Raw genomic sequence first — 57,671 nt, forward strand, 5'->3', positions numbered from 1 at the left:
ACCACGACTGCCGGTTAACGTTGCAGCGCGGTGCATCTCCCTGTGAACTGTCCCATGCCCGAGGAATATCTGTTTTATGCCGCAAATCGTGTTTGAACGTGAGGCACCGCAACAAGAGCTGATCGATGCCGCGCTGGCTGGCAGCGTCAACCGCCCGTTCTGGGGAGATGATGTGGCGCACCTGCGCCGCAGTTTCCCTCCGCTGCAAGGCAAGGCCAGTGCTGATCTGGCCATTGTCGGCGGTGGTTTTCTCGGCCTGTGGACCGCCATACTGGCCAAGGAACGCAACCCGTCGCGCTCGGTCACCCTGCTGGAAGGCCGGCAGGTGGGCTGGGCTGCGTCCGGCCGCAACGGCGGTTTTTGTGAAGCCAGCATCACCCATGGCGAGGAAAATGGTGAGCAGCGCTGGCCGGAAGAAATGCCGCAGCTGGAGGCCCTGGGCCTGCAGAATCTGGATGAAATCGAAGCCACCATCCGCCGCTACGGCATCGACTGTGACTTCGAGCGCACCGGCGTACTGGTGGTGGCGGTGGAGCCCTATCAGGACGAGCAACTGCGTGGCGAAGGTTATATGGATGCCGCGCAGATCCGCGCCGAGCTCAATTCGCCCACCTTCCTGTCCGGCATCTGGGAAAAAGACAGCACGGCGATGATCCACCCCGGCAAGCTGGTGCTGGAACTGGCGCGGGTGGCGGTTGAGCTGGGTGTGCAGATTCACGAACAATCCGCCGTCACCGCGCTGCACAGCCGCGGCAGCCGGGTGCGGCTGGCGACGGAGCAGGGCGAGCTGGATGCCGCCCGCGTGGTGCTGGCCACCAATGCCTTCCCCTCGCTGCTCAAGCGTTACCGCTGGCACACCATCCCGGTGTACGACTATGTGCTGATGACCGAGCCGCTCACTGAGCAACAGCTGGCGTCCATCGGCTGGCACAACCGCCAGGGCATTGCCGACATGGCCAACCAGTTTCATTACTATCGCATCACCCGCGACAACCGCATCCTGTTTGGCGGCTACGATGCCGTCTACAACTTTGGCGGCAAGGTGGATGATGCCTATGACGACCGCCCGGCTTCGTTCACCCGGCTGGCCAGTCACTTCTTTACTACCTTTCCGCAACTGGCCGGGCTGCGCTTCAGCCATCGCTGGGGCGGGGCCATCGATACGTCTACCCGTTTTTGTGCCTTTTTTGCGCTGGCGCGTGGCGGCAAGGTGGCCTATGCCGCCGGTTTTACCGGTCTGGGCGTAGGGGCCACCCGCTTTGCCGCCAATGTGCTGCTGGACAAGATAGAAGGGCTGGACACACCGCGAACCCGCTTGCGCATGGTGCGCGAAATACCGCCACCGTTTCCGCCGGAGCCGCTGACCTATGTCGCTGTGCAGGCCACGCGCTGGTCGCTGAACCGGGCCGACCACAACCATGGCAAGCGCAATCTGATGCTGCGCACCATGGATGCGCTGGGCCTGGGTTTCGATTCCTGAATCCGTTCGTCCTTTTCTGACCATCCAAGGAAGCAAGCATGTCCAATCCCTTTGCCCTGCTGGCCAATCTCAGCGTGGACGCCACGCGCATTGCGCTGGAATATCGCGAAGTCCCGGCCGATCAGGTCATGAGCGGCCCCGCCCGGGTGGGCACGGCCGAGCTGGGCCAGTTGCACGGTTGCAGCATCGGTGTGTGGGAAATGTCGCCCAGTGTCACCACCGATGTGGAAGTGGACGAATTCTTCATCGTGCTGTCAGGTAAGGCCAGCGTGCAGTTTGCCGATGGCCGCCCACCGCTGGAATTGCAGCCCGGCACCGTGGGCCATCTGGCTGCCGGCACCGCCACCACCTGGGTGGTGACACAAACACTGCGCAAGATCTACATCGCCTGAGCGGCACAGACCGCCCGGCACAACAATGGCAAGGCAGGAGGAAGAAACATGGAAGTGCGCAACAACTACATCAATGGCCGTTGGCAAGCCTCGGTCAGCGGCGCTACCCGCGAAGTCATCAACCCGTCCAATGGCGAAGTGATTGCCCTGGTCACCGACAGCGTGGCCGAGGACAGCAAGCAGGCAATTGCCGCCGCGCGCCATGCCTTTGACCATGACGGCAGCTGGAGGCGCATGGCCGGGCCCAAGCGCGCCGACATGCTGCTGCGTATTGCCGATGCCATTGCCGCCCGCGCCGACGAGCTGGCGGTGATGGACACGCTGGACAATGGCAAGCCACTGCGCGAAGCGCGCTGCGATGTGGACGATGCGGTGGCCTGTTTCCGCTATTACGCCGGGCTGATCACCAAGCCGCAGGGTGGGGTGTATGAAGTCAGCGACGGCTTTGGCCCGATGCATGCTTATTCCATGCACGAGCCAGTGGGCGTGTGCGCACTGATCACCCCGTGGAACTACCCCTTGCTGATGGCCACCTGGAAACTGGCGCCGGCGCTGGCGGCGGGCAATGCTGTGGTGTTCAAGCCCAGCGAAGTCACCCCGCTGTCAGCGGTGGCCCTGTTTGAAATTTTCGATGCCGTCGGCCTGCCTCCGGGCACCGCCAACCTGGTGCTGGGCAGCGGTCCGGCCGCCGGGCAGGAACTGGCCGCCAGCCATGATGTGGACATGATCACCTTCACCGGCAGCACTCGCACCGGGCAGACCATTGCCGCCGCGGCAGTGGGTAACCTGAAAAAAGTGGGGCTGGAACTGGGTGGCAAGTCGCCCAACATCATCTTTGCCGATGCCGATCTGGAAGGCGCGGTGGAATGGGCGATGATAGGCGTGTTCTTCAACCAGGGCGAAGTATGCTCGGCCGGTTCGCGCATCCTGATTGAAGAAAGCATCAAGGACCGCTTTGTCGCCCGACTGGCCGAACGCGCCAATGCCATGACTATTGCTCCGGGCATGAAGGATGCCGACATGGGCGCGATTGTGTCCGCCGCGCAGCTGGAAAAGGTGCTGGGCCATATCGAGCGCGCCAAGCAGCAAGGCGCAACACTGGTATGTGGCGGGGAGCGCTATGTCGAGGGCGAGTGCGCCAACGGTTACTTTGTGCGGCCTACCATCTTCGACAATTGCACCCGCGACATGGACATCGTGCGCGAGGAAGTATTCGGCCCGGTGGTGGCCATCCAGACTTTCACCTCGGAGGCCGAAGCCATCGCCATGGCCAATGACACGCCCTACGGCCTGGCTGGCGGGGTGTTCACCAGCGATGGCGCACGTGCACTGCGGGTGGTGAAGGAAGTCCGTGCGGGCGTCACCTGGATCAACTGCTACAACCCCACCTTCAACGAAGCACCGTGGGGCGGCTACAAGATGAGCGGCTATGGCCGCGATCTGGGCGTCAACGGCCTGCTGGAATACCAGCAGGTGAAGCAGGTGAGCATCAATCTGCAACCGGGCCTGGTGGGCTGGTATCCGCAGCGCGGCTAAACTCCGCCACGATTGACCGAACAGGGCGCTGCCAGTGTGGCCGCGCCCTTTTTGCTGGCTTCAGCCTGTTGCCTGTCGCTGGCGCAGCGCGCTTTGCAAGGCCGGGAAGGCTTGTTCCAGTTGTTGCAGCAAGGCGGGAATCAGCGGACTGCCCAAGTCGCTGGACAGGATTTCCAGCTGGCCGGCGGCATTCACCATGGGGCTGGCACCAAACAGCGCGGCATTGCCCTTCAGGGTATGGGCCACCCGTTTCAGGCGGGTGCTGTCTCCAGCGGCCAGCGCCTGATGCAGGCTGTGCATTTCACCTGGAAAGCTGTTGAGAAAACTGTCCGCCACGATGTCGACGATTTCCGCATCCTGCTGGCCCAGTGCTGCCTGATAGTCAAACGAGATGGGCGCTGCCCTGGTGTGGCGTTGCAGCAGTTGTTGCAGGTCGGCCGCGCGCACCGGCTTGCTCAGGTAGTCGTCCATCCCGGCGGCCAGGCATTGTTCCCGGTCGCCCTGCAAGGCATTGGCGGTCATGGCAATGATGGGCAGGTGCTGGCCTGGGGCTTCTTGCTGTCGGTAGCGCCGGGTGGCTTCCAGTCCGCCCATCACCGGCATCTGCATGTCCATCAACACCAGGTCGAACTGTTCTTGGGCCAGGATTTCCAGTGCTTGCCGGCCATCTTCGGCCAGGGTGGCCTGATGGCCCCAGCGTTGCAGCAGATTGATGGCCAGCTGCTGGTTGACCACATTGTCTTCCACCACCAGCACCCGCAAGGGCTGGCTGTCGTATTTCAGTTTGGCCGGGGGCGTGCTGGTGCTGGCGCAGCAGGGGGTGTCGCCCAGTGCCTGCAGAATGGTTTCCTGCAGTTCGGACTGCAACACCGGCTTGGCAATGTGGCAGCAGATGCCGGCTTGCTGATACAGCCTGCTGTCCTGTGTGCTGGCCGAGGACAGCATGATGAGCCGCGGTGCCGCTTGCAGACCCAGTGCCTGGATGTGGCGGGCGGTGGTCAGCCCGTCCATGTCCGGCATCATGCCGTCCAGCAGGACAAAGCGGTAGGACTTGCCCGGCTGTTGCAACAGGGCCAGCGCACGGGCACCGCTGTCGGCTGTATCGACACTCACTCCCCAGTGCGCCAGGGTTTCTTGCAGGATGTCGCGGTTGATGCGGTTGTCGTCCACCACCAGTGCATGACTGCCGCGCAGCGCGTCCGGGTTCAAGGGGACCGGCAGTTGCGCTGCGGCCACGCGGGTAAAACGGATGGTGAAGTGGAAGGTGCTGCCATGTCCGGGGCGGCTTTCCAGCCACATCTGGCCATGCATCATGTCCACCAGCCGTTTGCAGATGGACAGTCCCAGACCGGTGCCGCCGTATTTGCGTGTGGTGGAACTGTCGGCCTGGACAAAGGCTTCAAAAATGCTTTCCTGCTGTTCGCGGGCAATGCCGATGCCGCTGTCGCTGACCGAAAACTTGACCACCACTTGTTCGCCTTCCTGTTCCAGCAAGGAGGCGCGCAGCAAAACTTCGCCGTGCTGGGTGAACTTGATGGCATTGGACAACAGGTTGAGCAGGATTTGCCGCAGCCGGCCCGCATCGCCCAGCAATACCGGCGGAATGTCCGGGGCCATGCGGCAGGCCAATTCCAGGCCTTTTTGTTCGGCATGCATGGCCATGTTCCTGACCGTACTGGCCAGCACGCTTTCCAGCCCGAAGGCGGTCTGGTCAATCACCATCTTGCCCGCTTCCAGCTTGGAAAAATCCAGGATGTCGTTGATGACGGTGAGCAACGCTTCGGTGGAGGATTTCACCACATCCAGGTATTCACGCTGCTCCCGGTTCAGCTCGGTATCCAGCGCCAGTTCGGTCATGCCCAGAATGCCGTTCATCGGCGTGCGGATTTCATGGCTCATATTGGCCAGGAATTCGCTCTTGGCGCGGTTGGCGGCCTCGGCCACTTCGCGGGCCTGGCGCGATTCCCGTGCCAGCAGTTTGAGTTCGGTAATGTCGGCAATGGTGCCGATCAGCCCGGCAATGCTGCCATCGGGCCGGGTGAGGGTGGCCTTGTGGATGATGCCGTAACGTACCGTGCCATCCTGGTGCTGCAGGGTGGTTTCATAGCTTTGGCGCGACACTTCGTTCAGCAGCTCGCGGTCTCGGCGCTGGTGGTAGCTGGCCAGCTCCGCATCCAGCAGGTGTGCGGAGGTTTTGCCCAGGAAGTCTTCGCGCCGGATGCCAAACAGTTCGGCAAAGGCGCGGTTCATCAGCTGATAGCGCAGGTCCGGCCCTTTGACATACACCGGCATCGGCATGGCTTCCACCAGTTCCTCGACAAAGTGCAGCTGCTCTTGCAGGCGCTCGCTGGCCTGATGCCGGGCGGTGATGTCGGTGCGGATGGCGACAAACTGCTCGGGCTCCCCATGCTCGTCGGCAAAGGGCACGATGGTGGCGGCCACCCAGTACAGGCTGCCATCCTTGGCGCGGTTGCGGATTTCTCCGGTCCACACCTTGCCGGCGCGAATGGTGCGCCACATCTCGGCAAAGAAGGCCGGTGAGTGCAGGCCGGAATTCACCAGATTATGGTTGCGCCCGATCAGCTCTTCCCGGCTGAAGCCGCTGATCTCACAGAATTTGTCGTTGGCATAGCTGATATTGCCGTAGCGGTCGGTAATGCTGACGATGGCGTGCTGGTCCAGCGCAAACTTCTGGTTCTCCAGTGCCTGCCGGGCCTGGCGGATGGCCTGCTGGCCATGCTGGCGGTAGGCCACCAGTGCGGAGACGACATTGATCAGCCCTTCCAGATCGTCCTCTGGCTGTGCGCTGTCTGGCTGGCCGGTTTCCTTGCGCAGCAGGCGAATGGTGTCTTGCAGGCGGGCAATGGCCTGCTCGCGCTTGCCCAGTTCCGCCTGCAGGCGCTGGTTGGCCTCGCCCAGCTCGGCCGAGCTCAGTTCCAGGCTGCGGCTGCGCAGGCTGATGTCGCGGTCTTGCTGGCTGTAGCTGTCGCCCACTCTTTGCAGCAAGCCCGTAAAGCCGCGCAGGGCGGTGGCGATGGTCGGGTCGGTGTCTGCCAGCCCGGCCAGCCGCTCAAAGCCGTCCAGCACCTGTTGCAGGCTGGTTTCATCGGCAATGCCCATGGTGCGCCTGAGCTGGCGTAGCAGTGTGTTTTGCATGCCTGTCCTGCTGATTTCAATCTGTTTGCGCGATTTCACGCAGGGTGGTGATGGTCATGGTCTGGTTGTGCAGCCGGCTGGGCTGCCCCACGGCAAAGGGGCTGATTTCGCCATTGGAATAAAAACCGGCCAGTACCATCTGGCTGCCCAGTACGTCGGCCACGGCTTCCACTTCTTCATCCACCCGGTCGCCCATCACCAGCTTGCGTCCCACGCAGGATACCAGCAGCGCCAAGCTGTCTTGGTGGCCTGCTTTGTTCAGCCGGGCAGCCATGGCAGACTGCTCCGCCCCGTGCACCAGGCTGTCGGTGCCGGCATGCATCAGTTTCAGCTGGCTGTCGCTGGTCAGTTCACCGGCCAGGGTCAGACTGCCATCCTGTTCGTTCACGCCCAGAATAGTGCGAATCACGCCCTGGTCTTCGCCGCAGCGTCCCAGCATGGCAAACGGAAACAGCAAGCCGCTGCCGGGCAGGTCGCTGGCGTATTCGCCCAGATAGCGTTTGTACACTTCCAGCGCCGGTGCGCCATCCAGTTCGTACAGAATGTTCTGCTGGCAGCGGCTGACCTGCCGTGCCGGGCCAAACGTGGTCCAGCCACCGCAGGAGCCATGTCCCACTTGCAGCTGCCGTCCATACAGGCCGACGGCCACCAGCTGGTGGTCGTTCCAGCCGGACTGATGCAGGGTGAAAGTCTGGCAGAAACGGCCATTATCGGCAGCCATGCCGCCCACCACCGGAACGGTATCACCCAATACCTGTTGCAGGCCATCCAGCAGGGCGGTGCCGTTGATATCGGTGCCGGGTGCCAGCAGCAATAGCAGTTGCAAGTCATCCGCCTGCAAGGCCGTGGCCAGCCGTTGGCCTGCGGCCTGTGAATCCTGCATGCCGTCCAGCACGGTGGTGGCACTGGTCACACGGGTGTGGTCAAAGTGGATGGCCGTCAGCACCGCGCTGCCTTCATCCACGCCCTGGCTGGCAATCTCGCCTGCGGTCGAACAGCCCAGCACCACACAGCCAGGCAAGGCCGCTGCCAGGCTGGAGAGCAACGTCCCCCCGTCAAAATAGGCGGGTGCGGCAAACACCAGCAGCAGTTGTGGTGCCAGCGTTTGTAGCGCGGCAAGCTGGTCGGGTGCTGGCTGGTCATGATGGAGGCTAAGCTGCCGTATCTGCATGATGTGCTCTTGGCTGGGAGTTGGCCTGTCTTTGATTCTGGGCCATGGACGGGCAATGGCAAGGTGGATGTATCGTGATGGACTATCGCAGCATTTGCGCCAAGCCGACATGACAATTGTCATGTCGGCTTGGTAAAGCTCGGTGAGCCTTCGCAAAGAAGGCGAGGCTCCCTTTCAGGGAAAGGGCGGGGGGATTGGGATTCGATGGACAGGCTGCGGCATCAATCACTGGGTCGAAAGGCCCGGCTTGGCCGGGTCCGGTAGAATCGCACCAAATCACTTTGTCAGCAGCCTGAGATGACAATTGTCATGTCGGCTTGGTAAAGCTCGGCGAGCCTTCGTAAAGAAGGCGAGGCTCCCTTCGGGCCTGGTAAACCCCAAACCGCCTTGGTCTGCTATGCTGCGACACGGATTTTGTGGAGACAGGCATGCAAAGACTCACCATTTCGCTGAGCGACGAGCTGGCACAGGCATTTGACGAATGGATGACCCGGCGCGGTTACAGCAGCCGGTCCGAGGCGGTGCGCGACATGCTGCGCCGCGAACTGGGCGAGGACAATCTGGCCAGCGAGCAGGGCGGCCCCTGCGTGGCGGTGCTCAGCTATGTGTTTGATCATCACGAGCGGCAACTGTCCGCCCGGCTGACCGGCTTGCAGCACGACCACCACGACCTGGCGGTGGCCACCATGCACGCCCACATCAGTCATGAAGATTGTATCGAAACGGTAATCCTGCGCGGCGACAGTGGCGAGGTGGAAAGCTTTGCCCGTTCGGTGATTGCCGAAACCGGGGTGCGCCACGGCCAGGTGCAGCTGATTCCGGTCAAGCCTTCAGCCAGCACGGGCCTGGGTTATCGCAAGAAATCCGGCCGCTGATCCAGTTATTGCCTTAGTTATTGCCTTGCTAGGAGCGACCCATGCCGAAGCGGCGGTAACGGCCAGCGTTGGTGCCATGCTTGTGCCGGTGGCCATGCTGGTGCGGATGGCTGTGCACCTGCCCGTCGGCATGGCGATGCGGGTGGGCATGCAGCAAATGGGTGCGTGCCAGCAGGGCGTGGTCGGACAGGATGTCGGCCGGGCTGCCCTGTGCCGCCACCTGGCCGTCGGCCAGCACGATGACGTGGTCGGCAATGTCGGCCACGCTGTCCAGGTCGTGGGTGGCGGTGATGATGGTGCGCCCCTGTCCCTGGCTTTCCTGCAGAAAACGGATGACTTCGCTCTGGCTGGCCGGGTCCAGCGCGGCGGTGGGTTCGTCCAGCAGCAGTACTTCGGGTTGCATGATCAGCACCGAGGCCAGCGCCACCCGTTTGCGCTCGCCACCGGATAGCCGGTGTGGTGCGCGCTGTTGCAGATGGCTGATGCCAAACTGCTGCAAGCTGGCGTCAATCGCGCTGCGGATTTGCGCTTCCGGCCAGCCCAGTTGCAGCGGGCCGAAGGCCAGTTCGTCAAACACCGTGGGGTTGAACAGTTGCACGTCCGGGTTCTGGAACACCAGACCCACCCGGCGGCGAAACGCATAATGGCTGGCTTCATCCGCCAGCGCCGCCTCGCTCAGCACCTCACCAAAGGCACGCAGCTCGCCTGCCGTGGCGAAATACAGCCCGTCCAGCAGGCGCAGCAAGGTGGATTTGCCCGAGCCATTGGCCCCCAGCAGTGCCACCCGGCTACCGGCGGCAATCTCCAGTGACACCGCGTGCAAGGCAGCATGCTGCTGATAGTGATAACTCACCCTGTCCAGGGCAAAAACCGGTGTGCTCATGCGTGATTCCAGACAATGACCAAGGGCAGCGCCAAGGCCAGCAGCAGCGCGCACCAGTCGCGCTTGCGGGTGTGAAAATTGTGCAGCAGGTAAACCTCGCCCCGATAGCCGCGTGACACCATGGCCATGTGCACCTCGCTACTGAGCTGCAAGGCCTTGCCCAGCAGCACGCCGCTGGTGCTGGCCACCAGCTGGCGGGCCATGCGGCCCGATGGCGGAGCCAGCAGGCGGCTGCGGCGCGCTTCGAACATCTGGCTGGCGGTTTGCAACAGCACAAACACATAGCGATGCGTCATGCCCAGCAAGGCCACCAGCAGCACCGGCACGCCCAGGCTGCGCATGGCCTTGAGCACATGCATCCACGGCGTGGTCAGCATCAGCAGCAGGGCAAAGCTGGCCGAAACTTCGGCCCGGCCCAGCAAAAAGGCGGCGCTGGACAGCCCTTGCCGGGTGATGTGCCAGTGCAGCAGCGGCAGGGTGAGCAACCGTTCACCCGGCACCATGAAGATGGCAGGCAGGGCCAGCATGCCGCTGAACAGCAGCACGCTCAGCCATGCCTGGCGGTACAAGCGGGATAGCGAGATTTGCGATGCCAGCGCCAGCACTACCGCCAGCACAAACAGCAGTAGCAGCGTGGTGAGCTGGCTTGCCAGCAGGGTGGCGGCCAGCACCGCCAGCAAGGACAGCAGCTTGATGCGCGGGTCCAGTTGTTGCAGCAGGCCGGGTGTGGCGCTGATGGCTTCGGCATCCAGCGCATGCTCCATCACCTGCTGCAAGCCATGCACCATGCGCTCGGCAATATTGCCGTGATGGCGGTGCTTGCCGGCCAGAAACGATTGTTCACTCACTGCGGCAGGCCACGCTTGCCGCCCAGCCGGGCCAGCAGCAAAAGGCACAGCAGGATCAACCCGGCACCAAACACGGCGGACAGCACATAGCCAAAAGCCGGGCTGTGAATGAAGGCCGGGGCATAGTCGGGGAAGGGGGCGGACCACAAACCGGCCAGTCTGGACAGGCCCTCCGGAGCGCTATCCGGCAAGGCATGCAGGCCGGATGCCCGGATGATTTCCTGACGGGCCGCCGGGTTGGCAAAGTCTTCCGCACCCCATTCCCCCCAGGCGGTTCCGGCTGCCAGCAGGCCCAGCGGCGACAAAATCATCAGCCCTGCCAGGCCATACCACAGCTGACGCACGCTGCTGCCCTGACGGCTGCCTGCCGTGGTGATGTTGGCAGAACCGGCCAGCAAGGCCGGATGAGCGCGTTGCAGATAAGCCACCAGACCGGCACTGAGCAGCATTTCCGCCAGCCCGGCAAAACTCAGGTGGCCAATCATCATGGCCGGAATGGCCACCGACAGCGGATAAGGCGCGTACAGTGGGGTGCCGCTGGCGTCGTGAAACAGCATGGGTTGCACGCCGAATTCGATGGCGGCCAGCAGGGCAGAAGCATTGATGGCGAGATAACCGGCCAACCCGGCTGCCACCACGCGGCGGCGCGAGGCCAGCGGCGCACCGGCAGCCAGCAGGCGATAACTGCCCCAGGCCACTAGCGAACCGACGATGGCCATGTTCAGGCTGTTGGCACCAAAGCTGCTGATGCCGCCATCACCAAAAAACAGCGCCTGAATCAGCAAGGCCAGCGAGATGGCAATGATGGACGCCCACGGCCCCAGCACGATGCTGACAATGCCCATGCCCACCGCATGGCCGCTGGTGCCGCCGGGCAGGGGCAGGTTGAACATCATGATGACAAAGCTGAAAGCCGAGAACACGGCAAACAATGGCACCAGCCGGGTGTGCAGCAGGCGTTTGGCACGCTGGTAGGCCAGCAGCCAGAACGGCAGGGCAATGGCCAGGGTCACGACGCAGGTGGACGGGCTGAGATAACCATCTGGAATGTGCATGCGCTTGCCTTTCTCGGGCCTGTCACCGGAAAACATGGTGCAGGCTGTGTATGAATATTTTTTAAAATGTATGAAATCTTAGCAAGACTCATGCCATCTGTCATGACGTTGTCAGTGCTGCCGGGCGGGGCGTGCAGCGTGCAGCTGCGGGCTGTAAAGCGGCTGGCGGTGAGGGCTGGCGATGCAGGTGGGGGTGGAAAGCGGCTATGCAGTGCTGCACCAAAGCGAGCAGTACCTGACCGTTCTGGTGCATGCCGGGGTGGGTTTCAGCCTGCGCCCTGGGCTTCTATTTCCACCAGCAGGTCGGCACGGCAGATGTCCGCCTGCACATACACCACGTGGCTGTCTTCGCCCAGCTGTGCCAGTACCGCCGCACGCACGGCGGGATAGTCGGCGGCATGGCGTACATACACCCGGTAGTCCAGCCCGGCAAGGGTGAAAGGCTGACGCGGCTGCTGACGGTTGGCCTGTTCCAGCAGGATGGCGATATTGGCAAAGGTTTCCGCGGTTTGTGCGGCCACATCACCTACATGCACGGTAAGGTGGCCAATAATGCTGGCGGTGCCGGAAATGAACAGCCATTGCGCGCCAGGCTGACCGGCCAGCGCGGCGCGGCTGAAGGTGGGGCTCACCGGGCCGTATTGCTGCGGGTAGGCAAAGGCGCTGACCTGGCGCGGGTTCTCGATGGGCAGGGCAGGGCTGTCTGCTGCCAGAAAGGCAATGCTGACCGGGCCATCTGCCGTCCCCAGCGCACAGGCGGCCGGACTGCCATGCACCGGACGCCGGCTGCCGGCAAAAGCCTGATGGCGGCCGATATTGAACTGGCGGTAGCGCTCCATGCCGTGCTCCTCGACATTGATGCGCGGAATGTAATTCCACACCCGCCACAGGTGCGGGCAGTGCTGTGCGTCCAGCAGGGCAAACAGCTGGCGGTAGGCGGTCTCGGCCAGGGCCTGCAAGGCGGTGGCTCCGTCCTGCATGGCAAACTGCCCTTCATCCAGTGTGATGACGCCAAACAGCAGGCCGCCTGCGCGACGGTAATGAATGTCATGGAAGCGGCCATCCTGCGCTGGCAGGCTGGTATGCCAGACTTCCTGCATGCCCGCCGTAGCCGGGCCCAGCACCGGCATCCGCACGGATTGCAAGGGCCAGTCCGGCTGCTGATCGTCCCGGCCCAGCCGGCACATGCCCAGAATCTGTGCAGGAGCGATAGCCACCGGGCCAAGCGGATGAGGGAAGGTGTAGTGCAAACGGGTATCGGGGTACATGCTGCCAGCTGCGGTAAGGGAAGTTGTCGACAAAAGGGTTTAACGGCCAGACGGCACGCCGCGATCCAGCTGCATGGCATGCGCACGCAAGCGTACCAGCCATGCACTGCCAAGGCCCAGCAGGGTACCTGCCAGCACATCCAGCGCCACATGCTGTTTTACCGCCAGGGTGGAGTAGGCAATGGCCACACACCACAGCAGGTTCAGTCCTTGCAGCGCACGGCCCCAGTTCAGCACTTTAAGGCGCCAGTGCAGCCAGACTCCGGAAAATACCGCAGTTGCCACATGCAGCGACGGGAAGGCATTGCCGGCGGTATCCACGTTTTTCAGAAAGGCCACACCGGGATATTGCTGCCAGTCTATGTCTGGCGGGGCAATGGCATTGGGCCAGAAATAAAACACCAGCAGTCCGCTGAGGCAGGGCAGCGCCACTTTGTAGCCGTAACGGATGATTTCACGGTGTGACAGCATCAACACCGGTGGCAGCGACACATAAACCCATAGCGACAGGTAAACCGGCAAGGCCCAGGGCTGAAACGGCAGCCAGCGATCCAGAGCACTGGCCGGCACGATATGGACTGCGCCAGCCGGGTGATGCAGCAGGTAAACATAGGCGACAAAAAACAGCAGGGTAAAACCCATGGTGCCGAACATCTTGAACCAGAAGCGGGTGAAAACCGTCGCCAGAAATCCATCCTCGCCTTGGCGATAAAGAATGCCCTTGTTCAAATCAGCTCCTTGACACATATGCAATAGTCTGTCTGCCGCCGTGTGGCAAGCAAGTGGGCATATTGTTATACTCGCGCTTCATTTTTTTGCTGCTGTAGTCCTTGCCGTCCAAAAGGTAACAGCATGCCTCAATCGCCATGCGCCAGGTGATAGCGCGTGACGACCGGCGATGATACCGAAACACTGTGACATTGGCGATTGCGGGCAACTTGTTTATTAATACCGATACGATTATTGCAAATCATGGAACAACACTCTTCTGAATCGAATACACCAGACCTGGCGCTGGAAAGCGAAATTGCCGGTCTGATCGTTTCCGCGCTGAATCTTGACATTGCCCCGGCGGAAATTGTTCCTGATGCGCCGCTGTATGGTGATGAACTGGGAATCGACTCCATTGATATCCTGGAAATCGCGCTGGTCATGTCCAAGCAGTTTGGCGTGCAAATGAAAGCCGACAACGAAGACAACTCCACCATTTTTGCCTCCTTGCGCAAACTGGCGGCTTATATTCGCGAGCATCGCAGCAAATGACCCGGCTGTGGCGCAGCATGCGCCTGGCTGTACTGGCGCTGGCCGGCCTGTTTTATGTGGTGATGGATTATCTGGCGTCCTCCTCCCGTCATCCGCCGCTGTATGCGGTGGTGGTGGGGGCGGCACCGCTGACCCTGGGCCTGCTGACGGCGGGCTGGAATTCACGCTTCCGCTGGCCTGTCATGCTGCTGGCAGCTGTCGTGCTGCTGGCCATTGCGCTCAATGTTGACCAGTTGCTGACCCATGCCGCCTGGTTCTACCTGTTGCAGCACGCCGGCATCATGTGCGGCCTTGGCTTCATGTTCGGCAGTACCCTGGGCAGTCACGAGAATGCCCTGTGTTCGCGTATCGCCCGCATCGCCGTTGCCGGATCGCTGGATGCAGCTTACTTCCACTACACCTGGAAAGTGACGCTGGCCTGGACGCTGTATTTTGCCTTGTCCGCCTTGCTGTCGCTGGGTCTGTTTGCGCTGGCACCCCTGTCGTGGTGGGCATTTTATGCCGCCGTGTGCACGCCGCTGTCACTGGGCCTGATGTTTGGCGGCGAATACCTGGTGCGCCGGCTGGCTTTACCGGACAGCCCCTCGTTCAGCATCGCCCACACCATACAGTCATACCGAAAGTACACGCAGGGCCGTGACACCAGCCAGTAGGCTGCCGCTGCGGCTACCTTGCCATCGAATCCATGAATCTGATACCGCTTCTTCCTGCTGCTGACCCCGCTGCCGATTTTGCCCATGTGCACGGCCAGGTGATCAACCGTGGCACCTTCCAAGCCCAGGTGCTCACCCTTGCTGCCGCTTTGCCCGCTCACCCGCGGGTGCTGAACATGTGTAACGACCGTTACTGGTTTGCCGTGGCACTGTTTGCGGCGATTGCCCGCAATATGCTGACCATCCTGCCCAATTCGGCGGCACCCGAGCATCTGGCAGCGGTCGCCAGCGAACAAGCCGATCTGCTGGTGTTGGGCGATCAGCCAGACAACCCGGTGCCCGGCCTGCCTTACATGCAAATCGACACGCTGGCGGCACGCAAGGAACTGGCGGCGGCCCCTATGCCGCAGATTCCGTACGACCAGCAGGTTGCCTGCCTGTATACCTCGGGCTCCACCGGCACGCCCATGCCGCATTTCAAGACATTTGGCCGTCTGCGGCTGGCCATTCTGGCCGGCGCCGAACGGGTGTGGGGTGTGGCCGGCCAGCCTTGTTCGGTGGTGGGCACGGTGCCCATCCGCCACATGTACGGGCTGGAATCCAGCGTGCTGCTGCCCATTCTGGCCGGTGGCCGCCTGTCCGGGCGCATTCCGTTTTTCCCCGCCGACATTGCCGATGCGCTGGCCGGGATGCCCGCGCCGCGTCTGCTGGTGATCACGCCATTTCATCTGCGCAAATTGCTGGATGCCAATATCGCGCTGCCGCCGATTGCCGCCATCCTGTCGGCCACCGCGCCCTTGTCTGTCGAGCTGGCAGCCCAAACCCGGCAGCAGCTTGGCTGCCCGGTGCTCGAAATCTACGGCTCCACCGAAACCGGTCAGGTGGCCACGCGGGAAACCGATATCGACAGCACCTGGCATACCTTGCAGGGGATTGCGCTGGAGCAGCGTGACGGCGAGCTGTGGGCAGTGGGCGAGGTGTACCAGACCCCGCAAATGCTCAATGACACGGTAGAACTGTTCAGCCCGCAGCATTTCCGGCTGGTGGACCGCAAGGCCAATATGATCAATGTGGCGGGCAAGCGCAGTTCGCTGTCCTTCCTCAATGCCGTGCTTACCGGCCTGCCGGGAGTGGTGGATGGTGTGTACTGTGTGCCGGAACGCGGCAGTGACGAGCTAGTCGAACGTCTGGCCGTGTTCGTGGTGGCACCTGCGCTGGATAAGGCCGCCATTCTGGCCGGCCTGCGCCAGCATCTGGATTCGGTGTTCCTGCCGCGCCAGATCGTGTTTGTCGATGCCCTGCCGCGTGACGGCAATGGCAAGATCCTGGCCCGTACCCTGCAGGAACTGATTGCCCGTCATCTTTCCGGAAAACACTGAGCATGCAGACCCTTCCCCTGGTGATAGCCGCCGATCATCCGGCTTATGCCGGTCACTTTCCCGGCCAGCCGGTCTTGCCCGGCGTGGTGTTGCTGGACCATGCGCAACTGGCCATCGAACAGGCTGCCGGAGTGCAACTGGCCGGGCTAGCCCAGGCCAAGTTCCATCGTCCGGTAGCGCCGGGCGACAGCTTGCAGCTGGCCTGGCGACAGGATGCAGCCAGCGTGGCCTTTGTCATCTCGCGCGGTGATGAAAAAGTGGCGGACGGTAAATTCGTGCTGGCAGCGGAGCCTGCAGCGTGAGCCAGCAGACCGATGCACCGGCCAGCCCGCAGTGGATGCGGCAGCAGGAGCGCGGCAGCCGCTTCTGGTTGCGCATCATGTCGGCGCTGTCCTGCTGGCTGGGCAGGCCTTGCTCCCGGCTGGTGCTGTACGGTATTGCGATGTATTTCGTGTTGTTCGGCGGCAAGGCGGTACAGGCCTCGCGGCGTTATCTGGAGCGCAGCCTGGGCCGTCCGGCGCGCTGGCGCGATGTGTATCGCCATGTGCTGAGTTTTGCCAGCACCATCCACGACCGGGTTTATTTGCTGCGCGACCGGTTTGATGTGTTCGAGATCGACCTGTCAGGTGCCGAAGCCCTGCACCGGCATCAGGAAGGCGGGCAGGGCCTGTTGCTGTTTGGCGCGCATCTGGGCAGCTTTGAAGTGCTGCGCGCCATGGCGCGTTTTCGTCCCGACATGCAGGTGAGCATGGCGATGTATCCGGAAAACGCCCGCCAGATCAACCAGGCCTTGCATGCCATCAACCCGGCGCTGGCGCCGGACATCATTCCGCTGGGCACCATGGACGCCATGCTCAAGGTGCATGCCCGGCTGGAAGAGGGCGCACTGGTGGGCATTCTGGCCGACCGTGCCGCCGGGCCGGACGAATACCTCAGCCGCATGCTGCTGGGCGCACCCGCCCGTTTTCCCAGCGGCCCGCTGCGCATGGCCGCCATGCTCAAGCAGCCGGTGTATTTCATGGCGGGCATTTACCTGGGTGGCAACCGCTACCGGGTGCATTTTGAATTGCTGGAAGACTTTTCTACCGTGGGTCGGGCCCGGCGTGAGGCGGCCATGCAGTCGCTGCTGGACAAATACGTTGCGGCACTGGAACGTCATTGCCGGGCCTATCCGTACAACTGGTTCAATTTTTACGATTTCTGGGATGAAAGCTAGACCGATCATGCGTGTATCCATCATCAGCAAGACCCTGGCCGGATTGTTTGTGGTCCTTTCTGCAGGCAGCCTGCATGCCGCCGATTTCTCCCTGGCCGACCTGATGCAGCAACTGGGGCAAAAGAAGTCCGGCACCGCCACCTTTGTCGAGAAAAAATACATCGCCATGCTCAAGCAGCCGCTGGAGTCCTCTGGCGAACTGGCTTTCACCGCACCGGACCGGCTGGAAAAGCGCACCCTCAAGCCCAAGGCAGAAGCCGTGCTGCTGGAAGGCAACAAGCTGACGCTGGAGCGTAGCGATGGCCGCAAGATGAGCGTGAATCTGTCCGACCGACCGGAAGTATCGGCCTTTGTCGAAAGCATCCGCGCCACCCTGTCGGGCGACCGCAGCGCGCTGGAACGCTATTACACCCCGTCGCTGTCCGGTGGCAGCGACGAATGGCAGCTCAAGCTGACACCGCTGCAAGCGCGCATGCAAAAGGTGATCAGCCAGATCCGCATAGCCGGTAGCCGCGCCCAGGTGAAGACCATCGAATTTCTGCAGGCGGATGGCGACCGTTCGGAAATGACCATTACCGGCACCAGCGCCAAATGAAAACCAGATTGTTCAAGCCGGTCATCCTGATCTGGCTGGCGGCCATGCTGGCCTCGGTGCTGGTGATCAGCCAGACCCGTTTTGTCGCCGACCTGTCCGCCTTCATGCCCAAGCTGCCCAGTGCGCGCCAGCAGATGCTGATCGACCAGCTGCGCGACGGTGCCATTGCCCGGCTGGTGCTGGTGGGGATTGAAGGTGCGGACGAGGCCGAACGCGGCCGCCTGTCGCGCCTGCTGGTGGGCAAGCTGTCCGGCAATCCGCGCTTTACCGCGGTGCAGAACGGCAACCGCCAGACCCAACAGCGCGACCAGCAGTATTTCTTCGACAACCGTTATCTGCTGAGCCCGGCTGTCACGCCGCAGCGCTTTACTGCAGCCGGAATGCATGACGCCATCCAGGATACCCTGCTGGCGATGTCCGGCGATGCCGGGCTGATCGTCAAGAAAATCCTGCCGCGTGACCCGACCGGCGAAACCCTGCAAATCCTCGAGCAGTTCATGGGCGAAAGCCAGCCCAGCACCAGTAACGACATCTGGGTGTCGCGCGACGGCAAACGTGCGGTATTGCTGCTGCAACTGGCCGAGTCCGGCCTGAATACCGACGCGCAGGCGGCGGCGCTGGAAGATGTGAAACAGGCTTTTGCCAGCCTGCCTGCCCGCCATGCCGACACCCGGCTGGTGATGAGTGGCACCAGCGTCATTTCGGTGGCCTCGCGCAACATCATCCAGGGCGAGGTGGAACGGCTGGCCACCCTGGGCACCTTGCTGGTGGTGGCCTTGCTGCTGCTGGTCTACCGCTCGCTGCCGCTATTGCTGCTGGGGTTGATTCCGGTGGTGTCCGGCGCGCTGGTGGGCATTGCCAGCGTCAGTCTGGGCTTTGGCCATGTGCATGGCCTGACGCTGGGCTTTGGCACCACGCTGATCGGCGAGGCGGTGGATTACTCCATCTATTTGTTTATCCAGCGTGCCGGGGGCGGTAACCCCTCGCACTTCTGGCGCACCATCCGCCTGGGGGTGCTGACCTCCATCACCGGCTTTGCCGCGCTGATGTGTTCCAGCTTCCCCGGCCTGTCGCAACTGGGTCTGTATTCCATCAGCGGGCTGGTGACGGCCGCACTGGTGACGCGCTATGTGCTGCCGCTGCTGATGCCGGCACGGCTGAACCTGCGCGACCTGAGCAAGCCCGGCCTGCTGCTGCAAAAAGTACTGGACGGCCTGACCCGCCTGCGCTGGCTGCTGGCGGTAGCCATGCTGGCGGCGGTGGCGGTGCTGGTGCTGCATCATCAGGACATCTGGAACCGCCAGCTCAATGCACTGAGTTCCACCTCACCCGCGCAGAACAAGCTGGATGCCGAACTGCGGGCTGATCTGGGCGGCAATGACATGCGCTATGTGGCCAGCTTCAGCGCGCCGGATCAGGAAAGCGCCCTGCAACTGGCCGAGCGTACGCGCCGGGTATTGCAGCAATTGAACCGGCAGAACGTGATTGGCGGCTTCCACACCCCGGACGAACTGCTGCCTAGCATCGCCACCCAGCGTGCGCGGCAGGCTGCCTTGCCGCCAGCGGGTACGGCCGCACCACGACTGGCCGAGGCGCTGCAAGGCCTGCCGGTGGATGCCGCACAGCTGCAAGGGTTTGTCAGCGATGTGACCCGTGCGCAGCAGCAAGCGCTGCTCAGCCGTGCCAGCCTGCATGGCAGCGCGGCCAGCGTGCTGCTGGATTCCATGCTGATCAAGCGGCCTGGCAGTTATCTGGTGCTGATGCCGCTGCGCCCGGCCAGTGGTGAAAACATCGCGCTGGACAAGGTGCGTGCGGCACTGGCTGCCCAGCAGCTGGGGCAGGTGACCGTGATCGACCTGCTGGAAGAAACCACCGCCATTTTCGATAGCTACACCCACGAAGCCTTGTTGTTCTCCTCGCTGGGCAGTCTGGCCATCCTGCTGCTCTTGGGTGTGACCTGCGGCTGGCTGCAAGCGGCGCGCGTCACCATTCCGCTGGGCTGCGCGGTGCTGTGTACCGTGGCCATCCTTGATGCCTGCGGCATTCAGCTGACCATTCTGCATCTGGTGGGCCTGCTGCTGGTGGTGGCCATCGGCTCCAATTACGCACTGTTTTTTGCCAACAAGCAGCAACTGGGCAGTGCGGCCGAGCAGCGCCAGGTGGAAGTGTCGCTGGTGGTGGCCAATCTGGCCACCGTCACCAGCTTCGGTTTGCTGGGCAGCTCCAGCGTGCCGGTGCTGTCCTATATCGGCAGCACGGTGGCCATTGGCGCGCTGCTGGCGCTGGTGTTTGCCGCCATGATGGCAAGGATGACCCCGCGTGCGCTGTCTGACTGATAGCTGGCGCGCCGGACAGCGCGCCGAGAACTTGCTGGTGCTGCTGCCGCCGGCCAAGGCCAGCCTGGAAGACATGCTGGCGCAGGGCATGGTGGCGGCAGTGCGCGCGCGCGGCCTGCCGCTGGACATCGTGCTGGCCGATGTGGGCTACCAGCAGGTGCTGGCCGGTACCGTGGCCGACAGCCTGCATCAGGCGGTGTTGCAGCCTGCGCTGGGGCAAGGCTATCGCAACATCTGGCTGGCCGGGATTTCTCTGGGTGCCTTCAATGCCCTGCACTATGCGGCAGTGTATGCTGAACACCTGAGCGGCATCTTCTTGCTGGCTCCCTATCCCGGTACTGCCGACATCCTGCAGGAAATCCGCCAAGCTGGCGGGCCGCAGGCCTGGGCGGATGCTGCGCCCGGTTTGCAGGACGAACGACGCTGGTGGCACTGGCTGGCTGCTCGCGAGCAAACCACGCGCTGTCCGGTGTGGCTGAGCCTGGCCGACGACGACCGTTTTGCTGCCGGACAGCAATTGCTGGCCAGCCTGTTGCCCGCCGCACGGGTACACCGCATGGCGGGCGATCACAGCTGGCCGGTGTGGCAGCAGCAATGGCGGTACTGGCTGGAACATGGCCCGCTGGCGCAATACGTGCCGGGGCAGAAGGACGAGACATGAACACGCTGGTGTTTTCCCCATTCATCAAGCTGTGCCTGGCGCTGCATCTGCTGGCTGTGCTGTTGCTGTGCTGGCAACCGGCGTGGTGGCCCGGCCTGCTGGGCTTGCTGGTGCTGTTGCACGGGCTGATTGCGCTGCTGGGCCTGCTGCCGCGCAGCACGCTGCTGGGGCCGAATCTGACCCGCTTGCCGCCATCCGCCATCCGCCGTGGCGAAGTGGCCATCACCATTGATGACGGGCCGGACCCGGCCGTCACCCCGGCGGTGCTGGACATCCTGCGGCAGTATCAGGTGAAAGCCACTTTCTTCTGCATCGGCGAGCGGGCAGTACATTATCCGGAGCTGGTGCGTCAGGCAGCGCAAGAAGGCCATGCGGTGGAAAACCATGGCCAGCGGCATCGCAAGCACACATCGTTATTCGGGCTTGCGGGCTGGCGGCGCGAAGTGGGGGAGGGCCAGGCTACCCTGCAGGCCATCACCGGCCGCGCGCCGCAGTTTTTCCGCCCGATTGCCGGTTTGCGCAATCCGCTGCTGGAGCCGGTATTGCAGCAGCTGGGGGTGTTTCTTGCGAGCTGGACGCGCCGTGGCTATGATACGCGCGTCCGGGACCCGGCGCTGGTATACGCCAGACTGACCCGCCAACTGGCCGCAGGCGATATACTGCTGCTGCACGATGGCAATGCCGCCCGCATGGCAGACGGTACGCCGGTCATCTTGCAGGTGCTGCCGCGCCTGCTGGAAGAACTGTCCCGCCGCCAGCTACAGGCCGTGACGCTGCCACAAGCCTGTTCACCCGCACCGGCTGCGGCCAAGCGCGCAAGCTGAGCCCGTTTTCCAATCCAAGCTGATTCATCGGTTGTCTATGCAAGCTCTCAGACTTAGCGCCTATACCCTCACCACTGCCCTGGGCCGTGGGGTGGAACCACATCTGGCCGCACTGCGCGAACAGCGCGGCGGCATTGTCAAAAAACGCTGGGAAACGGTGGAGTTTGATGTCTGTATCGGTGAAGTGGCCGGTGTGGACGACATCACCCTGCCTGCCGGACTGGCCGCCTACGACTGCCGCAACAACCGCCTGGCCTTGCTTGGCTTGCAGCAGGATGGTTTTGCCGCACAGGTAGAAGCCGCCAAGGCCCGCCATGGCGCAGGCCGCATCGGCGTTTTTCTGGGGTCCAGCACCTCCGGCATTCTCAATTCCGAGCTAGCCTATCGCGAGCGCGACCCGGCTACTGGCAGCCTGCCTGCCTGGCTGCATTACCGCGAAACCCACAACGCCTATTCGGTGGCGGATTTCGTGCGCAAGCATTTTGCCTTGAGCGGCCCGGCCTGTGTGGTGTCCACCGCCTGTTCTTCCAGCGCCAAGGTGTTTGGCACGGCGCAGCGCATGCTGGCTGCCGGGCTGATCGATGCTGCCATTGTCGGTGGCGTGGACAGCCTGTGCCTTACCACCATTTACGGTTTTTCCTCGCTGCAACTGGTGTCGGGTGAACCCTGTCGCCCGTTTGATGCCGCGCGTGATGGCATCTCCATTGGCGAAGGCGCGGCGTATGTGCTGCTGGAGCGTGCCGATGGTGCAGGTGAGTGCGCAGGTGAGGGCGAAATCCTGCTCACCGGCGTGGGTGAAAGCAGCGATGCCTACCATATGTCCTCGCCCCACCCGGAAGGGCTGGGTGCGCGCATGGCCATGCAGCAAGCCTTGCAGATGGCCGGTTTGCAACCGGACGACATCGGCTACATCAATCTGCACGGCACGGCCACCCCCAGCAACGATGCCGCCGAAGGCGCGGCCGTGCTGACGCTGTTTGGCCAAGGCACGCCGTGCAGCTCCACCAAGGGCCATACCGGTCATACGCTGGGCGCGGCCGGTGGCATCGAAGCCATTTTCTGTGTGCTGGCACTGCGCGAGGGCCTGCTGCCCGGCGGCGTCGGCACCAGCACGCTGGATCCGGCCCTGCCGGTCAATTACCTGCTGCACAATCAGCAGCAGCTCTTGCAGCATGTACTGAACAATTCTTTCGGTTTTGGCGGCAGTAATTGCAGTCTGGTTTTTTCGCGGGTGACGGCATGAGCACAGCAACAATCTATCTGGATGGCCTGAGCGTACTGGGCCCGGGCATGGCGGACTGGAACGCCGCCGCGGCCTGTCTGCGCGGCGAGCAGCCATTTGCCGTGGCAGACGTCAGCCTGCCACCGGTCACCGCCTTGCCTGCTACCGAACGGCGACGCGTGGGCGTTGCAGTCAAGCTGGCCATGGCCACCGGCTTTGCCGCCGTGGAAGCAGCCGGGGCCGATGCAGCCTTGCTGGCCAATGTGTTCTGCTCCACCGGTGGCGACTGCGACAACTGTCACAACCTGCTGGATGTACTGGCCTCCGACCAGCGCCTGGTTTCCCCCACCCGTTTTCACAACTCGGTACACAATGCGCCGGCTGGTTACTGGGGCATTGCCACCGGCTGCACTGCGGCTTCCACCAGCCTGTGCGCTTACGACGCCACCTTCGCCGCCGGTTTGCTGGAAACGGTAACCCAGGTGCAGGCCGACGGCGGCAGCGGCCTGTTGGTGGCCTTTGATACCGCCTATCCGCAACCCCTGTATGCACAGCGTCCCATTCCCTACCCGATGGGTGTGGGCATGGTGTTGAGTGCGCGCCGTAGCGATCACAGCAGCGCCGCCTTGCAGCTGTCGCTGTGCAATGAAGCTGCCAGCACCATGGCCGATGCCACGCTGGAACAGCTGCGGCAAACCATTCCGGCTGCGCGCAGCCTGCCCTTGCTGCAATTGCTGGCACAGGGTGGCGCAGGCCGGGTAGTACTGGATTATCTGGATGACTGCCGTCTGGCCGTCACGGTGCAAGCATGATGGACCGTCAGGCCATTGCCGCACGCATTCCGCACCAGGGCTGCATGTGTCTGCTGGACAGCGTGGAGCGCTGGGATGCGGAACAAATCGTCTGTCTGACCCGCAGCCATCTGCTGGCGGACAACCCCTTGCGTGCAGCCGGACGGCTGGGTGTGGCCAATGCCATCGAATATGCCGCGCAGGCCATGGCACTGCATGGCAGCCTGCTGGCTGGCGATGCCGCCCCACCGCGTGCCGGTTATCTCACCAGCGTGCGCGAAGCCAGCTGGCATTGCCAGCGGCTGGATGAAGAGGCCGATGCCTTGCAGGTGCAGGCCGAACGCCTGTCCGGCAACGACATTACCGCCATGTACCGTTTTGCCGTGTCATCCGGCGGGCGTCTGCTGGCCAGTGGCCGGCTGGGCGTGGTGCTCAATGCTGCCGCCCTGGCTCCGCTTTCCACTTCTTCCCGGGAGTCGTCATGAAACGCGCCCTCATCACCGGTGGCAGTGGTGCCATCGGTGCTGCCATCTGCCAGCGTCTGGCGGCCGATGGTTTTCACGTCATCATTCACGCCAACAGCAATCTGGCAGCGGCACAAGCGCTGGGCCAGTCGCTGCGCGAACAAGGCTACAGTGCCGAGGCAGTACAGTTTGACGTGGCGGATGCAGCCGCCAGCGCGGCAGTGCTGGAGCGTATTCTGGAACAAGGCCCGGTCCAGGTGCTGGTGAACAATGCCGGCATCCACGACGACGCGGTGTTTCCCGGCATGCAGCCGGCGCAGTGGCACCGGGTGATCGACGTCTCGCTGCACGGCTTTTTCAATGTCACCCAGCCCTTGACCATGCCGATGATACGCACCCGCTGGGGACGCATCATCAATATCACCTCGGTGGCGGGCCTCGCTGGCAATCGCGGTCAGACCAACTACGCGGCCGCCAAGAGCGCGCTGCATGGGGCTACCCGCTCGCTGTCGCTGGAGCTGGCCAGCCGTGGCATCACCGTCAATGCGGTGGCGCCGGGCATCATCGCCTCGGACATGAGCAAGGATGTGTTCGACAAGGAAATGGTGGCACAGCTGGTGCCGATGAAGCGGGTAGGGCAGCCAGAGGAAGTGGCCAGCCTGGTGGCGTTTCTGGCGTCGGAACAGGCGGCTTATATCAGCGGCCAGGTGATTTCCATCAACGGTGGCATGCTGTAAGGCTGTGCAGGCAGGCTGACCGGCTTTATGCCTTGTCAGCCTCCAGCTGGCCGACCAGCTGCGCACGCGGTGCGTAAGCCAGCGCGATTTCCAGCTTGGCCACGTCGGCATCTGCCACTTTCACCTGGGCATTCACCTGCACCAGCAAAGGTGCCACCTGACGGCACTGGATGAAGAAATCCACCGCACAGTCCGGCTGTACCGGCTGCTTGAACCAGCAGTTGCGCACTGCAGCCAGCACGCCGATCGAATCTTCCGGCAGGGTTTTCACATAAGGATCGCCCGCCAGCAGGCCGGCACCGGCAAACTGCGCCATGGATTCGATCAGCATCACCCCCGGCACCAGCGGCAGGCCGGGGAAGTGGCCCGCTATCACTGCATTGTCACGCGGCCAGCGTGCCGTGCCATGAAACTGGTGCGGCCCTTCAATACACAGCTGCTCGCACACGAAAATGGCACCGCGGTGTGGCAGGATGGCGGCAATGTCCTCCCGCGCCAGCAGCATGGGGTAGTGATAGTCAGCACTCATGCTGCATACCGTTTGGCCACCAGCGAGACATTGCTGCCACCGAAGGCAAAAGAGTTGGACATGATGGCATTCACCGTGCAGCCGTGACGGGCATGCAGCGGGATGAAATCCAGATCGCACTGCGGGTCCGGCGTTTCCAGCGTGGCAGTGGGCGGCAGCGAACCGCTGTTCATCGCCATCACCGCCAGGGCGAATTCCAGAATGCCGCTGGCACCGATCAGGTGGCCGTGCATGGACTTGGTGGAGCTGATGGCAAGCGCGCTGTCTTCACGGCCACCAAACACCGTGCGGATGGACTCGGTTTCCACCACATCGCCGGTTTGCGTCGCCGTGCCATGGGCATTCAGGTACTGGATATCGCTGGCTTGCAGCCCGGCATCGGCCAGCGCCTGTTGCATGGCATACACCTGTTCTGCGCTGGAAGGCGCAGTCAGATGGGCAGCATCGCTGCTGCAACCATAGCCGCACACTTCGCCCAGCCCGGCCTGTTGTCGCGCGCTGGCATGGGCGGCACTTTCCAGCACCATGGCCGCCGCGCCTTCGCCCAGCACAAAGCCGCTGCGGTCCAGCGAAAACGGGCGGCAACTGCGCGCCGGGTCGGCGGCATGCGGTTTGGCCATCACGCGCAAGGCATTCCAGGCCAGGATGGAACCCGGTGTCAGCATGGCTTCGCAGCCCACTACCACCGCAGCATCCAGATAGCCGTCACGAATGGCGCGGAAGGCTTCGCCAATGGCGGCGGCGGAGGAGGCGCAGGCAATGGAGTAGGTATTGCTGGGGCCCTTGAAGCCATGACTCATGGAAATGGCCGCGGCTGCGGCGTTGGCCATCATCCTGGGTACGGACAGCGGGTGCACCATGGCCGGATTGCGCTTGCCATTGCTGTTGACTGCCGCCTGGAAGCGGTCGTACAGACCGTCCAGCGTGTGAGCCCCGCCAAAGCCGATACCGACGAACACGCCTATGCGGCGGCTGTTTTCCGGCTGGGCCGGAAAGCTTGCCTGTTGCAGCGCTTCGCCTGCGGCAACCAGGGCAAACTGGCTGGCACGGTCCAGCCCGGCATGCTTGCTGTCCAGCAGGGGCAGCGGCTCGCTGGCGGCCGGGGCCAGCAGGATGTCGGGCAGCCATTTGGCAATACTGGCCGGCGCGCTGCCAATGGCACAGTGGCCTTCCAGCGCCCGGGCAAAACTGGTGGGAAGGTCTGCCCCCAGCGGGCTGATGGCTCCCATGCCGGTAATCAGGACCTGTGCCACTTATTGCCCCGCTTCCAGGCTCAGGTCGGGCATTTCGCCGTTATTGTGGGCGCGGATGGCAGCTTCGATATCGGCCAGCATTTCGGCAAAACCCATTTTCGGGTAGCGGGTAGGGTCGGGCAATTGAAAACCGCAGCGATCTTCGATTTCAAACAGCATCTCGACCATATCGAGCGAATCCAGGCCCAGGGCAGACATTTGCAGGTTCGGATCATCAAACAATGCAGCGTCTTTGCCTTTGGTATTGATCAGATAGTTTTTGATGATTTCTTCTAGCATAAGCATTCAATCCCGAGCGTTGCATGCAGCAAGGAGGCCAGATTATATAGTAAAATCATGACCCCGGTTTGACTTGGCTCGGCTTGCCTGCGGGTGATTTCAAGCATGTCCTATCCATCTGCATTGAATACCCGGTTGTATTACTGTCCGGTATGTTGCACTTCCCCGGCCCATCCTGGCCGGGTGAAATGGCTGCCGGGAATGGCCAATTCGCTCGCGCATTAAATGCGGCGGGCAGTCAACGAGAAGTGAAGTGTAATAATGTGGTATCGCTGTGTGCGCATGGGCCAGATCCTGCTGTTTTATCTGATGTTGTGCTGGCTGGGGTCAATGTTGTTATTGGGCAATCTGGCAGTGCTGCCATTGCTGCTGACACCGCGCGCCTTGCGTGAACCGCTGGTGCAGCGTGCCATCAGTCTGATTTGTCGCTGTTTTCTGGCCGGTGCCGAGGCCAGTGGCCTGATGCAGCTGGATTTGCGCGCGCTGGACCGGCTGGGCGGCTGTCGGCGTACCGTGCTGATTGCCAATCATCCCAGCATGATCGACGCATTCCTCATTTTTTCCCGCCTGCCGCATGTGGTGTGTCTGATGAAGGCCAGCATCAGTTCCAATCTGTTTCTGGGGGCGGGGGCTTATCTGGCAGGTTTTATTTCAAACCGTCATCCGGAGTTGATGTTTCGTGCCGCCATTCACGCCGTACGTGATGGCAAGGTATTGATGATATTTCCGGAAGGCACGCGTACCACGCGCCAGCCGGTGAATGAGATGGGTGAAGCAGTCGCGCTGATTGCCAAAAGAGCACAAGCTCCATTACAAACCATTCTGATTAGCACTAATTCGCCTTATTTGAGCAAAGGCTGGAAAATATGGCGACCTCCGGAGTTTCCCTTGATATATCGGGCAATTCCGGGTGAGCAATTCGAAGCATCAGCCAGTCGTGATGAAATGACGCAGTCTATTCAGGACTATTACCAGCGCACGCTAGAGCGCTCGATTGACCCGCAACTGCATTTGTAAAACAGCGGCCGGTTTTCCACGCGGGATTGACCATGCCGACTGTCATCGGCTAATGTCCTTTCCCGTTTCCACAGCATCGCCGCATTGCGGTGTCCAATCACTTTCTGCCTGCCATGCCTACACCTTCTTCCACCCATGTGGTTCTGATTCCCAGCTATAACCCCGGCCCCAAGGTGTATGACACGGTGCGCGCGGCGCGTCAGCAATGGTCGCCGGTGTGGGTGATCGTGGATGGCAGCAACGATGGCTCGGCTGAAGGCTTGCAGCGCATGGCTGCTGAAGACGACGGCCTGCAAGTGTTCGTGCTGCCGCAAAACAGTGGCAAGGGGGCCGCCGTGCTGCATGGGCTGGATCAGGCCAGCCGCCTGGGGTTCACCCATGTGCTGTGCATGGATTCGGACGGCCAGCACCCGGTGGCGCAGATTCCGCTATTCATGGCTACCTCGCAACAACAGCCACAAGCCATGGTACTGGGCTTGCCGGTTTTCGATGCCAGTGCGCCCAGCCTGCGGGTGAAGGGGCGCAAGATTTCCAACTGGTGGGCCAATCTGGAAACCCTGTGGATGGGAATAGGCGATTCGCTGTTCGGTTTTCGCGTGTATCCGGTGGCACCCTTGCGCCGCATCATGCAGCGCCAGCGCTGGATGCGCCGTTTCGACTTCGACCCGGAAGCCGTGGTGCGCCTGTGCTGGGCCGGGGTTCCGCCGCTTAACCTGCCATCGCCGGTCAAATACTTTCAGGCCGACGAGGGTGGGGTGTCGCACTTCAATTACTGGCGCGATAACCGCCTGCTGACCTGGATGCACATCCGCCTGATGTTCGGTTTTGCACTGCGCCTGCCGCTGTTGTTGTACCGGCGTGCCGTGCAGCCGCGCTGAACGGCAGCAATTCTCTGAAAACCGGTTGATTTCATGTCTGTACCCGCCATGATTTTCCATCTGCTGCTGGAGCAGCTGGCGCGTCATCCACTGCCGCGTATTCCGGAAGCGGCGGCGGTGATGGAGGACCCGCAGCAGGTGGCAGCCTTTGCCGACAGCGGCAAGGATCAGGGCATTCTCAACTATATCTACCTGTTTCATGCCTTGATGTCGGCACCGCTGATAGCGCCTGGTGATGTGGTGCTTGACCTGGCGTGTGGCCCGGCCAACCAGCTGTTGCGCCACGCCCGCCTGCATCCGGACGCGCATTTTGTCGGCATGGATGCTTCGATGCGCATGCTGGCGCTGGCAGAGCAGAACCTGCGCGAGGCTGGTGTGCACAATGTCAGCCTGCAACAGGGCGACATGACCCGGCTGGATGGCATGGCTGCTGCCAGCACGGACGTGGTGCTGTGCTCCATGTCGCTGCATCATCTGATGGACAACACGGCCTTGCAGCACTGCATGCAGCAGATTGCGCGCATCCTGCGCCCGCTGGGTGGCGTATATCTGGCCGATTTTGGCCGCCTCAAACGCCGTGCCACGCAGCGCTTCTTTGCTTACGACCGCATGGACTTGCAGTCGCCTGCCTTCACGGCTGATTTTCTGAATTCCCTGCAAGCTGCGTTCAGCCTGACGGAATTGCAGCAGGCAGCTGCCATGCTGGCCAATGCTCCGGCCTGCTTCCACACGGCGCTGGCCCCTTTCATGGTGGTGCTGCGCAGTGCGTCACGCCGCGTGGTCGACCCCGGCCTGCAACAGCGTGTGCAGCTTGCTTATCAGCAACTGGAGCCGGGGGAGCGCCGCGACCTGCACAATCTGCTGCGCTGGTTCCGTCCGGGTGGCCTGCGGCTGCCGGACGGCCTGGTGCTTACAGACGGGTGATGACGCTGTCGGCCGGCAGGCGCGACTTGGGCAGGGTGGCGTTGAAGTCGCTGTCGCTGCGATAGCCCAGTGCCACGATGACGGCGCTGGTGAAACCCTTGGCGCGCAGGCCCAGTTCTTCATCCAGCACTTTCTGGTCGAAGCCTTCGATCGGGCAGGCATCAATCTGCATGGCGGCCGCGCCCAGCAACAGGGTGCCTACCGCCAGATAAACCTGCTTTTCCATCCAGTGGTGGGCATCACGCAACTCGAAACGGTGCATGTTGACGAAGTGCGAACGGCCACGGTGCTGGCCGGCACGCGCGTCGGCATTGGCAAAACGGCCGTCGGCCTCTTCCTGGTTCAGCAAGCCTTCCAGGTAGTTTTCGTCGATGCTGGCACGGCTGCAGAACACCACGACGTGCGAAGCGTTGAGCACCTTGGCTTCGTTGAAGGCATAAGCACCGCTGGTGGCTTTGGCCACGCGGGCCTTGCCTTCGGCGCTGCCGGCAATGAAGAAGTGCCAGGGCTGGGAGTTGGTGGATGACGGGCTGAAGCGCAACAGGGTTTCGATGTGCGCCACTTGCTCGGCACTCAGCTGGCGGCTGGGGTCGAAAGCCTTGGTGGTATAGCGGGTCTGGACCAGGTCGGCAATGTTCATGCTGGATTCCTCGGTGTGGTTTCAACAGCAGCCATTATTGCCAAAGCGCCTGCGGCAATGAAGTCGGGCTGGCGGGAAGCAGTTTATGTTTTTTTTTGAAAATGAAACCGCTTTCCCGGCGATTACCACGGCCATGCCATACACGCTGGGTGGACTTCAGCTTTCCAGCATCATCTGTGTTACCAGCCAGTCGGTCAGCTGCTGGCTGGCCGTGGCATCGTGTTGTGCCGCATGGCAGGCGGCATGCCAGGCCAGCGCTTGCGCATCCGCTTGCGGCTGGCGCAGCAGGAAGTGCTGCAAGGGACAGTCCTGCAATGCGCGCTTACCGTGGGCGTGGGAGGGCTGGGTATACAGCCAGTGCTGGGCCAGCGCTCCCAGATAGCTAGTGATTTCGCCGCTGTCCCTGGGCAGGCGGAAGTGGCGCTGCCAGTGAATGAAATCGGCTTGCGCCATCGGCCGGGCCAGGCTGTAACCCTGTCCGATGCTGGCACCCAGAATGCGCGAGGCCTCTTGCATGCCGCGGTCTTCCAGGCCTTCCACCACCACTTGCCGGTCCAGGTCCTGCCCCAGTTGCAGGATGGCGCGCATCAGGGCCAGGCTGGTCAGCGGTGTCTTGCGCAGGTTAAGCGTCAGGCTCTGGTCGATCTTGATGGTGTCAAACGGCAGGGTGCTCAGGCGTTGCAGGCTGCTGTAGCCCGAGCCCAGGTCATCCATGGCCAGCTTGATGCCGGTCTGGCGCAGCCGTTCAATGGCACGGTCCTGCGCCAGTGGTGCGGTGTCGCCGGTCTCAAGTAACTCCAGGCTGAGGCGGTGCGGGGCAATACCGTGCCGTTGCAGTGCTTCGGCCACCCATTGCGGACAGTCCTCGTCCTGCAAGGTGCTGGGAGCGATATTCAGCGAGATGTCGATCTGCATGCCCTGGCGGTCCAGTTCGGAGAGCTGGCCCAGTGCCTTGTCCAGCCCCAGCCGGAACAGGTGGTCAAGGTCGGCATCGCCCAGCAGCGGCAGGAAAACACCGGGGCTGACCACCTGGCCGTCTTCCTTGACCAGCCGGGCCAGTGCTTCCGCTTTCAGCACCCGGCCGCTGTTGAGTTCTACCAGCGGTTGCAGATACATGGTGAGGCCACCGGCAAACAGCCGCTCGCGCAGCGCCACCGCCAGATTCTGCCGGATGGCGGCGGCAGGCTTGGTACAGGCCGCCAGAATCAGCTCCCAGCGGTGCTGCAAGCCCTGGGCAAATTGCAGCATGCTGGCCGACTCAAACTGGTTGGGATAAGCCCCGAACAGACTGATGACCGCCACGGTCAGCCCTTCGGCATTACGCACCGGAATGCTCATGGTGGAGCGTATCTGTACTGCGCTGGCCGGCTGGTGCCACAGGGTATAGCGCTTGTCCTTGCCGTAGGAGGCCGAAGTGCAGATGCGCCCGCTGCGCCATGCCACTGCGGTCAGGCCCTGGCCACGTTCGGAATTGGGGTCGACCACGGCTTCCGAGCCCGGCATTTGCAGACGGCCAGCCACCAGCTCGCCCAGCGGCCCCCGGCTGTTTTCCGGTACGAACACGCCATTGGACGTCAGCCGCATCAGCAGCACGGCCTGCATGCCGGGCAGGCTGCCCAGCTGTTCCAGCTCGCTGTTGACTGCATCGGCCCACAAGGTGCCCTGGTGTGGCATGGGCAGTGCAATGCTGTCCAGATAACGGGCATGCACCAGTGCCGAGGCTTCCAGCTGGGCATGCAACTGGTCTTGCAGGCGACGGTCGATGATTTCCAGCAGGCGGTAGCGCTGGCGGATGGGCAGCAGGGTCTGGTTCAGCTGTTCGCTGAAGGTGCGGCGAAACAGCTCCACGCTCTGCACCAGCATGATGGGGGTGACCCCCACCAGGCTGTGGGTATGGCCCAGGCGGCGGCTGTCCTGGATGATTTTTTCCGCGCTGTTGTCCGGCGACAGCACCTGCAGCATGAAATTGCGGTGCGCTGACTCCAGGTTTTGCAGTTCTTCATCTCCCAGGCTGGAAAGTACTGCATGGATGGAGAGCGCGGCATTTCCCTGGGCATAAAACTGCTGCACATAACGGTCGGCAGCAGACTGGATCAGCCGGGCGGATTTGCGCAGCAGCTGGGCCGCTTCGCGGCCATACACTTCGAAATGGCTGCTTTCTTCTGCCGGGTAGTCGCTTTCTTCCCCCACCATATGCCACCAGCGTGGCCGGGTGGATTTGTGCTGTTTGGCCTGGTACATGGCGGCATCGGCCTGCCGCATCAGCGCGTCCGGCTCGATGCCGTCGTGCGGAAACAAGGACAACCCCACTGTCATGCCTACTTCGGCTTCAATATGGTTGCCCAGCAGGAAGGGCGATTCCACCGCCCGGTGCAATCGCTGCATTGCAGTTTCCAGCTGGGTGAGGGTGCCTTCCTCGGGCAGGTCTTCCATCACGATCACGAATTCGTCCCCGCCCAGGCGTGCGACAAAGTCGGTCTTGCGCAGCAGGCCTTGCAGGCGGCGGGCCAGTTCCTGCAGCAGATAGTCGCCAGCCTGATGCCCCCAGGTGTCGTTGACCGGCTTGAAGTCGTCCAGGTCCAGCATGCATACCGCCACCAGTTTGTCGTGGCGCTGGGCGCGGGCCAGGGCGGCGGCCAGGTGATGGGTCAGCGAGAAGCGGTTGGGCAGGCCGGTCAGCCAGTCGTTGTTGGCCGCGTTGACGATCAGCGCCTCGCTGTTCTTGCGCTCGGTGATGTCCTGGTTGGTGCCAATGGCGCGCAGTGCCACCCCGGCGTCGTTACGGGCCACTACCTTGCCGGTGCAGCGTATCCAGGTCCAGCCATTTTGCGCATTGCGCACGCGAAATTCCTGCTGGAAGCGACTGTTCTGCCCTTTGAGCACTTCCATCGAGGCGTGATAAATACGCGGGTAGTCGTCCGGGTGCACGGCTTCGAGCATGCTGCTGGCGCGCATGCTTTGGGCGGTGGCCGGGTAGCCCAGCATGCGGCCCCAGCGGGCATCCATGATGGCGGTATCCTGCAGGATATCCATGTCCCACAGCGACAGTTGCGAGGCATCCAGCGCCAGTGACAGTTGTTCGTTGGCCTGTTGCAAGGCCAGTTCGGTGGCCTTGCGGTCGGCAATGTCGGTGTAGCTCAGTACATAGCCTTCAGCCAGACCATGGTCATTGCGCAGCACACTGCAATGCAACATCACCGTGATGGTGCTGCCATCCTGCCGCATGCGCCGCACCTCACCCTGGAAGGGGCGTACCAGCAGTTGCTGGCAATTGCCAACGCGACCTGCCGGGCCGTCGCGGGCATCCGGCGGGACAATCAGGTCTATGCTCTGTCCCAGCACCTTCTGCACCTCATGGCCAAACAGGCTGCAAAATGCCGGGTTGACATAGCGGATGGTGCGTTCGGTATCCAGAATGGCAAACGCCTGTGAGCTTTGTTGCAGTACTTGCTGGAAATTGAGTTCGGTCATGGTCGGGTCCGGCAGCCAGCGGCAAAAGGCGCAGGCCGGGTGGCAGGGCAGTCCTGTGCGCGTGTCCTGTGCCGATTTTACTCCAAACCACGTGCCCTGCCTTGCCCGCTGCCTGGAAATGGGCAAGCCGCTGTTGCTTCCCTGCCTGCCCGGCGCTTGCCAGTGACAAAACGGGCTTCTGTCGCTGGCTGGCAATCGGTATCATGCTGCTTTTGCTCGACATGAAGCGACAGGCACTGGCTGCCGTGTCGCACGGGCCATTGTCAGGAAACACCATGACTCAACCTCATCAGGCGCTGATTGCCGCCTTGCCCAAGGCCGAGCTGCATTTGCACATCGAAGGCAGCCTGGAACCGGAAATGATGTTCCGGCTGGCCGAGCGTAACGGCATCAAGCTGCCTTATCCCACGGTGGAAGCAGTCCGCGCCGCCTACGATTTTGACAATCTGCAATCCTTTCTCGACCTCTACTATGCCGGGGCCGGTGTCTTGCAGACCGAGCAGGATTTTTATGACCTGACCTGGGCCTATCTCTTGCGCTGCCGGGACGATCATGTGGTCCATACGGAAATATTTTTCGATCCGCAAACCCACACCGAACGCGGCATCGCCTTTGGCACCGTATATCAGGGCATTCGTCGGGCACTGGATGATGCCCGTGCACAGCTGGATATCAGTTCACGGCTGATCATGTCTTTTCTGCGCCATTTGAGCGAAGAAGACGGCTTTTCCGTGCTGGAGCAGGCGCGTCCGTATCTGGCAGGCATTGATGGTTTTGGTCTGGATTCCAGCGAAGTGGGGCACCCGCCGGCCAAGTTTGCCCGGCTGTTTGCCGCCTGCCACCAGTTGGGCCTGCCCTGCGTGGCGCATGCCGGTGAGGAAGGGCCGCCTGCCTATGTGTGGGAGGCGCTGGACCTGCTGAAAGTGTGCCGTATCGACCATGGTGTGCGTGCGCTGGAAGATGCTGCCCTGGTGGCGCGTCTGGCAACCGAGCGCATGCCGCTGACGGTTTGTCCGTATTCCAACATCAAGCTGCGCGTGTTCGACCAGCTGCAAGACCACAACCTGCGCCAGCTGTTGCAGGCGGGCTTGTGTGCCACGGTGAATTCGGACGACCCGGCCTATTTTGGCGGCTATGTGCAGGAGAACTACCTGGGCTGTGCCCGTGCCTTGCAACTGAGCAAGGCGGAAATCGTCCAGCTGTGCCAGAACGGCTTTGAAGCCAGCTGGCTGTCGCCGGAAGAAAAGGCGCACTGGATGGCCGAATGCCAGCGCATTGCCGACGGTTTTGCCGACTGACCCACCCGTAGGATGTTGCCATCGTCGTTTCCACAGCCCCGCCTGGCGGGGCTGTTGCTTTATCAGGCTGGTGGCTTGGGTTTCAGGCCAGTCCGGCGGCCAGTTCCCGTGTCAGCTGTGCTGCCGGAATGGCACGGCAGCCACTGGCATTCTGTCCGCACCACAGCGGGGTGAAGTCGTCCCGTCCCAGTGCTTCGGCCGCCGTACGCAAGGGGGCGATGGCTGCCGTAGCCAGCGGGAAGGCCGGCACACCGGCAGGGAGCGGGCCCAGCTCCTGCATTACCCGGCCCACAATGCCGCGTGCCGGCCTGCCGGTAAACAAGGTGGTCAGTGCCGTGTGTTCGCGGCGTGTGCTGGCCAGTGCCGCACGGTGCAAGGGCGTGGTGTCGGCTTCATCACACAGCAGATAGGCCGTTCCCACCTGTACGCCGGCAGCGCCCAGGCGCATGGCGGCGGCTACGCCATTGGCATCGGCAATGCCACCGGCGGCAATCACCGGCACCTCCACCGCGGCGACAATCTGTGGCAACAGGGCAAGGCTGCCAAGCTGACTGTCCAGATCCATGTCGAGGAACATGCCGCGATGTCCGCCTGCTTCCAGTCCCTGGGCGATGATGGCATCGGCACCATTGGCTGCCAGCCAGTGTGCTTCGGCCACCGTGGTGGCGGAGGACAGCACCTTGCAGCCTGCGGCCTTGACCTGCGCCAGCAAGGGCGTGGCTGGCAGGCCAAAGTGAAAGCTCACCACCGCCGGGCGATAGCGGCTGACGATGTCGGCCATCTCCTGATTGAAAGGGGTGCGGCCCGCGCCGCTGCCGGACGGGGGCGTGATGCCCATTTCCTGATAGTAGGGTGCCAGCACCGTCTGCCAGTCAGCCTGTTGCTGCGGGTCTTCGGCGGGCGGCTGATGGCAGAAGAAGTTGAGGTTGTAAGGCTGCCCGCCCAGCGTACGCATGGCTTCCAGCTCCTGCTGCAAGGTACTGGCCGAGAGCATGGCGGCAGGCAGCGAGCCCAGGGCTCCGGCCTGGCAAACGGCCATGGCCAGGCGGCTGCCCTGTACGCCGGCCATCGGCGCCTGAATGAGAGAGTGGGAAATGTTCAGCCATTGCGCCAGTTGCATGTGTGGTCCCCGTCCGGTGAAAGCCGTCAGCTTAAGCGCTTTGGCTGGTGTCCTGGTGTGGTGCTGTGCGATGTGTAGCGCGGCTGCTACCGCTCGCGGATTTCTGCGGTTTCTGTCTGGAATTGCCCTGTCATTCTGGCTGATTTACGCCATAATCCAGACAAAATGCCCGCCCATATTGCCTTCAGGGCCATACAGAAGATAACAAAGGGCTGACCTGCCATGCTGACTGTCAAGAGCAAGCTGCTGCTGCTCTCTCGCTATTTCTGGTTGATCCTGCTGGTATTCCTGGCTTTTGTGGCCAGCTTTGTGCTGTATGTGCGGGCAGAAAAGGCCATCGACCACGCCAATGATCTGCGCGAAACATCCATCCTGCTGGCCAGTGAGTTACGCCAGTCCTCGGACGACCTCACCCGCATGGTGCGCAGCTATGTGGTGACCGGTAATGTGCTGTATCAGCAGCATTACCGGGAAATCCTCGCCATTCGCGATGGCAAGGTGCCACGGCCGGTGGATTACCAGAACATCTACTGGGATCTGGTTTTGGGTGATGACCGTCGCCCGCAAACGGCAGTTGCCACGCCTTCCTTGCTGCAGCGCATGCAGGATGCCGGTTTTACCCCTGCCGAGCTGGCCCTCCTGGCCAGGGCGAAGGCCAATTCCGATGCGCTGACCAGCACCGAATGGGCGGCGATGAAACTGGTGGCAGACAATCCGCCGCTGGATTCGCCACAGCGCCAGCACGCCATCCGCATGCTGCATGATGAAGCCTATCACCGTGCAAAGGCCAGCATCATGGAGCCGATTGCGCGCTTCAACCAGCTCTCCTTGCAGCGCACCGAACAGGCCATCCACGATGCCGAACGCTATGCCTGGCAGCTGCGCATCGTGTTCATCACCTTCGGCCTGTTGCTGTTGCCGCTGTTCTGGGCGCTGCGGCGCAATCTGCAGGGGATACTGGGAGCCAGTGTCGGCCAGTTGCATGCCAGCATTGCCCGCCTGGGGCGTGGGGATTTCTCGGAGACCATTGTGCTGGAACCCGGGCAGGAGGATAGCGTGATGGGCTGGCTGGCCCAGACCCGTCTGAAACTCAGCCTGATGGCACAGGCGCAGCAAGCGGCCGATGCCCGCAACCAGCGGCTCACCGGCCTGTACAACGCCCTGAGTCAGTGCAATCAGGCCATTGTGCGCAGCCGTAGCGAGCGCGAGTTGTTCGAACAGATATGCCAGGCAGCGGTTGAACACGGTGGCATGAAGATGGTGTGGGTCGGCCTGCTGGACGAAACCGGGCAATGCATCCGTCCCCTGTGTGCCTGGGGGCAGGGCACCGACTACCTGAGCGATTTGGTGTTGTCCACCGATCCGGCCAACCCGCACAGCCAGGGCCCCACCGGTCAGGCGGTACTGAGCGGTCAGGCACAATGGCTGGCCGACTTCATGCACAACCCGGCTACCGCCCCCTGGCATGCCCGTGCCACCCGTTACGGCTGGGGTGCTTCCGCTGCCTTGCCCTTGCATTGCAAGGGGCGTGTGGTCGGTGCCTTGACGCTGTACAGTGCCGAGGCCAATGCCTTTGATGCCGATGCGCGCAAGCTGATAGAAGAAATGGTGATGGACCTGGACTACGCGCTGGACAGTTTCCAGCGCGAACAGCAACGCCAGCAGGCAGAAGCCGCCTTGCAGCAAAGCGAGCAGCGTTTGCGCACCATTATTGAAACCGAGCCCGAATGCATCAAGGTACTGGACCGCGATGGCCGGGTGCTGGAAATCAATCGCGCCGGCATGGCCATGCTGCAGGCAGACAGCGTGGAGCAGGTACGCCACTATGGCGTGCTGCATTTCGTATTGCCGGACTATCACGCCGACTTCCAGCACTTGCACCAGCAAGTGATGAGTGGGCAAAGCGGCACGCTGGAATTTGAAATCACCGGCTTGCAGGGGCAGCGGCGCTGGCTGGAAACCCATGCTGCGCCAATGCGGGACGAGCAGGGTGAAATCAGCATGCTGCTGGCCATCACCCGCGACATCACGCTGCGCAAGCAGAACGAGCAGCATATCCGTTATCTGGCGCACTACGATGTGCTGACCGGCCTGCCCAACCGGGTGAAGCTGGAAGAGGAGGCCGAGCGGATGCTGGCCAGCCTGAGTGCCAGCGACGATGTGCTGACCCTGATGTTCATGGACCTGGACCACTTCAAGGACATCAACGATTCGCTGGGCCACAGCGTGGGGGACGCCCTGCTGGTCCAGCTGGCGGCAAGGTTGCGTCAGGCCGCGCCGCAAAATGCCTTGCTGTCGCGTCTGGGCGGTGACGAATTCGTCCTGCTATTGCCCGGCATGACGGCCGATGCGGCGGGCGATCTGGCCGAAACCGTGCTGGGTGACGTTGCCTGCAGTTATCGGGTGGCACCGTATGATCTGAATATCTCCGCCTCCATCGGCCTGGCCCTGTATCCGCAGGACGGGCAGGATCTGGAAACCCTGTCCCGCCGTGCCGATGCCGCCATGTATCAGGCCAAAAAGGCCGGTCGCAGCTGCTACCGCTTTTATACCGCAGCCCTGCAGGCCAAAACCGCACGTCACCTGCAACTGGTCAATGCCTTGCGGGTGGCGCTGGAGCAACAGCAGTTCACCATTCACTACCAGCCGCAGATTTCCATGAGTGATGGCCAGCTGCTGGGGGCCGAGGCCCTGCTGCGCTGGCATCATCCCGAGCTGGGCCATGTGTCGCCGGGCGAGTTCATCCCGGTGGCGGAAGACTGCGGCCTGATTCTGCCGCTGGGCGAATGGGTGTTGCGCCAGGCTGTGCGGCAGGCCCGCCAGTGGCGCGACCAAGGGTTGCAGCTGGGCATGGCGGTCAATCTGTCGGCGGTGCAGTTCCGCCAGCCGGACCTGCCTGTACTGGTGGCCCGCATCCTGCAGGAAGAGGGTTTGCCCGCCGATTGCCTGGAGCTGGAGCTGACTGAAGGCGTGGCCATGTACGACCCGCAGCAGGCAGTGGCGGTGATGAACGCCCTGCATGAAAAGGGCGTACGCATGTCGATAGACGATTTCGGCACGGGGTATTCTTCGCTCAACCTGCTCAAGCAGTTCCGCGTTTACAAGCTGAAAATCGACCAGTCTTTTGTGCGGGATATCGTCACCGACCCGGAAGACCGGGCGATCGTGGCGGCCATCATCGACATGGCGGCCAATCTGGGCTTGCTGACCATTGCCGAAGGGGTGGAAACCGCCGAGCAGTACGCCTTGCTGCGCGAACAGGGTTGTCAGGAGATGCAGGGCTATCTGTTCAGCCGGCCCTTGCCGGCTGCCGATTTCTTCGCGCTGGCCAGCCAGACGCCGCGGCCCTTGCTGACGGTGTGAGTCAAGACCACTAACTTACACCATGGCAAGTGGCTTGCAGGGCTGCTCATGCTGCAGCCAGTGATGCAGTGCGCTTGCCGGCAGGGCAGGGCTGAACAGGTAACCCTGCTGTGCCTGGCACCCCTGTTGCAACATGAAGTGGTACTGGCTGTCCTGTTCCACGCCCTCGGCAATCACGGTCAGCCCCAGGCTGTGCCCCAGTGCAATCACGGCCTTGCAGATGGCGGCATCGTTGGGGTTGTCCAGCACGTCGCGCACAAAACTACGGTCTATCTTGATCTGATCCAGCGGCAGGGTTTTCAGATAGGACAATGACGAATACCCGGTGCCGAAGTCATCCAGCGCAAAGGTCACGCCCAGGGAACGCAGCTGGTTCATCTTGCTGGCTGCGTCATCCAGCTTCATCAGCAGCAGGCTTTCGGTGATTTCCAGCTTCAGCAAGGACGGGTTGGCGCCGGTGTTGCTCAGCAACTGGCTGACCCGTTCGACAAAATCAGACTGGTGGAACTGGCGGGCACTCACATTGACGGCAATGCTCAGCGCAGACAAATGCGGCTGTCCGGCCCATTGCGCCAGCTGCTGGCAGGCCTGCTGCAACACCCAGTGGTCAATGGCCAGAATCAGGTTGCTCTGTTCGGCCAGCGTGATGAAGCTACCGGGCAGCATCAGGCCGTGCTGCGGATTGTGCCAGCGCAGCAGCGCTTCCACGCTGCGGCAGGGCTGCTGATGGTGGATCTGCGGCTGGAAGTAAAGCTCGAACTGGCCGTGTTCCAGTGCCTGATGCAGTTCGGCTTCCAGCCGGGTGCGGTTATTGATTTCCGCCTGCATCAAGGGGTCGAAGAAGCGCAGGGTATTGCGGCCGGCAGCCTTGGCCTGGTACATGGCCAGGTCGGCTTCCTTCAGGATGTCCTCGCTACAGGCATGTTCGCGCGCAAACAAGGCAATCCCCAGGCTGGAGCTGCTGCGGTAGGCATGGCCATTCAGACTGTAGGGCTGGTGCAGGGAAAGCAGGATCTTGCGGCCCACGGTTTCCGCTTCGCGCAGCGCCTGTTCGCGCTCCTCGCCCAGGTTCTCCAGCATCACGATGAATTCATCCCCGCCCAGTCTGGCCACGGTGTCACCAATGCGCAGGCCCTCCAGCAGGCGGGCGGCCACCTGTTGCAGCAGGATGTCACCCATATCGTGGCCCATGGTGTCGTTCAGCGACTTGAAGTTGTCCAGGTCCAGGAACAGCAGCGCACCATACTGCTGTTTGCGCCTTGCGTTTTCCAGTGCGTGTTGCAGGCGTTCCAGCAGCAGGCGGCGGTTGGGCAGGTGGGTGAGCGGGTCGTAAAAGGCCAGCGTCTGGATCTTGTCTGCCGCCGCCTTGCGTTCGGTAATGTCCTGGAAGATGGCGACGAAATGGCTGGTGGCACCCTGTCCGTCCACCACGGCGGTGATGGTGAGCCATTCCGGGTAGATGTCCCCGTTTTTGCGTGCATTCCAGATTTCACCCTGCCACACGCCCTCTTCCTGCAGGGCTTGCCACAGTTGCTGGTAAAAAGCCGGAGGATGACGGTGCGAGCTGAGTACTGCCGGGGTTTTGCCCACCACGTCCTCGCTGCTGTAGCCGGTGATTTTGCAGAAGGAGGGGTTGACCCGCAGGATGATGCCCTGGCTGTCGGTCACCATGATGCCTTCCTGGGTCTGGAAGCTGGTGGCGGCAATGCGCAGTTCATCTTCCATGGCCTTGTGCTGGGTGATGTCCATCACAAAACCGTGCCACAGCACCACATCGCCTTCCGCCTCCGGCATTGCATCCACCAGCAGCCATTTGATGCTGCCGTCCGGCATGCAGATGCGGTATTCAATGCGCCATTGTGTCAGCGTGCGGGCCGAATCCTGCAAGGCCGCCATGAAATGCGCGTAGTCGTCGGGGTGCACCATTTCACGAATCGGGTCGGCACACTGGCGCACCGCTTCCGGACGGATGCCGTAGATGTCGTAAAACGCTTCACTGGCAAACGGGAAGCAACCGTGGCCATCGGCAAACAGCCGGTACTGGAACACCACACCGGGAATCCGCGACACGATCTTGCGCAGCAGGCGGTTGGCAGCGTGCTCGGCTGCCTGTTCTTCTTCGCGCTGTATCCGGCTTAGCAGGCTGTTGAACGATGTGGCCAGCAAGCCCACTTCATCCTGATGACAGACCGGCAAGGCCTGCTTGGGCAGTTCGCCATCCCCCATCCGGTTGAGCAGCCGGGTGGCTTCGGTCAGCGGCAGTAACTGGCGGCGCAGCCACCACCAGCTGATGCCGCCGGCCAGCAAGGTGAGGCACAAGGCCATGCCGAACAACTGCTGTTGCAAGGTGCGGATGGGGGCAAAGGCTTCTGCCGCAGGGAGGACCGACTGCATCAGCCAGCCGGTGGATTTGATTTTCACGCTGGAGGACAGCTCCAGCACGCCGCGTGAGCTGACCGCAATGCCGGAACCCTCGTAGCCGTTGATATAGCGGTCATACACCGGGTTGATGCCTGGCGGCGGGCCGGACTTGAGCAGGCGCTCCTTGTCGGACGACATGATGTAGCGCCGGTTGGTCGGTGCGGTAATGAAGAAATTGCCGGTGGCACCATAGCGTGCGTCGCTGATGGCATCCAGGAAGTTGGGCCGTGCCAGATTGGTCACACCCATGATCATGCCGATCATCTTGCCGTGGCTGTCCAGCATGGGTTCCAGCATCGAGACCACCGGCTGGCCGGTGAACTGGCCGTAAATCGGTTCGGTGATGTAATGACCGCCATGCTGCAAGGCCTGACGGAAAAAGGTGTTCTGCTGGTAGGTGCGGCCAAGTCGGCCCAGGTTTTCCGGAATGCTGGCCTGTACCTTTCCCTGCAGGTCCATCACCACGATGCCCCAGTTGAACATCATCAGCAAAATGGGGCGACGTTCCAGCTCGGGCTGGATGGCGGCAGTGGTGAGTGGCTTGTCCTTGAACTGAACGGTGAGGGAGTGCAGCGCCTGAATGCGCTCATTGACCGAGCGGTCCACCTCGTGTGCGGCCAGCGAGACGGCCGAAAGCTGCTGGGCCGAAATGGTATTTTCCATCTGCTGGCGCAGGGTGTGGCTGATCAGCAAGGTAGCCAGCCAGAGCGTCAGCACCAGTGCCAGCAACATGCCGAGGGTAAGGCGGGTACGCAGGGTACGCCTGCCATTCAGGGAAAAAGAAGGACTCATGTTTCTGCGTGCAATCCACGATTCTTGCTGACTGTCAGCATAGCGGAGGCATCGTACGCTGTGTGTCTTCTTGTCGGACAAAACCGGCCAAAGTCTGAGGATGATCAAGATTATGACAAGCGGGCCGGACCTGAACTACAGGCCAGGCCCGCCCGGAGAGGACTTACCAGGTGGTTTCGCGGTCTGGCGTGGCGCTGATCTGGTGGATGGTCAGGTCGGCACCGTTGAATTCTTCTTCTTCATCCAGGCGGATGCCTACGGTTTTACGCAGCAGCGCATACACCACATAGCCACCGCCAAAACCGACGGCAATGCCTGCCACGGTACCCAGCAGCTGCGACAGCAGGCTGACGCCGCCCAGACCGCCCAGCGCGCTCTGGCCGAAAATTCCGGCGGCAATGCCACCCCAGGCACCACAGATGCCATGCAGCGGCCATACCCCCAGCACGTCGTCAATCTTCCAGCGGTTCTGGGTCTGGGTGAACAGCCAGACAAACATGCCACCGGCCACCAGGCCCACCACCAGCGCACCCAGCGGATGCATGATGTCAGAGCCTGCACACACCGCCACCAGCCCGGCCAGCGGGCCGTTGTGAATGAAGCCCGGGTCGTTCTTGCCGGCCCACATGGCACTGAGCGTGCCGCCCACCATGGCCATCAGCGAGTTGATGGCCACCAGGCCGGAAATACCGTCCAGACGTTGTGCGCTCATCACATTGAAGCCGAACCAGCCGACAATCAGGATCCATGCGCCCAGCGCCAGAAACGGAATGGAAGAGGGCGGATGCGCGGAGATGCGGCCTTCCTTGCTGTAGCGGCCACGGCGTGCACCCAGATTCAGCACGGCAGCCAGGCCAATCCAGCCACCTACCGCATGCACCACCACCGAACCGGCAAAGTCATGGAAGGGCTGGCCAAAGCTGTGGCTCAGCCAGTCTTGCACGCCGTAGTGGTTGTTCCAGGCAATGCCCTCGAAAAAAGGATACACCAGTCCCACCAGCAAAAAGGTGGCAGCCGACTGCGGGTGGAACTTGGCACGTTCGGCAATGCCGCCGGACACAATGGCCGGAATGGCGGCGGCAAAGGTCAGCAGGAAGAAGAACTTTACCAGCTCATAACCATGGTGATCGGCGATATGGCGGGCATCACCCAGGAAGTTGACTCCGTAGGCCACGGTGTAACCGACAAAGAAGTAGGCAATGGCGGAGACGGCAAAGTCGGTCAGAATCTTCACCAGGGCATTCACCTGGTTTTTCTTGCGCACGGTGCCCAGTTCCAGAAAGGCAAAACCGGCGTGCATGGCCAGAATCATGATGGCCCCGAGGAGCAGGAACAGTACGTCTGATGGCGCGTTGGCAGTTGGCATGGCGAGTCCCGTTGTTATCGGCTGTTGTGGGACTGTGTAAAGCAAGGCGAATGCCAGCTGGCGCCGGTTTGCACCAATTTGGTCATGGCATGCACGAAAATGGCGGAAACCGGCGCTTTATTGGTGAATGACAGTCGGGATTCTTTCGGCGCAAAAACGGTGCACATGCACCAAGTTGGTGTATTTGTGCGTGTTTGTGCAACGCTTTGGTGCGTTATGCCCGGCGCGTCAGCCTGCGTGCACCGTGCTAATGCAGCTTGACCAATGGCTGGGTGCGTCGTTGCAGCAAGCGGGCTGCAGCGGTGAGCACGGTGGGCAGCCAGCCAAACAGGGTGAGCTGGTGGCGGTGGTACAAGGACAAATACATCAGCCGGGCAAACTGGCCGTGCACAAACAGGCTGCGGCGCGACAGGCTGCTCATCAGGCTGCCTACCGTGCTGTAGCGGCCCAGCGAAATCAGCGAACCCAGGTCGCGATAGCGGAAGTCCTGCAGCGGCTTGCCAGCCAGCTGGCAGCGGATGTTGTGATACAACAGCTCGGCCTGCTGACTGGCTGCCTGCGCCCGTGGTGGTACCCAGCCGCTGCCATCGGGGCAGGCGGCGCAGTCGCCCAGCGCGTAGATCTTGTCATCCAGCGTGGTTTGCAGCGTGGGGCGTACCAGCAACTGATTGAGCCGGTTGCTGGCCAGACCATCCAGCCCGGCCAGCATGGCCGGTGCCTGTACCCCGGCCGCCCATACCACCAGCTCCGACGCAATGTTGCGGCCACTGGCGGTGTGGACGGCATTGGTGTCGACGGCGCTGACCCTGTCACCGGTCAGCACCTCCACTTGCAGATTCTCCAGCTGACGGTGCGCCCGGGCGGCCACCGAGTCGGGCAGTGCCGGCAGGATGCGTGGCCCGGCTTCGATCAGGGTCAGCCGGATGTCGCGGTCCGGATTGATGTTTTCCCGCCCATGCGCCACCAGTTCGCGCGTGGTGTTGCGCAGTTCGGCCGCCAGTTCCACCCCGGTGGCCCCGGCACCGATGATGGTGACGTGCAATTGACCGGCGCGCAGCGGCCCGTTTTGCAAACTGGCGCGAATGCAGGCATTGACCAGTTGCTGATGAAAACGGCTGGCCTCTGCGGGGGTGTTCAGGCAGATGGCGTGTTCGGCCACGCCGGGGGTGGCAAAGTCGTTGGTGGTGCTGCCGATTGCAATCACCAGAATGTCGTAGGGCAGGGTACGCGCCGGAATCAGCGGGCGGCCCTGTTCATCTGCAGTGGCGGCCAGTTGTATGGTCTGTTGCTGACGGTTCAGCCCGGTCATGCGACCCAGGCAAAAGCGGAAGCCGTCACGTTTGGCCTGCGCCAGGTAATCCAGTGCCTCGCGGTGCGGGTTCATGCTGCCGGCGGCAATTTCATGCAGTAGCGGTTTCCAGATATGGCTGCGGGAAGCATCCACCAGCGTGATGTCCAGTTGGGCCGAACGCCGTGCCAGCCGTCCCAGACGGCTGGCCAGCACCAGACCACCGGCGCCACCACCGACAATCACGATTCTTTTCTTGTGCAAAGACATGCAGGCTCCTGATGCCTGCTGGCCGTATCCTTCCATTCATGCACCAACTTTCATGCATCGAGTAAGGTGGCGGATGAATGGTCACGACAAGCAGTGCCGGGTTAAATACAATCACTGCCAGCTACTTTGCCTGTGTCGCTGTGGCGCTCGCAAACGATATAAATTCCACACATTGTGAGTGAATGGAAGAATGTATGCGTAAACGTTTACCCGGTATCGAGGCCTTGCAGGCGCTGGAGAGTGCGGCGCGCCACCAGAGTTTCACCCGTGCGGCAGAAGAGCTGTCGCTCACCCAGAGTGCCGTGTGCAAGCAGATTGCCCAGCTGGAAGACATGCTGGGCGTGGCCCTGTTTCATCGCATCAAGCGCCGGATCAGCCTGACCGAAGCCGGCCGCGCCTATGCGCGAGGGGTACGTGACTGTCTGGAGCGGCTGGAGCGCCATACCCTGGCCTTGATGGCGCATCAGGGGGCGGAGGGAGTGATCGAGCTGGCGGCTGTACCCACCTTTGCCACCCGCTGGCTGATTCCGCGGCTGCCACTGTTCAATCAGGCGCATCCGCATATCACCGTCAACATCACCACCCGTTCCGACCCTTTCATCTTCACCGATACCGGTTTTGACGCCTGCATCCACTTTGGCAATGGGGTGTGGCCCGGTGCCGAGGCCAGCTGGCTGTTTGGCGAAGAAATGATTCCGGTCTGCAGCCCGCAGCTGGTGTGCGGGGCCGCGGTACCGGCTGCGCAAATCGCCCAATACCCCTTGTTGCATTTGTCGGCCCGGCATGAGGCCTGGCAACGTTGGTTTGTAACGGCAGGGGTGGATAATCCGCAGGCTATGGTAGGGGCGCGCTACGAGCTGTTTTCCATGCTGGTGGAAGCAGCCCGTGCCGGCATGGGCGTGGCACTGGTGCCACGCTTTCTGGTGCAGCAGGAAATCAGCAGTGGCAATCTGCTCACCCCTTGTGATATTTCCTTGCCCAGTGACAATGCCTATTACCTGGTCTGCCCGCCGGACCGCCAGCAATCGCCGCCACACCGGGCTTTTGCCGACTGGTTGTTGCAGCAGGCGGCGCGCTATCGGGAAAGTTTGTCAAAGCAGAATGAATGAGTGAAAAAAACAAGTAGAAGTGCTTACAAACAGCTACATTCAAACGGTGGCTTGAAAAAAAGAATATCTACGTGACATCAAGAGCAATACGCCTGCTTGCGGGGGTGGTGGTCAGCCTGTTGTGCTGCCAGTTGGTCATGGCCAAGGACGTGCTGCGCGTGCTGGCCTGGCCGGGTTATGCCGACCCGGATGTGGTGCATGACTTTGAACGGCGCTATCAGGTCAGCGTCGAAGTGACCTTTGTCGATTCCGACGAGGCACTGTGGGCCCGCATGCACGCTGCAGGCGGACCACGTTTTGATGTGGTTGCCGCCAATACCGCCGAAATGCAGCGCTACCATGCTGCCGGGCTGTTATTGCCACTGAACCCGTCCCTGATTCCCAATCTGCAACGCCAGCTGCCACGCTTTCGTGACCGGGCCGGCATTCCCGGCCTGCAGCAGCAGGGGAAGCTGTATGCCGTGCCCTATACCTATTCCACCATGGGCATCATTTACGACAAGCGGCAATTTGCCCGCCCGCCGGACTCCATGAACGTGCTGTGGGACCCGCGCTATCGTCACAAGGTGCTGGACTTCAACAGCGGGCCGCATAATTTTTCCTTTGCCGCGCTGGCCAGCGGCATTGCCCAGCCCTTCCGCCTTGACGCCGCACAACAGGCTGCCATGGTGAAGCGGCTGATCGACCTGCGGCGTAATGTACTGACTTATTACAACCTGCCCGAAGAAGCCACCGAACTGTTCATCCGCCACAAGGTGGCGGTGATGTTCGGCAATTACGGCACCCAGCAGCTCAACTCGCTGCGCCAGGCCGGGGCCGATGTCGGCTATGCCATTCCGCGCGAGGGCGTGCTGGCCTGGCTGGACTGCTGGGCGATGACACGCGCAGCACGCCAGCCGCAATTGGCACAGCAATGGATCAACTACATGCTGGAGCCCTCGGTCAGCGCGCTTCTGCCCACCAGACAGGGGCTGGCCAATACACTCAGTGCCAGTGCCGACCTGCCGTCCGGTGCGCGCGTGTTGTGGCTGCAGCCGGTGGAAAATGCCAACCGGCGTGAAGCGCTGTGGCAAAAAATCTATTCTGGCGACTTGCCGGGGAGCTTCTGAATCATGCGCTCCGGTCTCTTGCTCAAACTCGCCTTGCTGCTGGCCATTTTCGGCATCCTGTCCTCCGGCATTACCGGCTACTACGCCTATACCGCCAATCGCGCCATGCTGGTGTCGGCAACGCAAAGCGACTTGCTGACCGCCGCGCGCGCGGTGAACCGGCGCATGGTGCAATGGGAGGATGAAGCCGCGGATGATGCCTTGCTGCTGTCACGTCTGGTGCAGGTGCAGGTGGTGATCAACCAGCGCAATGGCAGTGAAGCCAGGCGGGCGCGGGATGAACTGGCGCAGGCCTTCTCCGCCATGCTGGCCCTGCATCCGGAATACCTGCAGGTGCGGCTGATCGGCGCGGCGGACAATGGGCTTGAACTGGTACGGGTCGACTCCAGGTCCGGGCTGACAGAGCGGGTGGATGGTGGCGATTTGCAGGAAAAAGGCCACTTTCCCTATGTGTTTGAAACCCTGGCGCTGCCGGCCGGGCAAATTTACCAATCGTCTATCGAAGTGAATCACGAGCGTTCCTCGCATGATGCCGAAGGCCGGCCCGGCCTGATGGTAGCTACCCCCTTGCCACGCAGTGATGGCCAGCCCGGCGGCCTGCTGGTAATCAATCTGGACCTGGAACGCTTGCTGGGCCAGTTGCGCAGTGATTTGCCCAAGGATTACCAACTGTATCTGGCCAATCGCTGGGGGGATTTTCTGGTTCACCCGGACCCGGCGCAGACCTTCGGTTTTGACAAGGGACGGCGGGTGCTGATGCAGGACAGCTTTGCCGCCACCAAAGCCTTGTTCGAACGCAAGCAAAACCAGCTGGCGCTCAGCGGCCTGGACGACCCGCAACAAGCCGCCGGACAGGTGATGGCCTTTGTCCGCCATCCGCTTGGCCGTGGCAATCGAGACGACTTCATCGTCACCGGCCTGGTGCAGCCGCTGGATACCGCGGTGGCCGGTGCGGCACCACTTGGGCAGCGCATCATCCACATGGTGCTGGCTTTCAGCGTGATTGCCATCATGCTGGCGGTGGTGTTTGCCCGTGCCATGCTGCGACCCATCAACACCCTGGCGCAGGCGGCCAGCAGTTTCTCCACCACGCAACTGCAGCAGGCACTGCCGGTAGAGCGCAATGATGAAATCGGCGTGCTGGCACGCAATTTCGATCGCATGCAGCGGCAGATCAACAGCCATATGGCCAGCCTGTACGACAACCAGCGCGAATTGAGCTATCTGGCACACCACGACAGCCTGACCGGCCTGGCTAACCGTGCCTTGTTTTTCCAGCAGTTGGAAAAAATGCTGGCCCTGTCGCAGCGAAGTGGCGCACAGTTTGCCGTGCTGTTTGTCGACCTGGACCACTTCAAGCAGATCAACGACCAGCATGGCCATGCCATTGGCGACCAGGTGCTGCAGATTGTGGCGCGACGCCTGCTGCATGCGGTGCGTGGCAACGACATGGTGGCGCGCATGGGCGGGGATGAATACCTGATCCTGCTGCAAGGCAGCTTTACGACAGATGGTCTGTCCGAACTGCTGACCAAGCTGTCGCTCAGTATTGGCGAGCCCATACTGATAGAAGGCAAGAAGCTGGAAGTCGGGGCCAGTATTGGTTACAGCCTGTACCCGCGTGACGGTACCACGGCCGAACAACTGGTCAACCAGGCCGACCATGCCATGTATCATGTCAAGGCCATCCAGCGTGATGGACATACCCGGCAACTGCCTTACAACTGATCACGGCCCCGCGCTATCCCCATTGACATGTCCAGGCCCGACCACGTGGCGACCACGTCTTTCCGCTTTCCCTTGCTGACGGCTTGTCGGCAGGGGCGTAGTTCTCCCGGCAGCGTGCAGGCCTTGCCGGAACTGCTGCGCCAGCTGCATCACTGTTTCCGCCTGCCATGCGAGCGCATGGGGGTGGAATTCCAGCTGGAACTCGACCCCGCGCTCAGCACGCTGCTGCTGCTGGATGCCATGCGTCTGCAAGCCCTGGTCCGCCATTGGCTGGCGGCAGCCTTGCAAGATGGCCAACTGCGACAAATCAGCTTGCGGGTGCAGCTCTTGGCCCAGCAACAAATGCAGCAGATCATCAGCCTTGAAGTCAGCACCGTGCGCCATGTGCCGCTGCCGGGCCTAGCCCCGCACGCACTTGCCCGGGCCCGCAAGCGGACAACAGCTGCCTTGTCATCTGCTGTTATCAGCCGGCAACTGGCGCGGCAGCTGGGTAGCCGTCAGCACTGCGAATACCAGGCCGATGGCCAGCAATACAGTGTGCTGCTGCATGCTCCGCAGGCTTCTCCCGGCATGCTGCCGCAGCCCTGGCAGTGGCCCATCCTGCTGCTGGAGCCGGATGCTGGCCGTGCGGTGGAACTTGCCGGGCAATGGCAAGTACTTGGCTATCCATTTGAAAGAGTGGACACCGCGACTGCTGCACGACAGCGCTGGCAACAGGGCCCGCTGGCCTTGCTGCTGGTGAGCGAGCGGCAATGGCTGAACGCCAGTCTGGAACTGGCACAATCCATTCGCGAGTGCGAAGCCGCCGAACCATGGCGTGGCCATACGCCCTTGCTGCTGGCTGGGGCCGATCCTCTCTCGCTGAGCGCATCCGCTTTGCCCCTGCTGGATGCCAGCTTGCCATGGCCGCCGGATGACGACGCCTGGTTACGTGCGGTGACGGGCTGCCTGCCGGTGGTGCCGCCCGCGGTCATCCACTTGCCGGTACTGGACCGGCAGGTGCTGTTTGGCCTGAGCCAGGGGGACTGGGCACTGGAGCTACCCTTGCTGCAGGATTTCGCCCGCGACAAGCAGGCCGATCTGCAGCAACTGCTGCAAGCCTGGCAGCAGGCTGACCAGCAAACCTTCATCCTGCTGGCCCATCGCATCAAGGGTGCCAGCCGCACGGTGGGCGCGGCCGCCATGGCCGACTGTGCCGCCCGACTGGAAGCCGAAGCGCGTGCCGGGCTGTCTGCCGCCTGCATGTCCCAGGTGCTGGAGCTGGAACAGGCGCTGGACGACTTTGTCGATCATCTGCAGCACGGATGAGGGGAGCGGGCATGGCGCAATGCGGCACAAGCGCCTAAAATGTCCCGACAATTCCTAAAGCCCCTACGCTGGAGAGACCGCTCATGGCTGTTATCCGTCAGGATGATTTCATTCAAAGCATCGCCGATGCTTTTCAGTACATCAGTTGCTACCACCCCAAGGACTACATCGACGCCCTGTATCAGGCCTATCTGCATGAAGAAAGCCCGGCGGCCAAGGACGCCATGGCGCAGATCCTGATCAACAGCCGCATGTGTGCCGAAGGCCGTCGCCCCATCTGTCAGGATACCGGCATTGCCGTGGTGTTCCTGAAAGTGGGCATGAATGTGCAGTGGGACGCCACCCTGTCGGTACAGGAAATGGTCAACGAAGGCGTGCGCCGCGCTTACAACAACTCGGACAACAAGCTGCGCGCTTCCGTGCTGCTGGATCCGGCTGGCAAGCGTCAGAACAGCAAGGACAACACCCCGGCCGTGGTGCACTTCGAAATCGTCGAAGGCGATGGCGTGGAAGTGACCTGTGCGGCCAAGGGCGGTGGCTCGGAGAACAAGTCCAAGTTCTACGCGCTCAATCCGTCCGACAGCATTGTCGACTGGGTGATCAAGACCGTGCCCACCATGGGTGCCGGCTGGTGCCCGCCGGGCATCCTGGGTATCGGCATTGGCGGTACCCCGGAAAAAGCCATGCTGCTGGCCAAGGAAAGCCTGATGTCGCACGTGGACATCCACGAGCTGAAAGCCAAGGCTGACAGCGGTGCCGAACTGTCCCGCGTAGAAGAGCTGCGCCTGGAAATCTTCGAAAAAGTGAACGCGCTGGGTATTGGCGCGCAAGGTCTGGGTGGTCTCACCACCGTGCTGGACGTGAAGATTCTGGACTACCCGACCCACGCCGCCAGCCTGCCGGTTGCCATGATCCCCAACTGCGCGGCCACCCGTCACATCCATTTCCATCTGGATGGCAGCGGCCCGGCCCATCTGGCTCCGCCCAGCCTGGAAGACTGGCCGGAAATCACCTACGACACCAGCAATGGCAAGCGCGTGGATCTGGACAAGATCACCAAGGAAGAAGTGGCCAGCTGGCAGCCGGGTGATGTACTGCTGCTCAACGGCAAGATCCTCACCGGCCGTGACGCCGCGCACAAGCGCATGGTAGACATGCTGAACAAGGGCGAGGCGCTGCCGGTGGACTTCACCAACCGCTTCATCTACTACGTGGGCCCGGTTGATCCGGTGCGTGACGAAGTGGTTGGCCCGGCCGGCCCCACCACTGCCACCCGCATGGACAAGTTCACCCGCCAGATGCTGGAACAGACCGGCTTGCTCGGCATGATCGGCAAGGCCGAACGTGGCCCGGCTGCCATCGAAGCCATCAAGGACAACAAGGCGGTATACCTGATGGCGGTGGGCGGTTCGGCTTATCTGGTGTCCAAGGCCATCAAGGCTTCCAAGGTAGTGGGCTTTGCCGACCTGGGCATGGAAGCCATCTACGAGTTCGAAGTAAAAGACATGCCGGTAACGGTAGCGGTCGATTCCAACGGTATCTCGGTACACAACACCGGCCCGGCGGAATGGCGCGTCAAGATCGGCAAGATTCCGGTCAACAAGGCCTGAGCCTGAACCGGCATCGCTGCAAGCAGAAACCCGCCATCCGGCGGGTTTTTTCATTTGCGTTCCAGACCGGCAGCTTCAGGCCAATGCCTGTGCCGCCGTGGGCAGTGGCACGCGGATGGACAGGGCATTGAGTGCGATGGCATGCAGCATCTGGTCCACCGTGGTGCAGCAGTCGGCCAGCACGGCTACTTCATACTTGTCGGCAGCGCGCGACAGGGCGGTATGGGTGACGCAGTTTTGCGTCATCATGCCGCACAGTAGCAGTTGGCGGATGCCCAGTTCATCCAGCGTGGCTTGCAGGCTGGTTTCATGAAAGCTGTCGGCTGCCTGTTTCACCACCACCGGAGCATGCGGCGCAGCGGCCAGAATGCGCGGGTGCAGGGCAACGCCTGCGCTGCCGGCATTGAAGAAGGGGGCGATACCCTCGCTGCTGTCCGCCACGTGTTGCACCAGAATCACCGGCATGTCCAGTGCATGTGCCCGCTCGATGGCGGCCACGCAGTTATCCAGCACTGCTTCGCTGTTCCACAGCGGGTATTTGCCGTCGGGGAAATAGTCGTTTTGCAGGTCGATGACGATGAGTGCGCGTTGTGTGTGCGACATGATGTGCTCCGGTTGTGGCTGAAGGTGCAGCCATTATCGGTAGTCACTGCGTTGGGAAAAAGTGGCCCGATTGCCAGAATGCGTTAAGATCGGGCCAATTCCACCTGCCGGAAATGTCCCATGTCACCTCCCGTCATTGCCGTACTGGCATTCCAGCACATCAGCCCGTTTCATCTGTCGGTGCCCTGTGTGGTGTTTGGCGATGCGCATCCGGACATGCCGGCCTTCACTCTGCGTGTATGCGCAGTGGACGCCGGTCCCATCCGCACCTCGGCCGGTTTTTCCATTGCCTGCGATTACGGGCTGGAAGGGCTGGACGGCGCGGACATCATCATCCTGCCCAGCTGGCAGGTAGGCAGGCCGGTACCGGATGCGCTGGTGCAGGCCTTGCAGCAGGCGAGTCAGGCTGGCGTGCAGATAGTCGGCCTGTGCCTGGGAGCGTATGTGCTGGCCGAAGCCGGTTTGCTGGATGGTCGCAATGCCACCACCCACTGGGCGTATGCCGAGGACTTTGCCAGTCGTTACCCGCAAGTGCGGCTGGATCCGGCGGTGCTGTATGTGGAAGACGGGCCGCTGCTGACCTCCGCCGGTACGGCCGCTGGGCTGGATTGCTGCCTGCATCTGCTACGTCAGCGTTATGGCGCGGAGCTGGCCAATGGCGTGGCCCGTCGGCTGGTGGTGCCACCGCATCGGCAGGGCGGGCAGGCGCAGTTCATTGCCCAGCCGTTGCCAGTGTCGGCCGGTGATGCCCGGCTGGCGGCCTTGCTTGACTGGGTACGGGCCAATCTGGCCCAGACCCATACCCTGGATAGCCTGGCCGCCCGCATGGCCATGAGTCGCCGCAGCTTTACCCGGCACTTTCGCCAGCTTACCGGCAGCACGGTGGGGCAGTGGCTGGTGAGCGAGCGCCTGCGTTACAGCCAGCGTTTGCTGGAAAGTGCCGAATACAGTGTGGAGCAGGTGGCGGCACTGGCCGGTTTCGGCTCTGCCGCTGCCTTGCGCCATCATTTCCGCCTGCATTACGGCGTATCACCCATGCAGTGGCAGCAGAATTTCCAGGCCTGATCAGGACTGGGTCTGGCTGAAATGCTGCTGCAGGAAGTCCAGCAGGCTGCGCATGGCCAGCGGCAACTGGCGGCGTGAGGGGTAGAGTGCGTGAATGCCCATGCTGGCGGGCTGCCAGTCTGGCAGAACGGCAATCAGCTCGCCTTGTGCCAGCAAGTCCTGTACCAGATACAAGGGCTGCATGGCCAGCCCGGCACCATGGCGGCAGGCTTGCAGCAGTGCCATTGTTTCATTGGCACTCAGCCGTGCATTGACCCGGACCACCTCTTCCTTGTTGTCGCGATACAAGCGCCATTCGCTGCGGCCGACGCGGCTATGGCTCAGGCAGTGGTGCTCCCGGAGGTCCGCCGGTTGTTGCGGCTGGCCGTAACGTGCCAGATAGGCCGGTGATGCCACGATGACCGAATGGCATTCGGCCAGCCGGCGGGCGATCAGGCCCGGTTCCGGGTCGTTGGTGATGCGGATGGCCAGATCTATGCCTTCCTCGATCAGGTTCACCGCGCGGTCGCCCAGTTGCAGGTCGATACGCAGTTGCGGGTGGCGGCTCATGAAGTCGGTGATGGCAGGAGCCAGTTGTGCCATGCCGAATGACATGCTGGTGGTGATGCGCAACTGGCCGCGCAACTGGCCATCACGCAGCCCCACTTCCTCGCGGGTCTGGGCTGCCAGTTCCAGCATTTGCTGGCAATGGGCGAGGCAACTGTTGCCAGCATCGGTAAGGGTGACACTGCGGGTGGAGCGTTGCAGCAGGCGTGCGCCAAGCCAGTCTTCCAGTTCGGCGATATGCCGGGTCACCATGGCGCGGGACAGGTCCAGCTCCCGGCTGGCCGCCGTGAAACTGCCCCGGCGTGCCACTTCGACAAAAACCTGCATGGCCGTCAGTCTGTCCATCGTCTTCCTTGCATGTGTGCCGGAGCTCCGGCAGTAAAAGTGCGGCATGATATGCTGTGGCAAAGCCATCATGCCATCAGGGTATCTGGTGGAAATGTGCCGGCAAACGCCATGTTTTCGCGTTTAATGCCATGACTGCCGGCTTTTCCTGCATATGTCATCGAAAATCGGCAGCTTGGTTTTACACGGATTTACCGGGCCGGTTTTTCGTTATACTTTTGTATGAGTTACAAATCAGCACATTTTTCTATTCTGTTTGCAAGCACTGTTTTTAATGCATGCCTGGCCGGGCAGGCAGAGAACCTTCTCATGACTGATGCCCTACGCATCCTCCTTTGTCGGCAGACCGCACCTGGAGTGACAGCATGACCGATCACCCCGCATCCCGTCTTGAGCAAGAGCTGGCTGCTGCCGAGAAGCAGCCATGGTTCCAGCTGCGTTTTCTCCCTGCGCTGGAGCAGTCTTTCCAGTCCTCTACGTTTGATCAGCGCATGCGCCGCTACCGCGTATTCGGTGCGCTGGGCATTGTGGTGTTCATGTTGTACGGCCTGATCGACAAATATTATCTGGCCGATGTCTACGGCCAAATCTGGATGTGGCGCTGGCTGATTTTGCCAGCTATCGGCGTGGCGTCCATCATCAGCAGTTTCTGTCCGCCTTTACGCCGCTGGTACGAATACACGGTCGTGATTGCCGGTACGGCCTTTGTGCTGGGGCTGATCTGGTTTTTCTCGCTCAGCCGCATGCCCACTGCCCAGCATTACTATGGCGGAGTGATGCTGTGCCTGGTATTCCTGATGTTCGGTCTGCGCATCCCGTTCCGGCTGGCCTGTTACAGCAGCGTGGTCAGCCTGCTCTACCTTGGCTGGGTGCTGGTGGACTGGCCATTTCTCGAACAAAGCACCCGCTCGCTGATTTTCATCCTGGTGATTTCCTGTGTCTTGCTGGGTTTGCTGGGCTTGTTCCAGCTGGAAAAGGAAGCGCGTCGCAGCTATGTGCTGTCCCTGCAGTTGCAGCGCGATCATCGCCAGTTGCAGCAGGGTTTCCGCTATTTGCAGCAATTATCCAGCGCTGACGGCCTCACCGGCCTGCACAACCGGCGCTATTTCGACCAGCAGCTGCAAGCCGTATGGGATGCACGGCTGCGGCAGAAGTCGGACATCGCGCTGCTGTTTTTCGATGTCGATTATTTCAAGAAATACAACGACAGCCAGGGACACCAGATGGGTGACGATGCGCTGATCCAGGTCGCCCGGGTGATCGGCAGGCATGCCGATGCCAGCCAGGGCTGCGCGGCGCGCTATGGTGGCGAGGAGTTCGTCTTGCTGCTGTCGGCTTGCAATTTGCGTCAGGCGGGCCAGTTGGCTGAGCAGATCCGTCAGGATGTCGAAGCGCTGGCCTTGCCCCATCCCACCTCGCAGTGCGGCCATGTGGTCACCATCAGCATCGGTCTGGCGGTGGCTCACTCCAGCATCAGCCAGAAACCGGAGTGGCTGGTACGCACCGCAGATGCCGCCCTGTATCAAGCCAAAAAACAGGGACGCAATTGCATCGTCACCATGCACTCCTGTCAGCCACTGCCAGGGTGAAGCACGACAGCGAATTAGTTGATTAGTCTGTTTAATGAAACAATGTTGCCCGGTTTGATGGATTTATCTGTCTTTATCCAGACGCTAAAGTACGCGCCATCATTCATCACGCACCGTCACTGGCGGTGCTAGCGGAGCACATCATGGCACGTCACACCACACTCTTCTTGTCTCTTTCCCTGTTTGCCGGCTTGTCTGCCAGCCTTGCCCAGGCCGCCGAACCGTTGCAATTGTCGGTTTATCAGGCCGATGACAACAGCTTCAATGTCACCTCGGTACTGGTCAGCGGCCAGCATGATGCCGTGTTGATCGACACCGGTTTCACCCGCGCCGATGCCTACCGCATTGCCGCCCGCATTCTGGATAGCGGCAAGCAGCTGAAGGCCATTTACATCAGCCAGGCCGACCCTGACTACTATTTTGGTGCCACCACCCTCAAGCAGATTTTCCCCAAGGCAGAGCTGCTGGCTGCTGCGCCCACACTGGCGCGTATAGAGGCCAATGTGGCCGGCAAGGTAGCGTTCTGGGGGCCGAAAATGGGTGATAATGCGCCGTCCACGCCGCTGACCCTGCCGCATGCCCTCAAGGACTCCCGGCTGATGCTGGAAGGGCAGAGCCTGGAAGTGCGCGGCAGCACGGGTGTGCTGGCACACCGCGGCTATGTATGGATTCCTTCCATTCGCGCCATCGTGGGCAATGTCGGCGTGGTGTCCGGTCTGCATGTATGGACGGCTGATACTCAGCGCAAGGAAGAGCGTCAGGCCTGGCTGGCCCAGCTGGATGAAATGGAAGCCTTGCAGCCGAAACAGGTGATACCCGGCCACATGGCAGCCAATGCACCCACCGGCCTTGCCAGCATCCGCTTCACCCGCAGTTATTTGCAGCAGTTTGAACAGAATCTGGCCCTGTCAGGCAATAGTGGCGAGTTGATCCAGCGCATGCAGC

Annotated in this window: 49 protein-coding genes (2 of these 49 only partly in view); 31 read left to right on the forward strand and 18 right to left on the reverse strand. The window is 62.0% G+C overall.

All coding sequences use genetic code 11. The annotated features are described in order from the left end of the window. The 4 genes in view from DKK66_RS12195 to DKK66_RS12210 are tightly spaced (at most 58 nt apart) and all read left to right on the forward strand, a layout consistent with a single transcriptional unit that may run on beyond the window. Positions 1-18: the final stretch of a hypothetical protein gene (locus DKK66_RS12195; protein WP_131358417.1), read on the forward strand. Its footprint begins 228 nt before the window's first position; 18 of the gene's 246 nt are visible here — the last part of the coding sequence; its start codon lies off the left edge, out of view; its stop codon occupies positions 16-18. Positions 19-76: 58 nt separating this feature from the next. Beyond that, positions 77-1,480, forward strand: coding sequence for an FAD-binding oxidoreductase (locus tag DKK66_RS12200; protein WP_131358420.1), 1,404 nt, complete (start codon positions 77-79; stop codon positions 1,478-1,480). A 38-nt stretch (positions 1,481-1,518) separates the two neighbouring features. Then, positions 1,519-1,872, forward strand: a complete 354-nt coding sequence (locus tag DKK66_RS12205) for a cupin domain-containing protein (RefSeq protein WP_045847471.1) — start codon at positions 1,519-1,521, stop codon at positions 1,870-1,872. Between the two features lie 48 nt (positions 1,873-1,920). After that, on the forward strand, positions 1,921-3,408 hold the full coding sequence (locus DKK66_RS12210; RefSeq protein ID WP_131358423.1) for an aldehyde dehydrogenase family protein: 1,488 nt from the start codon (positions 1,921-1,923) through the stop codon (positions 3,406-3,408). A 60-nt stretch (positions 3,409-3,468) separates the two neighbouring features. Here the strand turns inward: DKK66_RS12210 and DKK66_RS12215 are convergent, their stop codons facing one another. Then, a complete protein-coding gene (locus tag DKK66_RS12215; RefSeq protein WP_131358426.1) occupies positions 3,469-6,564 on the reverse strand; it encodes a response regulator in 3,096 nt (1,031 codons plus the stop codon). Positions 6,565-6,580: 16 nt separating this feature from the next. Further along, complete coding sequence (locus DKK66_RS12220) at positions 6,581-7,735, reverse strand: FIST signal transduction protein (protein WP_131358429.1); 1,155 nt, start codon at positions 7,733-7,735, stop codon at positions 6,581-6,583. A 428-nt stretch (positions 7,736-8,163) separates the two neighbouring features. Here DKK66_RS12220 and nikR point away from each other — a divergent pair, with 428 nt between their 5' ends. Then, positions 8,164-8,610 (forward strand): nickel-responsive transcriptional regulator NikR, encoded by a 447-nt coding sequence (gene nikR, locus DKK66_RS12225; protein WP_045847464.1) that lies wholly within the window; start codon positions 8,164-8,166, stop codon positions 8,608-8,610. A 28-nt stretch (positions 8,611-8,638) separates the two neighbouring features. Here the strand turns inward: nikR and DKK66_RS12230 are convergent, their stop codons facing one another. The 5 genes from DKK66_RS12230 to DKK66_RS12250 all read right to left on the reverse strand — a co-directional run bounded on the left by DKK66_RS12230 (position 8,639) and on the right by DKK66_RS12250 (position 13,393). Continuing rightward, positions 8,639-9,493 carry an energy-coupling factor ABC transporter ATP-binding protein gene (locus DKK66_RS12230; RefSeq protein ID WP_131358432.1) on the reverse strand — a complete coding sequence of 285 codons (855 nt, stop codon included), beginning with the start codon at positions 9,491-9,493 and terminating at the stop codon, positions 8,639-8,641. Beyond that, positions 9,490-10,341 (reverse strand): cobalt ECF transporter T component CbiQ, encoded by an 852-nt coding sequence (gene cbiQ / locus DKK66_RS12235; RefSeq protein WP_131358436.1) that lies wholly within the window; start codon positions 10,339-10,341, stop codon positions 9,490-9,492. Before cbiQ ends, DKK66_RS12230 begins: the two co-directional genes overlap by 4 nt. Next, positions 10,338-11,396 carry a cobalt transporter CbiM gene (gene cbiM, locus DKK66_RS12240; protein WP_131358439.1) on the reverse strand — a complete coding sequence of 353 codons (1,059 nt, stop codon included), beginning with the start codon at positions 11,394-11,396 and terminating at the stop codon, positions 10,338-10,340. The genes cbiQ and cbiM overlap by 4 nt, the downstream gene beginning before the upstream one ends. Positions 11,397-11,662: 266 nt before the next feature. Next, complete coding sequence (locus DKK66_RS12245) at positions 11,663-12,664, reverse strand: hypothetical protein (RefSeq protein WP_242673488.1); 1,002 nt, start codon at positions 12,662-12,664, stop codon at positions 11,663-11,665. A gap of 39 nt (positions 12,665-12,703) precedes the next feature. Continuing rightward, a complete protein-coding gene (locus tag DKK66_RS12250; RefSeq protein WP_131358442.1) occupies positions 12,704-13,393 on the reverse strand; it encodes a phosphatase PAP2 family protein in 690 nt (229 codons plus the stop codon). 243 nt (positions 13,394-13,636) lie between these two features. On the opposite strand from DKK66_RS12250, the gene DKK66_RS12255 reads away from it, so the two are divergent. The 13 genes from DKK66_RS12255 to fabG are packed head-to-tail and all read left to right on the forward strand — an operon-like array spanning position 13,637 to position 24,805. Then, positions 13,637-13,927 (forward strand): phosphopantetheine-binding protein, encoded by a 291-nt coding sequence (locus DKK66_RS12255; protein ID WP_131358445.1) that lies wholly within the window; start codon positions 13,637-13,639, stop codon positions 13,925-13,927. Continuing rightward, positions 13,924-14,580 (forward strand): hypothetical protein, encoded by a 657-nt coding sequence (locus tag DKK66_RS12260; RefSeq protein ID WP_131358448.1) that lies wholly within the window; start codon positions 13,924-13,926, stop codon positions 14,578-14,580. The genes DKK66_RS12255 and DKK66_RS12260 overlap by 4 nt, the downstream gene beginning before the upstream one ends. A gap of 32 nt (positions 14,581-14,612) precedes the next feature. Then, positions 14,613-15,959, forward strand: a complete 1,347-nt coding sequence (locus DKK66_RS12265; RefSeq protein ID WP_131358451.1) for an AMP-binding protein — start codon at positions 14,613-14,615, stop codon at positions 15,957-15,959. 2 nt (positions 15,960-15,961) lie between these two features. Beyond that, on the forward strand, positions 15,962-16,261 hold the full coding sequence (locus tag DKK66_RS12270; protein ID WP_045847459.1) for a 3-hydroxyacyl-ACP dehydratase FabZ family protein: 300 nt from the start codon (positions 15,962-15,964) through the stop codon (positions 16,259-16,261). Further along, a complete protein-coding gene (locus tag DKK66_RS12275) occupies positions 16,258-17,175 on the forward strand; it encodes an acyl-CoA synthetase (RefSeq protein ID WP_131358454.1) in 918 nt (305 codons plus the stop codon). The genes DKK66_RS12270 and DKK66_RS12275 overlap by 4 nt, the downstream gene beginning before the upstream one ends. A gap of 7 nt (positions 17,176-17,182) precedes the next feature. After that, entirely contained in the window at positions 17,183-17,770 is a 588-nt protein-coding gene (locus tag DKK66_RS12280; RefSeq protein ID WP_082086492.1) for a LolA-related protein, read from the forward strand. Further along, complete coding sequence (locus tag DKK66_RS12285) at positions 17,767-20,106, forward strand: MMPL family transporter (RefSeq protein ID WP_131358457.1); 2,340 nt, start codon at positions 17,767-17,769, stop codon at positions 20,104-20,106. Before DKK66_RS12280 ends, DKK66_RS12285 begins: the two co-directional genes overlap by 4 nt. Then, on the forward strand, positions 20,090-20,767 hold the full coding sequence (locus DKK66_RS12290; RefSeq protein WP_131358460.1) for an alpha/beta fold hydrolase: 678 nt from the start codon (positions 20,090-20,092) through the stop codon (positions 20,765-20,767). The genes DKK66_RS12285 and DKK66_RS12290 overlap by 17 nt, the downstream gene beginning before the upstream one ends. Next, complete coding sequence (locus DKK66_RS12295) at positions 20,764-21,591, forward strand: polysaccharide deacetylase family protein (protein WP_131358463.1); 828 nt, start codon at positions 20,764-20,766, stop codon at positions 21,589-21,591. Before DKK66_RS12290 ends, DKK66_RS12295 begins: the two co-directional genes overlap by 4 nt. 37 nt (positions 21,592-21,628) lie before the next feature. Beyond that, the gene (locus DKK66_RS12300) at positions 21,629-22,834 is read left to right on the forward strand and encodes a beta-ketoacyl-[acyl-carrier-protein] synthase family protein (protein ID WP_131358466.1); all 1,206 of its coding nucleotides are present in this window, start codon (positions 21,629-21,631) and stop codon (positions 22,832-22,834) included. Beyond that, the gene (locus tag DKK66_RS12305; RefSeq protein ID WP_131358469.1) at positions 22,831-23,625 is read left to right on the forward strand and encodes a beta-ketoacyl synthase chain length factor; all 795 of its coding nucleotides are present in this window, start codon (positions 22,831-22,833) and stop codon (positions 23,623-23,625) included. The genes DKK66_RS12300 and DKK66_RS12305 overlap by 4 nt, the downstream gene beginning before the upstream one ends. Then, positions 23,622-24,089: a 3-hydroxylacyl-ACP dehydratase gene (locus DKK66_RS12310; RefSeq protein WP_131358472.1), complete on the forward strand. Its 468-nt coding sequence runs from the start codon at positions 23,622-23,624 to the stop codon at positions 24,087-24,089. The genes DKK66_RS12305 and DKK66_RS12310 overlap by 4 nt, the downstream gene beginning before the upstream one ends. Continuing rightward, the gene (fabG, locus tag DKK66_RS12315; protein ID WP_062789644.1) at positions 24,086-24,805 is read left to right on the forward strand and encodes a 3-oxoacyl-ACP reductase FabG; all 720 of its coding nucleotides are present in this window, start codon (positions 24,086-24,088) and stop codon (positions 24,803-24,805) included. Before DKK66_RS12310 ends, fabG begins: the two co-directional genes overlap by 4 nt. 25 nt (positions 24,806-24,830) lie before the next feature. Here the strand turns inward: fabG and DKK66_RS12320 are convergent, their stop codons facing one another. From DKK66_RS12320 to DKK66_RS12330, 3 genes are read right to left on the reverse strand one after another with little or no spacing between them, the layout of a single operon-like run. Next, the gene (locus tag DKK66_RS12320) at positions 24,831-25,334 is read right to left on the reverse strand and encodes a 3-hydroxyacyl-ACP dehydratase FabZ family protein (protein ID WP_131358475.1); all 504 of its coding nucleotides are present in this window, start codon (positions 25,332-25,334) and stop codon (positions 24,831-24,833) included. Further along, positions 25,331-26,587 carry a beta-ketoacyl synthase gene (locus tag DKK66_RS12325; RefSeq protein WP_131358478.1) on the reverse strand — a complete coding sequence of 419 codons (1,257 nt, stop codon included), beginning with the start codon at positions 26,585-26,587 and terminating at the stop codon, positions 25,331-25,333. The genes DKK66_RS12320 and DKK66_RS12325 overlap by 4 nt, the downstream gene beginning before the upstream one ends. Continuing rightward, positions 26,588-26,866: an acyl carrier protein gene (locus DKK66_RS12330; RefSeq protein WP_062789648.1), complete on the reverse strand. Its 279-nt coding sequence runs from the start codon at positions 26,864-26,866 to the stop codon at positions 26,588-26,590. Positions 26,867-27,127: 261 nt separating this feature from the next. On the opposite strand from DKK66_RS12330, the gene DKK66_RS12335 reads away from it, so the two are divergent. The 3 genes from DKK66_RS12335 (at position 27,128) to DKK66_RS12345 (ending at position 29,685) form a co-directional block, all read left to right on the forward strand. Beyond that, positions 27,128-27,883 carry a 1-acyl-sn-glycerol-3-phosphate acyltransferase gene (locus DKK66_RS12335; protein WP_131358481.1) on the forward strand — a complete coding sequence of 252 codons (756 nt, stop codon included), beginning with the start codon at positions 27,128-27,130 and terminating at the stop codon, positions 27,881-27,883. An 89-nt stretch (positions 27,884-27,972) separates the two neighbouring features. Beyond that, complete coding sequence (locus DKK66_RS12340) at positions 27,973-28,761, forward strand: glycosyltransferase family 2 protein (protein ID WP_242673489.1); 789 nt, start codon at positions 27,973-27,975, stop codon at positions 28,759-28,761. Positions 28,762-28,794: 33 nt separating this feature from the next. Continuing rightward, entirely contained in the window at positions 28,795-29,685 is an 891-nt protein-coding gene (locus tag DKK66_RS12345; RefSeq protein WP_131358484.1) for a class I SAM-dependent methyltransferase, read from the forward strand. Here the strand turns inward: DKK66_RS12345 and DKK66_RS12350 are convergent. Then, the gene (locus DKK66_RS12350; RefSeq protein ID WP_045847445.1) at positions 29,672-30,325 is read right to left on the reverse strand and encodes an oxygen-insensitive NAD(P)H-dependent nitroreductase NfsB; all 654 of its coding nucleotides are present in this window, start codon (positions 30,323-30,325) and stop codon (positions 29,672-29,674) included. The two genes, DKK66_RS12345 and DKK66_RS12350, sit on opposite strands and share 14 nt — an antisense overlap. Positions 30,326-30,481: 156 nt before the next feature. Beyond that, positions 30,482-33,796 carry an EAL domain-containing protein gene (locus tag DKK66_RS20680; RefSeq protein ID WP_131358487.1) on the reverse strand — a complete coding sequence of 1,105 codons (3,315 nt, stop codon included), beginning with the start codon at positions 33,794-33,796 and terminating at the stop codon, positions 30,482-30,484. A 275-nt stretch (positions 33,797-34,071) separates the two neighbouring features. On the opposite strand from DKK66_RS20680, the gene DKK66_RS12360 reads away from it, so the two are divergent. Then, complete coding sequence (locus DKK66_RS12360; RefSeq protein WP_131358490.1) at positions 34,072-35,094, forward strand: adenosine deaminase; 1,023 nt, start codon at positions 34,072-34,074, stop codon at positions 35,092-35,094. A gap of 82 nt (positions 35,095-35,176) precedes the next feature. On the opposite strand, the gene DKK66_RS12365 is transcribed toward DKK66_RS12360, so the two are convergent. After that, positions 35,177-36,214, reverse strand: a complete 1,038-nt coding sequence (locus DKK66_RS12365; RefSeq protein ID WP_131358493.1) for a nitronate monooxygenase family protein — start codon at positions 36,212-36,214, stop codon at positions 35,177-35,179. 222 nt (positions 36,215-36,436) lie between these two features. Here DKK66_RS12365 and DKK66_RS12370 point away from each other — a divergent pair, with 222 nt between their 5' ends. Then, a complete protein-coding gene (locus DKK66_RS12370; protein WP_131358496.1) occupies positions 36,437-39,577 on the forward strand; it encodes a bifunctional diguanylate cyclase/phosphodiesterase in 3,141 nt (1,046 codons plus the stop codon). Positions 39,578-39,592: 15 nt separating this feature from the next. On the opposite strand, the gene DKK66_RS20685 is transcribed toward DKK66_RS12370, so the two are convergent. The 3 genes from DKK66_RS20685 to DKK66_RS12385 all read right to left on the reverse strand — a co-directional run bounded on the left by DKK66_RS20685 (position 39,593) and on the right by DKK66_RS12385 (position 45,714). Next, a complete protein-coding gene (locus tag DKK66_RS20685) occupies positions 39,593-42,790 on the reverse strand; it encodes an EAL domain-containing protein (RefSeq protein WP_131358499.1) in 3,198 nt (1,065 codons plus the stop codon). Between the two features lie 163 nt (positions 42,791-42,953). After that, complete coding sequence (locus DKK66_RS12380) at positions 42,954-44,156, reverse strand: ammonium transporter (protein ID WP_045847441.1); 1,203 nt, start codon at positions 44,154-44,156, stop codon at positions 42,954-42,956. 247 nt (positions 44,157-44,403) lie between these two features. Next, positions 44,404-45,714 (reverse strand): NAD(P)/FAD-dependent oxidoreductase, encoded by a 1,311-nt coding sequence (locus DKK66_RS12385; protein WP_131358502.1) that lies wholly within the window; start codon positions 45,712-45,714, stop codon positions 44,404-44,406. A gap of 194 nt (positions 45,715-45,908) precedes the next feature. Here DKK66_RS12385 and gcvA point away from each other — a divergent pair, with 194 nt between their 5' ends. From gcvA to DKK66_RS12410, 5 genes are all read left to right on the forward strand, one after another. Beyond that, positions 45,909-46,823, forward strand: a complete 915-nt coding sequence (gene gcvA / locus DKK66_RS12390; RefSeq protein WP_131358505.1) for a transcriptional regulator GcvA — start codon at positions 45,909-45,911, stop codon at positions 46,821-46,823. Positions 46,824-46,894: 71 nt separating this feature from the next. After that, positions 46,895-47,932, forward strand: a complete 1,038-nt coding sequence (locus DKK66_RS12395) for an extracellular solute-binding protein (protein ID WP_242673490.1) — start codon at positions 46,895-46,897, stop codon at positions 47,930-47,932. A gap of 3 nt (positions 47,933-47,935) precedes the next feature. Beyond that, positions 47,936-49,660, forward strand: coding sequence for a diguanylate cyclase domain-containing protein (locus tag DKK66_RS12400; protein WP_131358508.1), 1,725 nt, complete (start codon positions 47,936-47,938; stop codon positions 49,658-49,660). A gap of 45 nt (positions 49,661-49,705) precedes the next feature. Beyond that, entirely contained in the window at positions 49,706-50,968 is a 1,263-nt protein-coding gene (locus tag DKK66_RS12405) for an Hpt domain-containing protein (protein ID WP_165494167.1), read from the forward strand. Between the two features lie 83 nt (positions 50,969-51,051). After that, a complete protein-coding gene (locus tag DKK66_RS12410; RefSeq protein ID WP_131358514.1) occupies positions 51,052-52,578 on the forward strand; it encodes a fumarate hydratase in 1,527 nt (508 codons plus the stop codon). Between the two features lie 75 nt (positions 52,579-52,653). Here the strand turns inward: DKK66_RS12410 and DKK66_RS12415 are convergent, their stop codons facing one another. Further along, entirely contained in the window at positions 52,654-53,181 is a 528-nt protein-coding gene (locus DKK66_RS12415; protein ID WP_131358517.1) for a cysteine hydrolase family protein, read from the reverse strand. A 120-nt stretch (positions 53,182-53,301) separates the two neighbouring features. On the opposite strand from DKK66_RS12415, the gene DKK66_RS12420 reads away from it, so the two are divergent. Further along, the gene (locus tag DKK66_RS12420; protein WP_131358520.1) at positions 53,302-54,246 is read left to right on the forward strand and encodes a helix-turn-helix domain-containing protein; all 945 of its coding nucleotides are present in this window, start codon (positions 53,302-53,304) and stop codon (positions 54,244-54,246) included. On the opposite strand, the gene DKK66_RS12425 is transcribed toward DKK66_RS12420, so the two are convergent. Then, positions 54,247-55,137 carry a LysR family transcriptional regulator gene (locus DKK66_RS12425; protein WP_131358523.1) on the reverse strand — a complete coding sequence of 297 codons (891 nt, stop codon included), beginning with the start codon at positions 55,135-55,137 and terminating at the stop codon, positions 54,247-54,249. It lies immediately after the preceding gene. A gap of 365 nt (positions 55,138-55,502) precedes the next feature. On the opposite strand from DKK66_RS12425, the gene DKK66_RS12430 reads away from it, so the two are divergent. Further along, positions 55,503-56,726, forward strand: a complete 1,224-nt coding sequence (locus DKK66_RS12430; RefSeq protein ID WP_045847431.1) for a diguanylate cyclase — start codon at positions 55,503-55,505, stop codon at positions 56,724-56,726. A 143-nt stretch (positions 56,727-56,869) separates the two neighbouring features. Next, positions 56,870-57,671: the 5' portion of an MBL fold metallo-hydrolase gene (locus DKK66_RS12435; protein WP_045847430.1), read on the forward strand. 77 nt of this gene lie beyond the right edge of the window; only the first 802 of its 879 coding nucleotides appear in the window; it begins with the start codon at positions 56,870-56,872; its stop codon lies beyond the right edge, outside the window.

Source organism: Aquitalea sp. USM4 (genome assembly GCF_004328945.1).
GTDB classification, from domain to species: Bacteria; Pseudomonadota; Gammaproteobacteria; order Burkholderiales; family Chromobacteriaceae; genus Aquitalea; species Aquitalea pelogenes.

Excerpts from the sequence above, each read along its gene's own strand:
- DKK66_RS12200 (WP_131358420.1), top strand. The coding sequence starts at position 77 with ATGCCGCAAATCGTGTTTGAACGTGAGGCACCGCAACAAGAGCTGATC.
- DKK66_RS12205 (WP_045847471.1), top strand. The coding sequence starts at position 1,519 with ATGTCCAATCCCTTTGCCCTGCTGGCCAATCTCAGCGTGGACGCCACG.
- DKK66_RS12210 (WP_131358423.1), top strand. The coding sequence starts at position 1,921 with ATGGAAGTGCGCAACAACTACATCAATGGCCGTTGGCAAGCCTCGGTC.
- DKK66_RS12215 (WP_131358426.1), bottom strand. The coding sequence starts at position 6,564 with ATGCAAAACACACTGCTACGCCAGCTCAGGCGCACCATGGGCATTGCC.
- DKK66_RS12220 (WP_131358429.1), bottom strand. The coding sequence starts at position 7,735 with ATGCAGATACGGCAGCTTAGCCTCCATCATGACCAGCCAGCACCCGAC.
- nikR (WP_045847464.1), top strand. The coding sequence starts at position 8,164 with ATGCAAAGACTCACCATTTCGCTGAGCGACGAGCTGGCACAGGCATTT.
- DKK66_RS12230 (WP_131358432.1), bottom strand. The coding sequence starts at position 9,493 with ATGAGCACACCGGTTTTTGCCCTGGACAGGGTGAGTTATCACTATCAG.
- cbiM (WP_131358439.1), bottom strand. The coding sequence starts at position 11,396 with ATGCACATTCCAGATGGTTATCTCAGCCCGTCCACCTGCGTCGTGACC.
- DKK66_RS12245 (WP_242673488.1), bottom strand. The coding sequence starts at position 12,664 with ATGTACCCCGATACCCGTTTGCACTACACCTTCCCTCATCCGCTTGGC.
- DKK66_RS12255 (WP_131358445.1), top strand. The coding sequence starts at position 13,637 with ATGGAACAACACTCTTCTGAATCGAATACACCAGACCTGGCGCTGGAA.
- DKK66_RS12260 (WP_131358448.1), top strand. The coding sequence starts at position 13,924 with ATGACCCGGCTGTGGCGCAGCATGCGCCTGGCTGTACTGGCGCTGGCC.
- DKK66_RS12265 (WP_131358451.1), top strand. The coding sequence starts at position 14,613 with ATGAATCTGATACCGCTTCTTCCTGCTGCTGACCCCGCTGCCGATTTT.
- DKK66_RS12270 (WP_045847459.1), top strand. The coding sequence starts at position 15,962 with ATGCAGACCCTTCCCCTGGTGATAGCCGCCGATCATCCGGCTTATGCC.
- DKK66_RS12280 (WP_082086492.1), top strand. The coding sequence starts at position 17,183 with ATGCGTGTATCCATCATCAGCAAGACCCTGGCCGGATTGTTTGTGGTC.
- DKK66_RS12285 (WP_131358457.1), top strand. The coding sequence starts at position 17,767 with ATGAAAACCAGATTGTTCAAGCCGGTCATCCTGATCTGGCTGGCGGCC.
- DKK66_RS12295 (WP_131358463.1), top strand. The coding sequence starts at position 20,764 with ATGAACACGCTGGTGTTTTCCCCATTCATCAAGCTGTGCCTGGCGCTG.
- DKK66_RS12300 (WP_131358466.1), top strand. The coding sequence starts at position 21,629 with ATGCAAGCTCTCAGACTTAGCGCCTATACCCTCACCACTGCCCTGGGC.
- DKK66_RS12305 (WP_131358469.1), top strand. The coding sequence starts at position 22,831 with ATGAGCACAGCAACAATCTATCTGGATGGCCTGAGCGTACTGGGCCCG.
- DKK66_RS12310 (WP_131358472.1), top strand. The coding sequence starts at position 23,622 with ATGATGGACCGTCAGGCCATTGCCGCACGCATTCCGCACCAGGGCTGC.
- fabG (WP_062789644.1), top strand. The coding sequence starts at position 24,086 with ATGAAACGCGCCCTCATCACCGGTGGCAGTGGTGCCATCGGTGCTGCC.
- DKK66_RS12320 (WP_131358475.1), bottom strand. The coding sequence starts at position 25,334 with ATGAGTGCTGACTATCACTACCCCATGCTGCTGGCGCGGGAGGACATT.
- DKK66_RS12330 (WP_062789648.1), bottom strand. The coding sequence starts at position 26,866 with ATGCTAGAAGAAATCATCAAAAACTATCTGATCAATACCAAAGGCAAA.
- DKK66_RS12335 (WP_131358481.1), top strand. The coding sequence starts at position 27,128 with ATGTGGTATCGCTGTGTGCGCATGGGCCAGATCCTGCTGTTTTATCTG.
- DKK66_RS12345 (WP_131358484.1), top strand. The coding sequence starts at position 28,795 with ATGTCTGTACCCGCCATGATTTTCCATCTGCTGCTGGAGCAGCTGGCG.
- DKK66_RS12350 (WP_045847445.1), bottom strand. The coding sequence starts at position 30,325 with ATGAACATTGCCGACCTGGTCCAGACCCGCTATACCACCAAGGCTTTC.
- DKK66_RS20680 (WP_131358487.1), bottom strand. The coding sequence starts at position 33,796 with ATGACCGAACTCAATTTCCAGCAAGTACTGCAACAAAGCTCACAGGCG.
- DKK66_RS12360 (WP_131358490.1), top strand. The coding sequence starts at position 34,072 with ATGACTCAACCTCATCAGGCGCTGATTGCCGCCTTGCCCAAGGCCGAG.
- DKK66_RS12365 (WP_131358493.1), bottom strand. The coding sequence starts at position 36,214 with ATGCAACTGGCGCAATGGCTGAACATTTCCCACTCTCTCATTCAGGCG.
- DKK66_RS12370 (WP_131358496.1), top strand. The coding sequence starts at position 36,437 with ATGCTGACTGTCAAGAGCAAGCTGCTGCTGCTCTCTCGCTATTTCTGG.
- DKK66_RS20685 (WP_131358499.1), bottom strand. The coding sequence starts at position 42,790 with ATGAGTCCTTCTTTTTCCCTGAATGGCAGGCGTACCCTGCGTACCCGC.
- DKK66_RS12380 (WP_045847441.1), bottom strand. The coding sequence starts at position 44,156 with ATGCCAACTGCCAACGCGCCATCAGACGTACTGTTCCTGCTCCTCGGG.
- DKK66_RS12385 (WP_131358502.1), bottom strand. The coding sequence starts at position 45,714 with ATGTCTTTGCACAAGAAAAGAATCGTGATTGTCGGTGGTGGCGCCGGT.
- gcvA (WP_131358505.1), top strand. The coding sequence starts at position 45,909 with ATGCGTAAACGTTTACCCGGTATCGAGGCCTTGCAGGCGCTGGAGAGT.
- DKK66_RS12400 (WP_131358508.1), top strand. The coding sequence starts at position 47,936 with ATGCGCTCCGGTCTCTTGCTCAAACTCGCCTTGCTGCTGGCCATTTTC.
- DKK66_RS12410 (WP_131358514.1), top strand. The coding sequence starts at position 51,052 with ATGGCTGTTATCCGTCAGGATGATTTCATTCAAAGCATCGCCGATGCT.
- DKK66_RS12415 (WP_131358517.1), bottom strand. The coding sequence starts at position 53,181 with ATGTCGCACACACAACGCGCACTCATCGTCATCGACCTGCAAAACGAC.
- DKK66_RS12420 (WP_131358520.1), top strand. The coding sequence starts at position 53,302 with ATGTCACCTCCCGTCATTGCCGTACTGGCATTCCAGCACATCAGCCCG.
- DKK66_RS12425 (WP_131358523.1), bottom strand. The coding sequence starts at position 55,137 with ATGGACAGACTGACGGCCATGCAGGTTTTTGTCGAAGTGGCACGCCGG.
- DKK66_RS12430 (WP_045847431.1), top strand. The coding sequence starts at position 55,503 with ATGACCGATCACCCCGCATCCCGTCTTGAGCAAGAGCTGGCTGCTGCC.